Source organism: Achromobacter sp., assembly GCF_057314935.1.
Window position 1 is genome coordinate 1 of record NZ_DBHKZA010000045.1, and the last position, 51196, is coordinate 51196.

55 protein-coding genes are annotated in these 51196 nt (G+C 66.1%); 25 read left to right on the top strand and 30 right to left on the bottom strand.

Features of this window, described 5'->3' with window-relative positions:
- Both ACO6D5_RS17415 and ACO6D5_RS17420 read left to right on the top strand, forming a co-directional pair.
- The coding region (locus tag ACO6D5_RS17415; protein WP_485826052.1) for a carboxymuconolactone decarboxylase family protein at nt 1-459 on the top strand (459 nt) is incomplete at its 5' end.
- 186 nt (nt 460-645) lie between these two features.
- Nucleotides 646-2187: a sensor domain-containing diguanylate cyclase gene (locus ACO6D5_RS17420; protein ID WP_485826053.1), complete on the top strand. Its 1542-nt coding sequence runs from the start codon at nt 646-648 to the stop codon at nt 2185-2187.
- Here ACO6D5_RS17420 and ACO6D5_RS17425 read toward each other — a convergent pair.
- From ACO6D5_RS17425 to ACO6D5_RS17445, 5 genes are all read right to left on the bottom strand, one after another.
- Nucleotides 2184-3854, bottom strand: coding sequence for a hypothetical protein (locus tag ACO6D5_RS17425; RefSeq protein ID WP_485826054.1), 1671 nt, complete (start codon nt 3852-3854; stop codon nt 2184-2186). The two genes, ACO6D5_RS17420 and ACO6D5_RS17425, sit on opposite strands and share 4 nt — an antisense overlap.
- Nucleotides 3855-3875: 21 nt before the next feature.
- Nucleotides 3876-4865 carry an Lnb N-terminal periplasmic domain-containing protein gene (locus ACO6D5_RS17430; protein ID WP_485826055.1) on the bottom strand — a complete coding sequence of 330 codons (990 nt, stop codon included), beginning with the start codon at nt 4863-4865 and terminating at the stop codon, nt 3876-3878.
- A 27-nt stretch (nt 4866-4892) separates the two neighbouring features.
- The gene (locus ACO6D5_RS17435; protein WP_485826056.1) at nt 4893-5510 is read right to left on the bottom strand and encodes a YiiX family permuted papain-like enzyme; all 618 of its coding nucleotides are present in this window, start codon (nt 5508-5510) and stop codon (nt 4893-4895) included.
- The gene (locus ACO6D5_RS17440; protein WP_315528071.1) at nt 5507-5674 is read right to left on the bottom strand and encodes a hypothetical protein; all 168 of its coding nucleotides are present in this window, start codon (nt 5672-5674) and stop codon (nt 5507-5509) included. Before ACO6D5_RS17440 ends, ACO6D5_RS17435 begins: the two co-directional genes overlap by 4 nt.
- A 246-nt stretch (nt 5675-5920) precedes the next feature.
- A complete protein-coding gene (locus tag ACO6D5_RS17445; protein WP_485826057.1) occupies nt 5921-6685 on the bottom strand; it encodes a DUF3313 domain-containing protein in 765 nt (254 codons plus the stop codon).
- 141 nt (nt 6686-6826) lie between these two features.
- Here ACO6D5_RS17445 and ACO6D5_RS17450 point away from each other — a divergent pair, with 141 nt between their 5' ends.
- The gene (locus ACO6D5_RS17450) at nt 6827-7021 is read left to right on the top strand and encodes a hypothetical protein (RefSeq protein WP_006224039.1); all 195 of its coding nucleotides are present in this window, start codon (nt 6827-6829) and stop codon (nt 7019-7021) included.
- Between the two features lie 124 nt (nt 7022-7145).
- Nucleotides 7146-7778: an FMN-binding negative transcriptional regulator gene (locus tag ACO6D5_RS17455; RefSeq protein ID WP_315528067.1), complete on the top strand. Its 633-nt coding sequence runs from the start codon at nt 7146-7148 to the stop codon at nt 7776-7778.
- On the opposite strand, the gene ACO6D5_RS17460 is transcribed toward ACO6D5_RS17455, so the two are convergent.
- Entirely contained in the window at nt 7738-9009 is a 1272-nt protein-coding gene (locus tag ACO6D5_RS17460) for an MFS transporter (protein ID WP_485826058.1), read from the bottom strand. The genes ACO6D5_RS17455 and ACO6D5_RS17460 overlap by 41 nt on opposite strands.
- Nucleotides 9010-9095: 86 nt before the next feature.
- On the opposite strand from ACO6D5_RS17460, the gene ACO6D5_RS17465 reads away from it, so the two are divergent.
- The 3 genes from ACO6D5_RS17465 to ACO6D5_RS17475 all read left to right on the top strand — a co-directional run bounded on the left by ACO6D5_RS17465 (nt 9096) and on the right by ACO6D5_RS17475 (nt 11124).
- Entirely contained in the window at nt 9096-9830 is a 735-nt protein-coding gene (locus tag ACO6D5_RS17465) for an ArsR/SmtB family transcription factor (protein ID WP_485826059.1), read from the top strand.
- Between the two features lie 134 nt (nt 9831-9964).
- Nucleotides 9965-10630 carry an N-acetyltransferase gene (locus tag ACO6D5_RS17470; RefSeq protein WP_485826060.1) on the top strand — a complete coding sequence of 222 codons (666 nt, stop codon included), beginning with the start codon at nt 9965-9967 and terminating at the stop codon, nt 10628-10630.
- Between the two features lie 221 nt (nt 10631-10851).
- The gene (locus ACO6D5_RS17475; RefSeq protein WP_315528061.1) at nt 10852-11124 is read left to right on the top strand and encodes a hypothetical protein; all 273 of its coding nucleotides are present in this window, start codon (nt 10852-10854) and stop codon (nt 11122-11124) included.
- Here ACO6D5_RS17475 and ACO6D5_RS17480 read toward each other — a convergent pair.
- The 3 genes from ACO6D5_RS17480 to ypfJ all read right to left on the bottom strand — a co-directional run bounded on the left by ACO6D5_RS17480 (nt 11121) and on the right by ypfJ (nt 13457).
- The gene (locus tag ACO6D5_RS17480; protein WP_315528059.1) at nt 11121-11885 is read right to left on the bottom strand and encodes a DUF1828 domain-containing protein; all 765 of its coding nucleotides are present in this window, start codon (nt 11883-11885) and stop codon (nt 11121-11123) included. The genes ACO6D5_RS17475 and ACO6D5_RS17480 overlap by 4 nt on opposite strands.
- Nucleotides 11882-12418, bottom strand: coding sequence for a hypothetical protein (locus tag ACO6D5_RS17485; protein WP_315528058.1), 537 nt, complete (start codon nt 12416-12418; stop codon nt 11882-11884). The genes ACO6D5_RS17480 and ACO6D5_RS17485 overlap by 4 nt, the downstream gene beginning before the upstream one ends.
- A 184-nt stretch (nt 12419-12602) precedes the next feature.
- Nucleotides 12603-13457 carry a KPN_02809 family neutral zinc metallopeptidase gene (gene ypfJ, locus ACO6D5_RS17490; protein WP_315528057.1) on the bottom strand — a complete coding sequence of 285 codons (855 nt, stop codon included), beginning with the start codon at nt 13455-13457 and terminating at the stop codon, nt 12603-12605.
- An 86-nt stretch (nt 13458-13543) separates the two neighbouring features.
- Between ypfJ and ACO6D5_RS17495 the strand changes: the two genes are divergently transcribed.
- From ACO6D5_RS17495 to bamC, 4 genes are all read left to right on the top strand, one after another.
- Entirely contained in the window at nt 13544-14170 is a 627-nt protein-coding gene (locus tag ACO6D5_RS17495; protein ID WP_315528055.1) for an L-threonylcarbamoyladenylate synthase, read from the top strand.
- 72 nt (nt 14171-14242) lie between these two features.
- Nucleotides 14243-14890: a site-2 protease family protein gene (locus ACO6D5_RS17500; protein ID WP_315528053.1), complete on the top strand. Its 648-nt coding sequence runs from the start codon at nt 14243-14245 to the stop codon at nt 14888-14890.
- An 87-nt stretch (nt 14891-14977) separates the two neighbouring features.
- A complete protein-coding gene (dapA, locus tag ACO6D5_RS17505; protein ID WP_315528050.1) occupies nt 14978-15883 on the top strand; it encodes a 4-hydroxy-tetrahydrodipicolinate synthase in 906 nt (301 codons plus the stop codon).
- A gap of 17 nt (nt 15884-15900) precedes the next feature.
- On the top strand, nt 15901-17025 hold the full coding sequence (bamC, locus tag ACO6D5_RS17510) for an outer membrane protein assembly factor BamC (RefSeq protein WP_315528048.1): 1125 nt from the start codon (nt 15901-15903) through the stop codon (nt 17023-17025).
- Nucleotides 17026-17256: 231 nt separating this feature from the next.
- On the opposite strand, the gene ACO6D5_RS17515 is transcribed toward bamC, so the two are convergent.
- The 5 genes from ACO6D5_RS17515 to ACO6D5_RS17535 all read right to left on the bottom strand — a co-directional run bounded on the left by ACO6D5_RS17515 (nt 17257) and on the right by ACO6D5_RS17535 (nt 23004).
- Nucleotides 17257-17484, bottom strand: a complete 228-nt coding sequence (locus ACO6D5_RS17515) for an endopeptidase (RefSeq protein WP_081534137.1) — start codon at nt 17482-17484, stop codon at nt 17257-17259.
- Between the two features lie 217 nt (nt 17485-17701).
- Nucleotides 17702-18895, bottom strand: a complete 1194-nt coding sequence (locus ACO6D5_RS17520) for a ribosomal protein uL16 3-hydroxylase (protein WP_485826061.1) — start codon at nt 18893-18895, stop codon at nt 17702-17704.
- Nucleotides 18892-21561 (bottom strand): DNA mismatch repair protein MutS, encoded by a 2670-nt coding sequence (gene mutS, locus ACO6D5_RS17525; RefSeq protein ID WP_485826062.1) that lies wholly within the window; start codon nt 21559-21561, stop codon nt 18892-18894. Before mutS ends, ACO6D5_RS17520 begins: the two co-directional genes overlap by 4 nt.
- 105 nt (nt 21562-21666) lie before the next feature.
- Nucleotides 21667-21972 (bottom strand): hypothetical protein, encoded by a 306-nt coding sequence (locus tag ACO6D5_RS17530; protein WP_485826063.1) that lies wholly within the window; start codon nt 21970-21972, stop codon nt 21667-21669.
- 138 nt (nt 21973-22110) lie between these two features.
- Nucleotides 22111-23004, bottom strand: a complete 894-nt coding sequence (locus tag ACO6D5_RS17535; RefSeq protein ID WP_485826064.1) for a LysR family transcriptional regulator — start codon at nt 23002-23004, stop codon at nt 22111-22113.
- A 114-nt stretch (nt 23005-23118) separates the two neighbouring features.
- Here ACO6D5_RS17535 and ACO6D5_RS17540 point away from each other — a divergent pair, with 114 nt between their 5' ends.
- The 3 genes from ACO6D5_RS17540 (at nt 23119) to ACO6D5_RS17550 (ending at nt 25558) form a co-directional block, all read left to right on the top strand.
- Nucleotides 23119-24138 carry an NAD-dependent epimerase/dehydratase family protein gene (locus ACO6D5_RS17540; RefSeq protein ID WP_485826079.1) on the top strand — a complete coding sequence of 340 codons (1020 nt, stop codon included), beginning with the start codon at nt 23119-23121 and terminating at the stop codon, nt 24136-24138.
- Between the two features lie 73 nt (nt 24139-24211).
- The gene (locus ACO6D5_RS17545) at nt 24212-25117 is read left to right on the top strand and encodes an aldose 1-epimerase (RefSeq protein WP_485826065.1); all 906 of its coding nucleotides are present in this window, start codon (nt 24212-24214) and stop codon (nt 25115-25117) included.
- Between the two features lie 84 nt (nt 25118-25201).
- Nucleotides 25202-25558, top strand: coding sequence for a hypothetical protein (locus ACO6D5_RS17550; protein ID WP_315528037.1), 357 nt, complete (start codon nt 25202-25204; stop codon nt 25556-25558).
- Between the two features lie 57 nt (nt 25559-25615).
- Here the strand turns inward: ACO6D5_RS17550 and ACO6D5_RS17555 are convergent, their stop codons facing one another.
- The 3 genes from ACO6D5_RS17555 to ACO6D5_RS17565 all read right to left on the bottom strand — a co-directional run bounded on the left by ACO6D5_RS17555 (nt 25616) and on the right by ACO6D5_RS17565 (nt 27868).
- On the bottom strand, nt 25616-25855 hold the full coding sequence (locus ACO6D5_RS17555) for a hypothetical protein (RefSeq protein ID WP_315528035.1): 240 nt from the start codon (nt 25853-25855) through the stop codon (nt 25616-25618).
- Nucleotides 25856-26028: 173 nt separating this feature from the next.
- Nucleotides 26029-27042 (bottom strand): zinc-binding alcohol dehydrogenase family protein, encoded by a 1014-nt coding sequence (locus ACO6D5_RS17560; RefSeq protein ID WP_485826066.1) that lies wholly within the window; start codon nt 27040-27042, stop codon nt 26029-26031.
- A gap of 31 nt (nt 27043-27073) precedes the next feature.
- On the bottom strand, nt 27074-27868 hold the full coding sequence (locus ACO6D5_RS17565; protein ID WP_485826067.1) for an SDR family NAD(P)-dependent oxidoreductase: 795 nt from the start codon (nt 27866-27868) through the stop codon (nt 27074-27076).
- 112 nt (nt 27869-27980) lie between these two features.
- Between ACO6D5_RS17565 and ACO6D5_RS17570 the strand changes: the two genes are divergently transcribed.
- A complete protein-coding gene (locus ACO6D5_RS17570; protein ID WP_485826068.1) occupies nt 27981-28883 on the top strand; it encodes a LysR family transcriptional regulator in 903 nt (300 codons plus the stop codon).
- Between the two features lie 12 nt (nt 28884-28895).
- Here the strand turns inward: ACO6D5_RS17570 and ACO6D5_RS17575 are convergent, their stop codons facing one another.
- Nucleotides 28896-29417 carry a DUF6496 domain-containing protein gene (locus tag ACO6D5_RS17575; protein WP_315528030.1) on the bottom strand — a complete coding sequence of 174 codons (522 nt, stop codon included), beginning with the start codon at nt 29415-29417 and terminating at the stop codon, nt 28896-28898.
- A 183-nt stretch (nt 29418-29600) separates the two neighbouring features.
- Here ACO6D5_RS17575 and ACO6D5_RS17580 point away from each other — a divergent pair, with 183 nt between their 5' ends.
- Nucleotides 29601-29816: a dodecin gene (locus ACO6D5_RS17580; protein ID WP_315528028.1), complete on the top strand. Its 216-nt coding sequence runs from the start codon at nt 29601-29603 to the stop codon at nt 29814-29816.
- A gap of 874 nt (nt 29817-30690) precedes the next feature.
- On the opposite strand, the gene ACO6D5_RS17585 is transcribed toward ACO6D5_RS17580, so the two are convergent.
- Together ACO6D5_RS17585 and hpxZ are read right to left on the bottom strand one after the other, a co-directional pair.
- On the bottom strand, nt 30691-31245 hold the full coding sequence (locus ACO6D5_RS17585) for an NAD(P)H-dependent oxidoreductase (RefSeq protein ID WP_315528027.1): 555 nt from the start codon (nt 31243-31245) through the stop codon (nt 30691-30693).
- Nucleotides 31246-31371: 126 nt separating this feature from the next.
- Entirely contained in the window at nt 31372-31746 is a 375-nt protein-coding gene (hpxZ, locus tag ACO6D5_RS17590) for an oxalurate catabolism protein HpxZ (protein WP_315528026.1), read from the bottom strand.
- 209 nt (nt 31747-31955) lie between these two features.
- Here hpxZ and ACO6D5_RS17595 point away from each other — a divergent pair, with 209 nt between their 5' ends.
- Nucleotides 31956-32498 (top strand): antibiotic biosynthesis monooxygenase, encoded by a 543-nt coding sequence (locus tag ACO6D5_RS17595; protein ID WP_485826069.1) that lies wholly within the window; start codon nt 31956-31958, stop codon nt 32496-32498.
- A gap of 21 nt (nt 32499-32519) precedes the next feature.
- Here the strand turns inward: ACO6D5_RS17595 and ACO6D5_RS17600 are convergent, their stop codons facing one another.
- From ACO6D5_RS17600 to ACO6D5_RS17625, 6 genes are read right to left on the bottom strand one after another with little or no spacing between them, the layout of a single operon-like run.
- Entirely contained in the window at nt 32520-33227 is a 708-nt protein-coding gene (locus ACO6D5_RS17600; RefSeq protein ID WP_315528023.1) for a GntR family transcriptional regulator, read from the bottom strand.
- Between the two features lie 36 nt (nt 33228-33263).
- Nucleotides 33264-34652 carry an AtzE family amidohydrolase gene (locus ACO6D5_RS17605; RefSeq protein ID WP_485826070.1) on the bottom strand — a complete coding sequence of 463 codons (1389 nt, stop codon included), beginning with the start codon at nt 34650-34652 and terminating at the stop codon, nt 33264-33266.
- Complete coding sequence (locus ACO6D5_RS17610; RefSeq protein ID WP_315528021.1) at nt 34649-34831, bottom strand: AtzG-like protein; 183 nt, start codon at nt 34829-34831, stop codon at nt 34649-34651. The genes ACO6D5_RS17605 and ACO6D5_RS17610 overlap by 4 nt, the downstream gene beginning before the upstream one ends.
- A 39-nt stretch (nt 34832-34870) precedes the next feature.
- Nucleotides 34871-35692 (bottom strand): ABC transporter ATP-binding protein, encoded by an 822-nt coding sequence (locus ACO6D5_RS17615; protein ID WP_315528020.1) that lies wholly within the window; start codon nt 35690-35692, stop codon nt 34871-34873.
- On the bottom strand, nt 35693-36499 hold the full coding sequence (locus ACO6D5_RS17620; protein WP_315528019.1) for an ABC transporter permease subunit: 807 nt from the start codon (nt 36497-36499) through the stop codon (nt 35693-35695).
- Between the two features lie 3 nt (nt 36500-36502).
- A complete protein-coding gene (locus ACO6D5_RS17625) occupies nt 36503-37510 on the bottom strand; it encodes an ABC transporter substrate-binding protein (RefSeq protein ID WP_485826071.1) in 1008 nt (335 codons plus the stop codon).
- A 329-nt stretch (nt 37511-37839) separates the two neighbouring features.
- Between ACO6D5_RS17625 and ACO6D5_RS17630 the strand changes: the two genes are divergently transcribed.
- The 3 genes from ACO6D5_RS17630 to ACO6D5_RS17640 all read left to right on the top strand — a co-directional run bounded on the left by ACO6D5_RS17630 (nt 37840) and on the right by ACO6D5_RS17640 (nt 40914).
- A complete protein-coding gene (locus ACO6D5_RS17630; RefSeq protein WP_315528017.1) occupies nt 37840-38751 on the top strand; it encodes a LysR substrate-binding domain-containing protein in 912 nt (303 codons plus the stop codon).
- A 124-nt stretch (nt 38752-38875) separates the two neighbouring features.
- Nucleotides 38876-39547 carry a hypothetical protein gene (locus ACO6D5_RS17635; RefSeq protein WP_485826072.1) on the top strand — a complete coding sequence of 224 codons (672 nt, stop codon included), beginning with the start codon at nt 38876-38878 and terminating at the stop codon, nt 39545-39547.
- A gap of 47 nt (nt 39548-39594) precedes the next feature.
- Nucleotides 39595-40914 (top strand): MFS transporter, encoded by a 1320-nt coding sequence (locus ACO6D5_RS17640; protein WP_315528015.1) that lies wholly within the window; start codon nt 39595-39597, stop codon nt 40912-40914.
- Between the two features lie 80 nt (nt 40915-40994).
- Here the strand turns inward: ACO6D5_RS17640 and ACO6D5_RS17645 are convergent, their stop codons facing one another.
- The 4 genes from ACO6D5_RS17645 to ACO6D5_RS17660 all read right to left on the bottom strand — a co-directional run bounded on the left by ACO6D5_RS17645 (nt 40995) and on the right by ACO6D5_RS17660 (nt 44865).
- On the bottom strand, nt 40995-41984 hold the full coding sequence (locus tag ACO6D5_RS17645) for a D-2-hydroxyacid dehydrogenase (RefSeq protein ID WP_485826073.1): 990 nt from the start codon (nt 41982-41984) through the stop codon (nt 40995-40997).
- A 6-nt stretch (nt 41985-41990) separates the two neighbouring features.
- Complete coding sequence (locus ACO6D5_RS17650; protein WP_485826074.1) at nt 41991-42950, bottom strand: Bug family tripartite tricarboxylate transporter substrate binding protein; 960 nt, start codon at nt 42948-42950, stop codon at nt 41991-41993.
- An 81-nt stretch (nt 42951-43031) separates the two neighbouring features.
- Nucleotides 43032-43832, bottom strand: coding sequence for a class II aldolase/adducin family protein (locus ACO6D5_RS17655; RefSeq protein WP_315528010.1), 801 nt, complete (start codon nt 43830-43832; stop codon nt 43032-43034).
- A 106-nt stretch (nt 43833-43938) separates the two neighbouring features.
- On the bottom strand, nt 43939-44865 hold the full coding sequence (locus ACO6D5_RS17660) for a LysR substrate-binding domain-containing protein (protein WP_315528009.1): 927 nt from the start codon (nt 44863-44865) through the stop codon (nt 43939-43941).
- A 212-nt stretch (nt 44866-45077) separates the two neighbouring features.
- Between ACO6D5_RS17660 and ACO6D5_RS17665 the strand changes: the two genes are divergently transcribed.
- From ACO6D5_RS17665 to ACO6D5_RS17685, 5 genes are all read left to right on the top strand, one after another.
- On the top strand, nt 45078-46376 hold the full coding sequence (locus ACO6D5_RS17665) for an imelysin family protein (protein ID WP_485826075.1): 1299 nt from the start codon (nt 45078-45080) through the stop codon (nt 46374-46376).
- On the top strand, nt 46373-47890 hold the full coding sequence (locus tag ACO6D5_RS17670; protein WP_485826076.1) for a di-heme oxidoreductase family protein: 1518 nt from the start codon (nt 46373-46375) through the stop codon (nt 47888-47890). Before ACO6D5_RS17665 ends, ACO6D5_RS17670 begins: the two co-directional genes overlap by 4 nt.
- Nucleotides 47890-48978, top strand: a complete 1089-nt coding sequence (locus tag ACO6D5_RS17675) for an imelysin family protein (protein WP_485826077.1) — start codon at nt 47890-47892, stop codon at nt 48976-48978. Before ACO6D5_RS17670 ends, ACO6D5_RS17675 begins: the two co-directional genes overlap by 1 nt.
- Nucleotides 48968-50080, top strand: coding sequence for a DUF1513 domain-containing protein (locus tag ACO6D5_RS17680; RefSeq protein ID WP_485826078.1), 1113 nt, complete (start codon nt 48968-48970; stop codon nt 50078-50080). Before ACO6D5_RS17675 ends, ACO6D5_RS17680 begins: the two co-directional genes overlap by 11 nt.
- Nucleotides 50081-50202: 122 nt before the next feature.
- Complete coding sequence (locus ACO6D5_RS17685; protein WP_315528005.1) at nt 50203-51060, top strand: mechanosensitive ion channel family protein; 858 nt, start codon at nt 50203-50205, stop codon at nt 51058-51060.
- The last annotated feature ends 136 nt before the right edge of the window (nt 51061-51196 follow it).

A 51196-nucleotide genomic window follows, 5' to 3' on the forward strand; every position in this document is an offset into this window, starting at 1 on the left:
TCCCGCCTTGATTACGCCAATGCCTCCCCCGACGGTTACAAAGCCTTCGGCGGCGTCTATGTCTACCTGCAGAAATGCGGGCTTCCCGAAACGCTGATCGACCTGGTCTATCTGCGGGTCTCTCAGATCAACGGTTGCGCCTATTGCATCGACATGCATTCCCGCGACTTGATCAAGTCGGGGTTGACGGTCGACAAGCTGGTGCTGGTGCCGGTCTGGCACGAGGCCGGCGCCGTGTTCAGCGGCCGCGAACGCGCGGCGTTGGCCTGGGCGGAAACCGTCACGCGCGTGTCGGAAACCGGTGTTCCCGACGAGGACTATGCCGCGGCGGCCGCGGAGTTCAGCGACAAGGAGCTTGCCGACCTGACCTACGCAATCGGTTTGATGAACGCGTTCAATCGCCTGGGCATCTCGTTCCGCGCCACGCCGGCTGCGACCGCCGCCGCAGAGAAGGCGTAATTCCACGCACGCGGCACGAAGTCCCTGCTGTTGTTTTTTGATTCGGGCCAAGCGGGTTCCGGTGGTTGATCCGCCTTCGGGATGCTAGAACGTATCTGATAAAAAAAGTGGGCCGGATGCTATCCGGGCCGCGATATCCCGATACGGAAAACATCAGGAGGCCGCTTGCGCAAGTCCAGGATCACCTTGCTTCAACTCGTTGTCGGCCTTTCGGTGTTCAGCGCCACCGTGGCCTTCGCCAATGCGCTCTTCGCAGCCTACAACGTGCAGAAGGAACAATTGGTCGCCACGACCATGGAGGCAAACCGCGCCTATGCGGTCAAGCTCGCCGAAGTGGTCGATTTATACATCGGCTCGATCCAGCAGCAGTTGAAAGCCAGCGCCAGGCGGGTGGCTGTGATGCTGGAGACGCCGGCGGCGATGCGCGAGGAGGTCGTGCGCGTGGCGGAGCAGTCCGACGGGGTCATCGCCGCGGCCATCGTGGACGCCAAGGGCGACATGCGGGCCTATGCCTCGATGCTGCCAGGGGCCGAGACGCAGGGGCGCACGAGCGCCGGGGTCGATCTGCGGGGCGCGTCGCAGGCGAGCAACGTGACGCCTCCCTATCTGTCGTCGCAGGGGCTTTGGACCGTGGCGTTGACCGAACCCGTCAAGAACGCCCAAGGAAAATACATGGGGTTTGTCGGGGCGGCGATCTATCTGCAGCACAACACGGAGCTGGACAAGCTGCTTCAAGAGCATTTCTACCGCGATGGCTCGCATGTCTACGTGGTGGGGGCGGACGGCAGGATCCTCTATCACCGTGACCACCACCGAATCGGGACCGAGCAGAAAGACAACCTGGTCGTGCAAGCCTTGCAGCGCGGCGAGGCCGGTGCGATGCCGGTGACCAACAGCGAAGGCGTGGAGATGCTGGCAGGTTATGCGCGCATGCAGCTGGGCGGTTGGGGCGTGGTGGTGCAGCGCCCGCGGGCGGCGACGCTTGCGCCGCTGCATGGCCTGATGTGGCGCATATTCGAATACTCGGTCCCCGCGGCGCTGATCATGCTGCTGGCGGTGTCGGCCATGGGATATTGGATCGCCAAGCCGTTGTCGGTGTTGGCGCGCGCGATGAAGTCCGGCGACGATACGCGGGCGGCCCCGTTGGTCCAGTCGGTGAAGGCCAACTACTTCGAGGCCGAACAGTTGCGCGAAGCCGTGAGCTTTACCATGGCGCAGCACGAGCGCCAGATCGGCAAGTTGAACGCCGAGACCATGACGGACCCGATGACGCAGTTGCTGAACCGGCGGGGCGTGGCCAGCGAGATCGCCAGGTTGGTGGCCTCGCGCCAGTCTTTTGCGGTGCTGGCGCTGGACCTGGACCATTTCAAGCGGGTCAACGACGCCTTTGGCCATGCGGCCGGCGATCAGGTGTTGATGGCGCTCGCGGACATCATGCGGGGCAGCGTCAGGGTGCAAGACGCTTGTTGCCGCGTGGGCGGAGAGGAATTCCTGGTGCTGATGCCCGGCGCATCCGCCGACGCGGCTGGCGCCGTCGCCGAGAGGATCCGCAAGGCCACCCGTGCACGCGCAATGCCCGGCGGCGTGGGCCATGTCACCGTCTCGATCGGAGCGGCCCGCTGGCCGGACGACGGGAAAGACCCGGACACGGTCCTGAAGTGCGCGGATCAGGCCTTGTATCGGGCCAAGACGTCCGGGCGGGACAAGGTGGTGGCCTGGGCGGGCTAAGGGGCGCGGTGGTCCGCGTCCAGATCCACGGCGCGCAGGGGCGCGGTTCCGTCCTCCGCCAAGCGGGCGCATAACGCGCGGGCATTCAAGATAGCGATACGGCCGTCCACCGTGCCCACCGCCAGCCTGTCGCCGGCGGCGTCCAGCGCGAAGACAAGGGTGGGCAGCCCGTCGGCGTGCACCTTCGCGTCCAGGCGCAGCGTGCCTGTCTGCGCGTCGATCAGTTGCAGGCTTCCATCCAGGAAGGCGGCCGCGATCAGGCCGGGCTCTGGCATATGGACGATGGCGCTGGCCGATGCGCGGGTAGGCAGGCGCCACTGTTCGCGGTCGCGATCGAGCGACTTGCGGTAGAGGAATCCGGCGTACTCGTTGCCGACCTGGGGCGAGTAGTGTTTGCCGGACACGATCACGCTGGCGCCCTGTGCGTCGTCGACATAGCAGCCGCAAAGTTCCATCGCATGGCTGGCCGGTGTGCGGTCCGCTTTCAGCACGGGCCAAAGCCGGCGCACGCTGCCATCAGTCTGGACGATGCAGAGGTACTTGTGTTCGTGCGAGCTGGCCGGCGTGCCCTGCAGCATGAACAGCCAGGGGGCGCCGCGTATGCCGATGTAGTGGTTGAAGCAATCGTAATGGCCCAGGTCCAGCCGGCGTTCCTCGCCGCTAGCCAAGTCCAGCAGGACATCCTGCGCCGGCGTGCCTGCAAGATGAAAGCGGTTTTGGCGCCCCAGCAGCGCGCCTTCGGGCGTGCCCGAAAAAGTGAGTTCGCCGTCGTAGGCGCGAGTCAGATGCAAGCCGTCTTCCGTCAGGGCGTATAGCCGCGCATCCTGCCGGCCGAAGGCGCCCGGGTGGTCCGACGGTTGCACGACATGCACGAGCAGGTTCGGGCACCGGAGGAGTTCAGCGCCATGGCCGGGGCCGGCGTAGGCGGCGAGGCGCTCGCCGTCGCTGCGGTAGATCTCAAGCCGACAGGCGTCGTGCACGACGGCGATGCGGTCGTCGTCCAGCCAGGCGATGTCCTTGATGGCGCCCCGTTCGGTCCAGGCGCCCCTTCCGAACCATTCCATGAGGCGCGCCTGCGGCGTGCGCGCATCGGCCGCCGGCTCGATGCGCGGGGCGAGGGCCGCGGCATCGAGCTCCAAGTCTGCCGGAAAGCGCACGGCGGCGGCCGTGCCGGGCACGTCTGCGCAGACGACGAACAAGGTGTCGAATGCCGTGTCGGGATCCTCGGCGGGCGCACCCCACTCTTCGTCCCACGGGCGCACCCAGGCTTCGATCTTGTCCCCCGCCGCGTTGAAGCGGCAGCGCATGACTTCAGGGACGTTGTTGAACAGGCGTGTGGCGCGCGGCGTCTGCCAGTCCCAGACCACCAGGTCGCCCTCGAACAGATAACCGCCGTCATAGCTGCCGGCGCCGATCACGACGGCCTTGCCGGCGGGATGAAAGCCGACATCGTTGACGGGAAAATCCAGATCGTCGAACGAGGCGAAAGGGACCAGGCTGTCGCGGCGGTAAAGCGCAACGCGGTAGCGCAGCGTACGGCCCCCGTAGGCGGCGCGGGCGCGCGGGTTGGCCAGCAAGGGGAATTCCGAGGCGACCGCCACCACGTCTTCCTCTGGGTTGAAGAAGACGCCGGTGATTTTTCCGCTGCCGCGCAGCGTAGGATTCATGATGGTGGTCATGGCAGGCGTTTACGACGGCCCGATGCCCGGCACGCCTTGCCGGATGGTTCGAGAAAAAGCCGCGGGTTTCTGGGTGGCGCGCGCCCGGTCCGTATAGCGGCCCAGCCGGCGATACTGCCCGACGCTGTCCGCGCCTTGCAGCACATGCAGCCCGTAAAGGTATTCCGGCAAATAGCCCGAAACCAGTTGCCGATAATCCAGCGGCAGGCCCGGCACGATGCGCCGCGCCATCTGGAACACGATGGTGGTGCAGTTGGCGGTCAGCGTGTGGTAGAAGCGCGGCGTGTCGCGAAGCCGGTTGGCGCTATCCACATACGCCAGGAAAAGCGACCGCGCGGCCTCCAGCGGCATATTGACGCGGTACAGGTAGCCGTCTTCGCCGCGCACGTTGGTGCGCACGCGCAGGCTGTCTTCCTCGGTGGACGCGATGACGCTCAGTTCATACTGTTTGAAGAAGCCGCCGATCTCTGAAAAGTTGTCGCCTTGCTTGCGGCGGATCTCCACCGAGAACACCACGTAGCGGTCATGGCCGAATCCGAAAGACACCAGGGCGTGGGCGATGGCGGGGCGGTTCCAGTAAGACAGCGCCACATCCACGAATTGCAGTTCGTCCAGCGCGTACTGCCGCGTTTCCCAGTGGGGCGTGAAGTCGGTGCGGGACCGCCAGTCGAAGTTGCGCACGTTGTGCAACGTGACGAGATTGCCGTCCACTTCGCCATGCGTCTGCCGCGCTACTTCCGGAATCCAGTCGCGGTTATTGGACGGCCGGATGGTGTGCCACCAGACCAGCAGCGCCACGACTGCCACGGCAAACCCGTACGCGGCGGGCTGCCAGGCCGGCCAGGCCAATGCGGCGATGCCGGCAAGCGCCAAGGCCAGCCAGGCCAGCATCAGCGCGGCGCGTGCGCCGCGCGGCAAGGGCGCGCGTATCCACAGCGCCAGTGCGCCCCAGGCGGCGACCAGCGCGATGGCGATGCCAATCAGGAAGGAGGCGGCCATGGGGTTCAAGGGCGCTCCAGAGCGGGCTCAGCGGTCGGCGACCGTTGTCAGCAAGTCTGAATCGTACATGGCCGCGGGCGAGATGATCGGCTCGTCCCAGGGGATGTCCTGGCCGTAGCGTTCCCGCAACTTGGCCTGCACGGCAGGCGAGCTCAGGTCAAACCCCCTGAGTGGCGCGAGCGCGCCGATTTCCACGCCCAGCGTGCGCTGGTAGATTTTCCAGACAAGTTCCGAGCAATAGATCCGGTCGTCGGACCAGGCGAACACCAGGTCATAAGGCTTGCCCGCAAACGCGGCGCCCGCGGTTGCCAGTTGCTCGCGCACGGCGAGCGTCAGCGTCGAGGCGTCGCGCAAGCGTTTGACGACATAGTGGCCGCGTTCACCTTGCCGCGCCCATTGGTCCAGCGGCGTGTAGTTGACGCGGGCAGCAGCCTCCAGCACGTAGGGGCGGCCTTGACGCGTCACGATCATGCCCATGTGGCTGTAGGGGGAGTGCGTGGCTTGCTGGATGGCCAGGCTTTGCGCCGACCGGGACTGCTGGAAAACCAGGTCGCCGGTCTGCACATCGGGGGCGGCCACGGTAGCCAGGGAAAGCGAGGACAGCGCTGCCAGGACGGCGGCGCGTGACCCGGCAGACAACGTCATGAACGCGCCCGGCTGGCGGCTGGCGGTTCTTTTTTGCTGCGCGGCTTGGGCGCAGGCTTCGGGGCTTCGGTCGGAGCGTCGAACTCCTGTTTGTTGCGCTCACCACGTGGGGTGTTTTCCGGATGGGGTTTGGGAAAAGCCCAGGGCTTCGTTTTCTGATCCATTGCATGTACTCCTTGCACAGGCGGAACAGTAGCATTAGCCGTGGCCGTGAGTAAGTGAGGGTTGACGTCAATATTCATCACATCGTGATTTTTAAATAAAAATTCGGGGGGTTGGACCGCAGGGGCGGCCGGAATGTTCCCCGCTTGCGGTGATTGCCCTGCCGGTCTGCGCAGGCCTGGCGGCCGCGTGACGCGGCGGCGCATGTTATCGCGGATCCGGCATGGCGGCGCGGCGCGCTTTTCCGGTCAGGGCGTTGCGCCTTGCCAATTGCGGTCGAACTGCAGGCGCACCTGGCGCGCCCAATCGTCGATGGCCGTGCGAACGTCGTCCGCTGTGGGCTTGCGGTCGGGCGGAAGATTGCTGCCGGTGACGGTGCCCAGCGAGGCGATCAGCAGTTCGTTCGTGTTGGCGTCGCGCACCGATGCTTCGATGAGCAGCCGCGCCGATTGGTCGCGGTAGCCTGCGGCCTTGGCGGTCTGCCCGATCACGTAGCCGATCGGAATGTACTCCATTGCCCGGGGATCCCGGTCATTCTTGAACGTACCCGTGATCGCCGCGCTGATGCGCAGCGCATGGGGCGCCGGGGCATTCAGCAATTGATAGCCTGCTTCCGAAAATTCGCGTCGTACGGCCTCGTTCATGTAAGCCAGCACACGCTCGCGCAACGCCGCGTTGTCCTTGAATTCCAGGTCGTCCGGGCGGTCGCCGGCAATGTAGGTCATCGGCTCCAGGATCAGCTTCTTCTCATACACGCTGCCGATCGGCGGGCCCGGGCGGGTCCAGATGCGGCCAGCGCTCCAGCTCGGGTCTGGCTGAAGCTGTGTCTTATCCTCGCCGAGCGAGGTGGAGTAGTCCTGCGCGCGCGGCAGGTTGGTACAGCCCGCCAGGGCGATGGCGACGCAGCCGGCGGCCAAGGTCAATCGAGAGGTCATGATCGTTCCTTTCCAGGCAGAGGCGGCATCCGCGCCGATGTTTTTTTTGATTATCTGCCTGTTCGCGCCTGCAGGCACGGGAATCTGCGGCGACGGCAGCGGCGCCGTTTGGGTAAACCCTCTCGGGAGATGGAGCTCATCCTTTTTTCCCTGCCGGCGGCGCGTTCGCGTGGACGGTGCCAGGACTACGATGGAAGGCGTGCACATAGGGAGGAAACTATGGACACCGCCAAGGAATGGTATGCCGCAGTCAAAGAATGGCAGCGCGCCCGCGACGAGCTCACCGCAGCGATCGCCGCGATCAAATGGCCCAACCCCACGCAGGGGTGCCTGGAGAGCTACGACCTCGCGTACGCGCGGGAAACCGAGGCGCGCGACCGCATGAATCAGGCCTATGAGCGCGTCCGACGGTAGATCGGCGTTCGCGGGTTTGCCGGAACGGCTTGGCTGGCTCCATAAAACACAATTCCGATGGCCCTGTGCATGGGGCCACGAAGGCGGTATGTTGTGTTTTTCCCTGCCTCCCTGATGCCCCATCATGTATCTGCCGTCCGCTTTCCGTGAAGACGATCTTGCCGTTCAGCACGACTTCATCCGCGCCCATCCGCTGGGCGTCATCATGACCAGCGGGGAGGGCGGGCTGATGGCCAACCACATCCCCTGTCTGCTGTATCCCGAAGGCCCGCATGGCGTGTTGCGGCTGCACGTGGCGCGCGCCAATCCGCAATTGGCGCAGTTGGCGGCGGGCCAGGAATGCCTGGTGGCGTTCCACGGCGCGCAGGCCTACATCACGCCTTCCTGGTACGCCACCAAGGCAGAAACCCACAAAGTGGTGCCGACCTGGAACTTCGTGGCGGTGCACGTGTGGGGCACGCCGGTGATCCAGGATGACCCGGCATGGCTGCGCGCCCAGCTTGAGGCCCTGACCGACAGCCAGGAAAAGGCGCGCACGCAGCCCTGGAGCGTGGATCAGGCGCCGCCCGATTTCATCGCCGCGCAGATGCGCGCCATCATCGGTGTCGAAATCCCGATCTCGCGCATCGAAGGCAAATGGAAGGTCAGCCAGAACCGGACGGCGGCAGACCGGCAAGGGGTGGCCGAAGGCCTGGCCAGCGAGGGCGGCAACGCCGTCATGGCTGGACTGGTGGCGCGGCGGGGCGGGCTGGCCTGAAGGCGGCGGCGCCCAGGCCAGCGGCAAAGCAGACGATGGCGGCCGCTTGCAACAAGGCGGCCATCGCCAGGAAGCCCACCATCGATTGCCCCGTCGCGTCCAGGACAGCGCGCAACACGCCGAACAGGGCGGGGGCAAAGGCGTAGGCGCCTTGCGACAGCGCGACGATCAAGGGCACCACGCGCGCCGTGTCCTCGCGCGCAAATTCCGTTTGCGCGATCAGGGGCGGCAACGACGTCGCGTTGCCGATGCCTGATCCGAACAACACCACGCCCACCCAGACGGCCCAGCCATGGTCGGAGGCCAGCATCAGCGTGAGCGATCCGCAGATCTGGATGGCGTAGGCCAGGCACGCCACCTTGCGGCGGTCTGCGCCGGCGGGCATCAGCCATCCCACCAAAGTGCGGCCCGCGATGGCCGCTGCAGTGGCCACGCCCATCGCCACGCCGGCCATCTGGGCGCCCAGCAACGGCGCCAGCAGCGACAGCAGGTGCGCGATCAACCCGATCTGGGCGAACAGCCCCAGCGCCATGCCGCCGGACAGTGTCAGGAAGGCGCGATCGCGCCATAGGTTCCCCACGCGAGGCAGGGCGGTCGCCGCCGCCGCTGCCGGCGCTGCCGCGCCGTCGCCGTCGGCCAGTTGCCCGAGTTGTTGCGGCGTGACGGCGAATACCTTGCGGGACAGCACGCCGACCACGCCCACCATCGCGACGCCCACCCACAGCGCAGCTTGCGCGAATCCGGCCTGCGCGATCAGGAACACCCACAGCGGCGAAAACACGATGCCACCCACGCTGGCGCCGTTATAGGCCATGCCCAGCGCGGCGGGACGCCGCCGCACGAACCACGGCGCGATCAACGCATTGACCGCCGCCGCGCCCAGGGCCACCCAGCCCATGCCGCTGATCACGGCGGCCGCGTAAAGCTGCCATGGCGCCTGGGCCACTGCCCAGCCCGCCACCCCCAACGCCAGGAACACGGCGCCGCCGAAGGTGGTTTGCGGCACGCCTGCGCGGCGATACAGGCGAGGCAGGTTGGCGACCACCACCGTGCCCGCCAGGAAGTGCAGCGTCACGGCGCCGGAGACCAGCGCCACGCTCCAGCCGGTGCGTTGCACCACGGCATGCAGGAACACGGGCGGGCCGTAAAAGCCGACGCCCCAGCCAAAGATGGCCAGCGTGAACGTGGCGGCAAGGACTTTCCAGCCGAAGAAGGATTGGGTAGCGGGCATGGATTTTGGGACGAGTCCGGTGTCTTATCGGGATGAGTCGCAGTATGCTTAGGCCTTGCATACAACACTTTGGTCTACAGCGAATCATGGAATCCGAGTTCGCCGACATCAATCTATCCGGCGTGGCAGGCGCCATCGCGGATCCGGCTCGTGCGCGCATGCTGTGCCTGCTGCTGGACGGCCGCGCCCGTACGGCGACCGAGCTGGCCGCAGCCGCCGACATCGGCGCCTCTACGGCCAGCAGCCATTTCCAGCGGCTGCGTGAGCAAGGGCTGGTCGAGATGGCCGTGCAGGGCAAGCACCGCTACTTCCGGCTGGCCAACAGCGAGGTCGCGCACGCGCTGGAGGCCTTGCTCGTCGTGGCGGGCGCCGAACGCGTGCCGTTCAAGCCCAATACGCCCTCGGCGCTGCGCGAGGCCCGGACCTGCTACGACCACATGGCCGGCACGCTTGCCGTTCGCATCCACGACGCCATGCTGACGCGCCAATGGCTCGTGGCCGACGGCCGCGACTACGCGCTCACGCCGCTGGGCGAGGCCTCGCTGGCGCAGATCGGCGTGGACGCGGCACAAGCGCGGCAGCGCCGCCGGCGGTTCGCATGCGCCTGCCTGGACTGGAGCGAGCGCCGTTCACATCTGGGGGGCGCGCTGGGCGCGGCCTTGCTGGACGCGCTGGTGCAGCGCGGCTGGATCACCAAAGACCTGGATTCGCGCGCGCTGGCGGTCACCCGCAAGGGCGCGCAGCAGTTTCCGGCCTTTTTCGGCAAGGCCGACGCGCAAGCGGCTGGCGGTTGGCAGGAGGGCGCGCATGCCGCGGCATAGCCTGAATCCGTCCCCGCTGCGCCATCAGTGGCCCGTCTTGTAGACGGCTCATCGAACACATCCATTCCAGCCGCGAATGCGGCTTTTTTTTCGTTCATCAACCCTCGTTAATCAACCCTGTACAGGAGGTGGCCTTGCCTACGTTGGCACTGCACGCATTCCGTTTCCTCTCGCGCTTCGTGACGGAACTTCGCATCGACGTCAATCATGCTCCGCAAGAAGTGGAGAAAGAACTCGATGCCATACACGATCGGATGCATCGCCCTTTGGATCGCTTGCACGGATTGCCGGAGGTCAAGACCGACATCCCTGGCATCGTGCTTCGCTATCGCGAAGCCGACGGCGAGTACTACGTGTATGTGGTGGATGTGCGGCGTGACCGGGTGGCGGGCTACACGGTGTTCAACCGGCTGATCGAGGTGGGCCGGCGGGCCGACCCCTACGTGCGCGCCCCGCACTCGAAATACGCCGCCGCCTATCAGGGCATGGGCCTGGCGACCGCCGTCTACCGCTGGGGTCTGGATGCGGGGCTATGCATCTTCAGCGGCGCCCGCCAATCCACCGGCGCCCACCGGCTCTGGATGGGCCTGGCGCGGCACTACGAGCTGGGCCATGCTGATGTGCGGCGCAAGCAATTGCGCTATCTCGGGGCGGCGGTGCGGCCCGACGTCCTGGAAGACCTGCACACCCGGATGTTCCTGTTGGGCCGGGGCTGGACGTTGGCCGATTACATGCGGGCAACGGGTATGACCCTGGCCGAAGGTGCGGTTTCGCAACAGGACTTAGGGAAATCCCCGTAAAGCGGCGGCCAGCCGGCGCGGCGCCCCTGCCGTGCCGGCCCGCAAGCCGCATCAGGCCTGCCGTTGCAGGTTGTCCATCATCGCTTTTCTTGGCATGTGAGAATCGGGGACGCACTTGTTGTGGTGCAACAATGTTTCTATTTTCTGCCTGGGTTACAAAACATATCTGAACTGTCATGGACAGGCGCGGTATGCTCGATTGCAGAAAGAGGGCATCCGAAGTGCATCAAAACAACTTGATCTACAAGGGATACCGGCTGACGGCCAAGGTGTCCCGGGGCGCGGACGCTGCGATTCCGGCATTGCCCAGCGGCCCCGTATTCGTCGCATCGGTAATGGTGGTTCAGGCAGGCGCCGTGCTGGAAGGCGGCGACGAATACCCGGTTCCCCGTTTCGCCGAAGGCGGCTTCGTCTTCAGTCCGCGAGAAGCCGTGCACGCAGCCATATTGCATGGCCGCGAGATCGTCGACGGCCTGACGAACATGCCGTCCTAGCCGGAAAAGACTTCCCGCCAATCTCGCGTCTTGGCCAGCGTCTGCACCGTTGCGGACTGCTCCAGAATGGTCACGGCCTTCTTGAATTCCTCTGCCGAGGCGCCGTCTTCCAGAATGACCATGCGCGAATTGCGCGCATCGGCCATCTTCACGTCCGACATCTTGCCGTGGGTCTGGTAGACCTGCGTCCAATCCATCTTCTTGCCAGCCTTGAGCGCAATCGGTTCGATGTAGGTCAGTGCCGTGCTGCCGGCCGCGCGGACCGCGAACGCGAAATCCGCCGTATGGCCGCTGCTGCCTTTGGCGCGCGCGCCCTTGACCATGCGGTTGGCGCCGACGCCCTCGGCCAGCGCGCGGCCGACCTGGGCGCGAAAGCGCAACTGGCTGAATCTGGGCATCCACTTGGCGCACTGGAACGACAGGGCCATGGCCAGCTTCACCGCGTCCCACAAGGCTTCCTGCAGCTGTTCGTTGGGACCCGAGGCGACGATGGCGCCGTCGCGGTCGAAGTGCGCCAGGCTGACACCAGGCGTTTCGTTCAGCAGATCGATGCGCTTGGCGCCCACGTCGATGCCGTAGCTGGACGCATGCATCGAGGTCTCACAGGCGTCGGTCAGGTAGAACGTCGTGTCGTCGGGGTGCGCGATGAAGAAGGCGGCATGCTGGCCGTCCAACCCCAGGGTCATGGGCGACACCGCGCGTATGGCGTGTTCACCCGCCGGCAGGACGGTCCAGCCGGAGGCTTCCAGAAAATTGCTCATAGGATCAGTTCGATTTGGCGGCCTTTGAGGGGATGCGCAAATCCGCCGGCAAGCGTCAGGTTCGCCCGCGGTAGGAAATACTGCATCAGCGCGCCGATAGTGTGCAGGGCGGGCACGATGGGTTCGGCATAGCCTTCGCCTTCGTCCACCCAGATATGTTCGTGGCTGCGGTCCGCAAGCGGCTTGCGGTATTGCGGCCGGCCCACGCCCACCAGGCTGGTGTGGAAGGAGTCATCCGTGTCCACCCCGAATACCCGGTGCGGGCCGACAAAAAGACTGGCACAGAACGCTTCCGTCAGGAAGATCGTGGCCTGGCCATGCACGGCCGTGCGTGCCCCGCGGTAGATCACGCGGAAAATCACATCGTCGCGCACTTCGCCCTTGACCTTGCACGCGCTGGCGAACTCCATCCACTGGATGTTGTTGGCGGCGGGCTTCGGGATCCAGGAGATCGGTTTTACGGTTTCCTTGGGTTCGGCAAGGATCTCTTGCACCTCATCAACGGTGATTAACGGTTCGAACTTGTTGGCCATGGAACTGATCTAGGGTCTTTGAATTGCGCTACGGATGCGCTGCGCCGCTCGCCGAGGGCGCAGGGAACTCATGCGCGCAACAGGGCGAGGGGGCGTAATCTTACAAGATGAAGACGGTATGGCTCCTTTAGCTGTATATCCATACAGCTAAAGGGCGCGGGGGCGAAAGCGGCTCAGCGGCGCATTAGAGAGAACTGGCTGCGAAGGTGTCGCATTGTTTGATATTGCCGCTTTCCAAGCCGCGCTTGAACCAGCGCACGCGCTGGGCGGACGAGCCGTGCGTGAAGGAATCCGGCACGGCGTAGCCTTGGGCCTGCTTTTGCAGCCGGTCGTCGCCGATGGCGGTGGCTGCCGCCAGCGCTTCCTCCACGTCCCCGCCTTCCAGGATATTGCGCGCGGCATTGGCGCGTTGCGCCCACAGGCCGGCAAAGCAGTCGGCCTGCAGTTCCACCCGCACGGACAGCGCATTGGCTTGCGACGGATTGCGGCGGCGCAGTTGATCCACCTGGTCGGAAATGCCCAGCAGATGCTGCACGTGGTGTCCGACTTCATGCGCGATCACGTAGGCCTGGGCAAAGTCGCCCGGCGCCTTGAACTTGTTCTGCAATTCATCGAAGAAGGCGAGGTCGATATAGACCTTGCTGTCGCCCGGGCAGTAGAAGGGGCCCATCGCGGATTGGCCCGTGCCGCAGGCCGTGGGCGTGGCGCCGCGGAACAGCACGAGCTTGGGCGCGACGTACTGGCGGTTCAGGTCCTTCTGGAAGATCGCGCTCCAGGTGTCTTCGGTTTCGCCCAGCACCTTGGCGACAAAACGCGCTTGCGGGTCGTCGACGGGCGGCCGGGTGGCCGGCGCCTGCTGTTGCGTCTGGGGCGGCCCTTCCGCCATCTGCAGGACCACGCTGGGATCCACGCCAAAGTACATGGCCACCAAGGCAAGTACTATCGTACCGATGCCGATGGTCCCACGGCCGCCGATACGTGGACCACTGGCACGTCGGTCTTCCACATTGTCGCTTTCACGCGAGTCATCGAGGCGCATACTGTTTCTCCGGGCGGGTCGGCGTTCCCGCCATTTTGCATCGCCGCGCCATGCTGGGCGGCATTCAAGAGTGTTAGGATAATCCCATGGCCTTGTATTTATCTATTCATCCTGCGAATCCTCAACCTCGCCTGCTCAAGCAGGCAGCCCAATGGCTGAACGATGGAGGCCTTGTGGCCGTACCCACCGACTCCAGCTACGCCGTCGTCGCGCGCCTGGACGACAAGGACGCCGCGGACGGCCTGCGCCGGTTACGCGGCCTGGACGAAAGACACCATCTGACACTGTTGTGCCGCGACCTGGCTGAAATCGGCCACTTCGCCCGCGTGGACAACAAGCAATACCGCTTGTTGAAGGCCGCGACGCCCGGCCCCTGGACCTTCATCCTGGAAGCCACCAAGGAAGTGCCGCGGCGCGTGTCGCACCCGTCACGCAAGACCATCGGCATCCGCGTGCCGGATCATGCCGTCATGCTGGGACTGCTTGAGCAAGTGGGGGCGCCGTTGCTTTCCACGACCCTGATCCCCAAAGACGATACGGAAGCGTTGAACGACGCCGAAGACATCCGCGAACGCTACGACCACGATCTGGCCGCCATCATCGACGCGGGCGCCTGCCCGCAATCGCCGACCACGGTGATCGACCTGACCAGCGATGATCCGGTGGTCGTGCGCGTAGGCCGTGGCGACCCGGCCACGCTTGGCCTTGCCTGAATCATTCCCCCACCGTAGTGCCTTGCGTGCCGGCCCCTGCCGGCACGCGGCTCATCTACAATCCGGCTCGCCATGAACGACATCATCCAAACCATTGCGGTCTACGCGATCCCGGTCATCTTCGCCATCACCTTGCACGAAGCCGCGCACGGCTACGTGGCACGGATGTTCGGCGACCCGACGGCCTACGAGGCCGGCCGCGTCAGCCTGAATCCGACGCGCCACATCGATCCCGTCGGGACCCTGCTGGTGCCGGTCGTCATCCTGCTGGCGTCCAAGCTGCTGGGCAGCCCGGGCATGCTGTTCGGCTGGGCCAAACCCGTGCCGGTGGATTTCGGCCGCTTGCGCCGTCCCAAGCGCGACATGCTGTGGGTGGCGCTGGCCGGTCCCGCTGCCAATCTGCTGATGGCGATTCTCTGGGCGTTTTCGCTGCGCCTGATGCTGGAATCGGGCATGCAGGAGTCTTTCTGGTTCCAGATGGGCGTGGCCGGCGTGAACATCAACCTGGTGCTGATGGCGCTGAACCTGCTGCCGATCCTGCCGCTGGATGGGGGACGCATCCTGTTCAGCCTGCTGCCCAACCGGCTGGCCTGGCAATACTCGAAAATCGAGCCCTACGGCTTGATGATCGTCATCGTCCTTCTGGTCACCGATGTGCTTTGGCTTCTGATGCGTCCGGTGTACGAGTTTGGAACGACTATCGTTCAGTGGTTTCTGTAGGATTCCGGCCAATTTCCGTTAAACTCAGCGGTTTCATTGATTCTGGCCCTGAGGCATCCTGCCATGGGGCGTTGGAGCCCTACATTTATGGCATCCCCTGCAACCGCCGCAGGCGTTAATTTCCAGGGCAGCTTGGTGGCCCTGGTCACTCCCATGCAGCCCGATGGCAGCCTGGATTACGCTGCCTACCGGTCATTGATCGACTGGCACGTCCAGGAAGGAACCGACGCGCTGGTGGTGGTGGGCACCACCGGGGAGTCGCCCACGGTCTCGATGGAAGAGCACGCGGAATTGATCCGCGTCGCGGTGGAACATGCCGCGGGCCGCATCCCGGTCATCGCTGGCGTGGGCGCCAACTCCACCGACGAAGCCATCCACCTGACGCGCCACGCCAAGGCGGTCGGCGCGCAGGCCGGCCTGTCGGTCGTCCCCTATTACAACAAGCCGTCGCAAGAGGGCCTGTATCGGCACTTCCGCACCATCGCGGAAGCCGTCGATCTGCCGACGATCCTGTACAACGTGCCGGGCCGCACCGTTGCCGACATGAGCAACGAGACGGTGCTGCGCTTGGCGCAGGTGCCGGGCATCATCGGCATCAAGGACGCCACCGGCGACATCGCCCGCGGCGGCCTGCTGCTGCGCGAAGCGCCGGCAAGTTTCCAGGTTTTCAGCGGTGACGATCCCACGGCCGCCGCCCTGATCCTGCTGGGTGCGCGTGGCAACATCTCCGTGACCGCCAACGTGGCGCCCAAGCTCATGCGTGACCTGTGCGCCGCCGCGCTGGCCGGCGATGTGCCGAAGGTCCGTGAACTTAACGCGTACCTGGCGCGTCTGAACAAGGCTTTGTTCGTTGAAGCCAATCCCATCCCCGTCAAGTGGGCGTTGGCCGAAATGGGCCGTAGCGCACTGGGCTACCGGCTTCCGCTGGTTGAACTGGGCACGCAGAACCACGAAGTCGTGCGTCGCGCGCTCCAGGAAACGGGCCTGCTCTAAATATCGTGAGGATACGTATGAACAAGCGTCATGCCGGTTTGTCGGCATTGATGTCTGTGGTGTTGTTGGCCGGCTGCAGCGAGGTCAACCAATTCCTGGGCAATGAAGAATCCGTCAACTACAAGAGCGCCGTCACCCAGCGGGGAGAGCCTCTGAGCATCCCGCCGGATCTGACTCAGGCCAACAGCGATCCGCGTTACCGCGCGCCCGCTTCGGGCTCGACGACGTACTCGCAGTTCCAGCAACAGGGCCAGGCGCAAGCCAGCGCTCCGAAGACCAGCAATGTGCTCCCCGGCCGCCAGGACATGCGCGTCGAGCGTGACGGCGATCTGCGCTGGCTGGTCGTGGACCGTGCCCCGGAAGACGTCTTCCCGCGCCTGGTCGACTTCTGGACCGAAAACGGCTTCACCGTGGCCAGCAACAACCCCAGCGCCGGCCTGATCGAAACCGATTGGGCGGAAAACCGCGCCAAGATCCCGGAAAGCTGGCTGCGCCAGGCGTTGGGCGCGGTGCTGGAATCGGCATGGGACAGCGGCGAACGCGAGAAATTCCGTACCCGCGTCGAGCGCGTGAACGGCCACACCGAGGTCTACGTCAGCCATCGCCAGATGCTTGAAAAGCGCGTCGGCTCCGACGGCGGCCAGGTGCAATGGCAGAACGGCAAGGAAGATCCGGGCCTGAATGCCGCCATGTTGGCCCGCATGATGGTCTACCTGGGTTCGGACGTGGACAATGCCCGCAAGCTGGTGCAGCAGGCCGAAGCCGCGCCGCAGAAGCCGGCGGTGCAGGAAGATGTCCGTGCGCAAGGCGCATCGCTGCTGGTGGCCGAATCGTTTGACCGCGCATGGCGCCGCGTCGGCGTGGCGCTGGACGGCGGCGGCTTTGCCGTGGACGACCGCGACCGCTCCGCGGGCGACTACTTCGTGCGCTACGTCGATACCGACACGGGCGAAAAGAACGAGCAACCGGGCTTCTTCGGCCGCATGTTCTCGGGCGACAAGAAGGCCGAGGCGCCGCAATACCGTATCCACCTGGCCGCCACGGGCGATCAGACCACGGTGACGGTGCTGGACTCCTCGGGCGCACGCGACAACAGCGCAACGGCCCAGCGCCTGCTGAGCGTCTTGAAAGACAAGATGTAAGGCGCGCCGAACCGGTGCCTGGTCGCCGGTTTGATGCAAAGGCCCCCGCAAGGGGGCCTTTTTCATGGGCTTGCCGTGGCTTCACGACGGGCACTCTGCGGTTTGGGCTGCTGGCTGGGCTATCGCCGGAAGGGCGCTGCCAGCCAGGCGAAGGCAGACGTGAAAAAGCCCCGGCAGTTTGGCTGCCGGGGCTTTTTCACGTCTTCAGAGCGGGGGTTCGTCTCTGTTTTATTAAGACGCCGGAGTGGTCGAGCCGCCCGGGGTATTCGAACCGCCGCCAGGCGTGGTGCTGGGGGCGGGCGCCGGAGCCGGCGACGTGGCCGGGGGCGTGGACGACGGGGCAGGCGTGCTTGCGCCCGGAGTGGGGTTGGTCGCGGGCGCCGGGGCATCTTCCTTCTTGTTGCAAGCGCTGAGCGATACTGCCAGCACCGAGGCAATAATCAAGGTTTTGCTCATCATTTTTGGACTCCTGTAGATGACGACTCTTGAAACCCCCTTAGGGGAAACCAGAATCCAGGCTACAGGAAGCTGAAGGCCGATCGCGTGTGAAAGTTAAAAAGGTCGCATCCCAACGGCAACAAACCTTTCAGCTACGTGTTATGTCTTTCCTGATGTGACTGTACGCATAGACCTGATTGCGTTCTGTGCAAGTCAGATACGCGTACGTGTCTGGATACTACGCCGGCACGTATCGGATCCACCCCGAATCCAGCCAGTCCGCCAGGCAGGAACGGGCGTCGTCGGAAAGTTTCGCGCAGGCCGGGTCGGCGCACTCCAGGCTGCGGGCATCGGCCAGCGTGCGCAGGGCGGCGTCGGCCGGCGTCATTGCGGTTTCGCCGTTGATGAACAGCTGCTTGCCGCGATACAGCATGCGGCTACGGCGATCCAGCACCAGGCGCCCCGACGCGGGCCAGTCTTCTTCCAGGTCAACGTCCATGCCCTCGGGCGCGTCGAACACGCTGAGATTGTGCGGTTCGGTCAGCCAGCAACCCAGGAAACGCGAAGCCAGCGCATCGTCGAAGCGCAGCTTTTCGACGGTCGCGAGCGTGGCGTCCACCAGGGCATCTGGCAGGGCCGCCGGCGTGTCGACGGCGGGTTGGCCCGGGTCGCGATAGACGGCGGACAGCTTGGGGCCGGGCAGTGCCGGTTCACCGTAGGGCCCGCCCAGCAGGCCGACGCGGGCCATTACCTGGTCAGCGGCGGCCTCCAGCAGCCCGCGTGCAAGCGTGGCCTGCGTGGGGGCGCGGAACCCGATCGAGATGGTCATGCAGCCGTCGCCCATGGCGATGCCGTCGTGGGCGGCCTGCGGCGGCAGATAGAGCATGTCACCGGGGACCAGCACGGCCTTTTCTTCCGGCTGGAAGTTGCTGAGGATCTTCAGCGGCAGGCCGGGCTCCAGCGACAGGTCCTTCTGGCGGCCGTAGCGCCATTCGCGTTCCCCGGCGGCTTGCAGCAGGAACACGTCGTAGCTGTCGAAGTGGGGGCCCACGCCGCCGCCATGGCTGGCGATGCTGATCATCACGTCGTCCAGGCGAGCATCGGGAATGAAGCGGAACAGCCCCATCAGTTCAGACGCCGCATCGCTCAGCAGGTCCACGCTTTGAATCAGCAGCGTCCAATCGCCTTCGTTGTCTTTGGGCAGGCGCGCGAACGGGCCGTTTTCCATTTGCCATTCGCCGTTCTCACGCCAGATCAGGCGCGACTCGACATCGTCGCGGCGAGCGAGCTTCTTGATGGCCGCGATCGTCAGCGGCGGCTTGAAGCCGGGGATGGCCTGGCGGATCAGCAGCGGCTTGCGCTGCCAATAGCGGCGCATGAAGTCGTTGGGGCTTTGATTGCCCAGCAGCGGCAGGCGTTGGTCGAGGTTCATTGAAGGTGCTTCTTTAGACGGTAGAGGGCATCCAGCGCTTCGCGCGGGGTAAGACTGTCGGGGTCGATGGCGGCAAGCGATTCGCGCAAGGCGTCCAGCGCCTCGATCGCGTCCGAGCGCTCGGTCTCGGCGTAGGCCTGCGCGTCGGCGTCTGCTGCAGCCGAGAACAGGCCCAACTGCGGTGTGGGCGCGCCCTGTGCTTCAAGGCGTTCGAGTTCGCGTGTGGCCTGGCGGATCACAGCTGCCGGCACGCCGGCGCGTTGCGCCACCTGGATCCCGTAACTGCGGCTGGCCGGGCCTTCGCGCACTTCGTGCAGGAAGACGATGCCGCTGGCTGATTCCGCCGCCGCCAGGTGCACGTTGGCGGACGCCGGTTGCTCAGCCGGCAGGCGGGTCAGTTCGAAGTAGTGGGTGGCGAACAGCGTCAGCGCGCGGTTGTGCGCCAACAGGCGGCAGGCGATGGCCCACGCCAGCGCCAGGCCGTCGTAGGTGGACGTGCCGCGGCCGATCTCGTCCATCAGCACCAGGCTGTTGGGCGTGCTGGCCGACAGGATGGCGGCCGCCTCGGTCATTTCCATCATGAAGGTCGAGCGTCCGCCTGCCAGGTCGTCGGCCGCGCCGATACGAGTGAAGATGCGGTCGATCTTGCCGATGCGGGCGCGCGTGGCGGGCACGAAGCTGCCGATGCGCGCCAGCAGCACGATCAGCGCCACCTGCCGCATGTAGGTCGATTTACCGCCCATGTTCGGGCCGGTGATCAACAGCATGCGGCGCGCCGGGTCCAGGCGGCACCCGTTGGGCGTGAAGCGTTCGATGGCGTGTTCCACCACCGGGTGGCGGCCGGCCTCGATATCGATGTCGGCCTGCTCGGACAAGTCGGGCGCCATCCAGTCGTGGCGGCGCGCGTGGTCGGCCAAGGCGGCCAGCGTGTCCAGTTCGGCCAGCGCGGCCGCGCAGTCCGACAGGGGGCGCACGTGTTCGGCCAGCACGTCCAGCAGTTGCTCGAACAGCCACTTTTCACGCGCCAGCGAACGGTCCTGCGCGGACAGCACCTTGTCTTCCCACGTCTTCAATTCAGGCGTGATGTAGCGTTCGGCGTTCTTCAGCGTCTGGCGGCGGCGGTAATCTTCCGGCACCTTGGCCGTCTGGCCCTTGGAGACTTCGATGTAGAAGCCATGCACGCGGTTGAATTCCACGCGCAGGTTGTTGATGCCCGTGCGCTCGCGCTCGCGGGCTTCCAGCTGGATCAGGAAGTCGCCGCCGTCGGCCGCCAGGCCGCGCAGCTCGTCCAGTTCGGCATCGAAGCCGGCGGCCAGGACGCCACCGTCGCGGATGGCGACAGCGGGCTCCGGCGCAATCGCGCGGACAAGCAGTGCGGCCAGCGCCGGGTCCACGGACAGGTGCGAGATCAGTTCACCCAGACGCGGCGAGTCGGACATGGGTTCGACCAGGTCCCGCAAGGCAGGCAGGGATTCCAGCGCATCGCGCAGGCTGGCCAGTTCGCGCGGGCGCACCGAACGCAGCGCCAGGCGCGCGGCGATGCGTTCGATGTCGGGGAAGGCGTTCAGCGCGGCGCGCAGCGCTTCCAGCAGGCCTGCCGAGCCTAAGCCGGCCGCGCCGAAGGCCTGCTCGACGTCCATGCGGCCGGCCAACAGCGCCGAGATGGCTTGCTGGCGCGCCAGCGCCTGCTCGTTTTCGCGCAGCGGGTGGTGCAGCCACCGGCGCAGCAGCCGGCTGCCCATGGGCGTGCGGCAGCCATCCAGCAGCGAGAACAGCGTGGGCGAATCTTCACCCGACAGCGTTTGCGTCAGTTCCAGGTTGCGGCGGGTCACCGGGTCCAGCAAGACGTACTGGCCCGGGCGCTCGGCCGACAGGCTTTGCACGTGGGCCAGCGCCTGCGACTGCGTACGCGCCGCATAGCGCAGCAGCGCGCCGGCCGCGCAGACGCCTGCGGGCATGTCTTCGATGTCGAATCCGGCCAGCGTATCGGTCTTGAAATGCGCCAGCAGATGCGCGCGCGCGCCGTCGCTTTCAAAGTGCCAGTCCGGCACGCGGGCACGGGCGCCTTCGAACGGGAAATCGAAGTCGGCGCTGTCGGCGCAGATGACTTCCGCGGGCGCGATGCGGTGCAGTTCGGATTCCAGCTGCGCCGGTGCGCATTCGGTCACGCGGAATTCGCCGCTGGCCAGGTTCAGCCAGGCCAGGCCGGCGCGCGGGGCGCGGGCGTTGCCGGTGACGAACACGGCGGCCAGCGCGCGGTCCGCCTTGGCAGGCAGCAGGGCGTCGTCGGTCAGCGTGCCCGGCGTGACGATGCGCACGATGCGGCGTTCGACCGGCCCCTTGGACGCGGCCGGATCGCCGATCTGTTCGCAGATGGCAATCGATTCGCCCATCGCGACCAGGCGGGCCAGGTACTGCTCCATGGCGTGCACGGGCAGGCCGGCCATCGGGATCGGGATGCCGTTGGACGAGCCGCGCTTGGTCAGCGTCAGATTGAGCAGACGCGCGCCGCGCTCGGCATCTTCATAGAACATTTCATAGAAGTCGCCCATGCGGTAGAAGAGCAGCAAGGGGCCAGCCTCCGCTTTCAGGCGGAGGTACTGCTGCATCATGGGGGTGTGGCCCGCGTGGGCGTCGGCGGCGGTGTTTTGTGTTGCTGAATTCATGCCCGTGATTGTATCGGGCCGGAGCGGGGGGCAGGGAAGGGGATGGGACTTGTTTGTCCGGGCGCATTCGCGCGTGCGCGGGATTGCCGTCCGGCACTTGTCCTGCTAGTCGATGCGCAACGCGAAATCCCGTCCAAACGCGTGGACGCCTTTGCCGTCGACCGTGCCGGCGGGATCGCAGATCCCGTTGCGCGTGACGACCACCGCCACGCCGACGAACGCGAGGCGAACCGCGAACTTCCAGAACTGGGCTTCGGAAACCGGGGCCAGCCGGAAAGGTTCGCCGTCGATCACCAAGGCGCTGGGAGGGGGGACGAGTCCAAGCGACCATTTGATGGCCGTACCCAGCATTGCGAACTGCGCCCCGACCGTGACGGGTCTGACCTGGAACAACTGGACTCGGTTTGCCATGATGTGTGGCCCCTTCGTGATCCAGTCCAGAATATCAGACTTGGATCAGTGAGTGCCCTAGGGATTTCAGCATGCGGGTAGTCCAAGATTTGCGACGAGGCGCCATTGTCCAGCCCCCGGGGAATCGCGGCGAGCCGCCTATTGCTGGCTCGTATGCGCCAGCAGGCATTGCACCAATGCATCAAACACCGCCCTGCAGCGCGGACTGTGGCGCAGGTCTTCATGCATGGTGACCCAGGTGTCCAGCAGCAGGGCGCAGGATTCGGGCAGCACGCGGACGAGCTTCCTGTCGCGCGCAGCTAGCGCGGCCTGGCAAAAGCCGATGCCGGCGCCTGCGCGGATCAGCGCCAATTGGGCCAGATCGCTGTCGGCCCGCATCGACAAGGCTTCGCGGGTCCAGGCAGGGAAAGCCTTCCGGGCGGTGCGCAGGAAAGGCGTTTCCTCGTCGAAGCCGATCAGCGTGTGGCGGGCCAGATCGGCCGGCGTGGCCGGGGTGCCGTGTTGCCGTAGATAGTCCTTGCGCGCATACAGGCCGATCACGACGTTGCCCACATGGCGCGCGATCAGCTGTTCCTGTTTGGGCGGTGCCATGCGCACGGCGATGTCGGCCTCGCGCTGCAGCAGGTTTTGCACGCGGTTGGTCGCGACCAGTTCCAGCTTCAGCCCGGGATGCTCGCGCCGCAGCCGCGCCAGCGCGGGCGGCAGGACTTCGATGCCGACGACTTCGCTGGCGGAGATCCGGACGGTGCCGGATACGCCGGGGCCATGTGCGGCCGCCGCGCGCTCCAGCGCTGCGGCGGTACTGCGCATGGCCTCGGCGTAGCCGCGCAGGGATTCTGCCGCTTCGGTGGGCAGCAGACCGACCTGCGAGCGCGTGAACAGGACTTGGTTCAGCGCGGTTTCCAGCGCAGATACATGGCGTCCGACGGTGGGCTGCGTCAGGTCCAGCGCGCGCGCGGCGCCAGAGAGCGAACCCTCGGTCAGCACCGCGAGAAAGCTGCGGTAAAGCTCCCAGCCGATCGTGTTGGTCATGCATAAATGTATAGCTGCACCCACATGTTGGGCAATTTATTTTCTTCTGCACGCAGCGCAGACTGGCGCCTTCGCATACCGCTCAGGAGCCAGCAGATGGCGCACGCACAAGCAATGCCCCCGGAATCCGGCTTGGACCGATCGCGGGAATCCACGGTGCTGGTGCTGGGCGCCACGGGGGGCGTGGGCGGCGAGTCGGCGCGGCAATTGCGCGACGCGGGCTGGCAGGTACGGGCCGTCAAGCGCGGGCTGCCCGAGGACAGGCTCGAGCGTGACGGCATCGTCTGGTTGCGGGGAGATGCGATGCGCCGCGAAGACGTGGCGCGAGCAGCGCGGGGATGCAGCGTGATCGTGCATGCGGTCAATCCGCCCGGGTATCGGCGCTGGGGCGAACTGGTGCTGCCGATGATCGACCACACGATCGCTGCCGCCATCACGGAACGCGCCACGATTGTGTTGCCGGGCACGGTTTACAACTATGGGCCGGACGCCTTTCCCCTGTTGACCGAGGATGCGCCACAGCATCCCCTGACCCGGAAAGGCGCAATCCGCGTCGAGCTCGAACGGCGCCTGCAGGCGGCCAGCGGGCGGGGCGCCCGCGTGATCGTGCTGCGCGCAGGCGATTTCTTTGGACCTCAGGCGGGCAACAGCTGGTTCTCGCAAGGTCTTGTGACGCCCGGCCGGCCGGTGGCGGCCGTCAAGCTGCCGGGGGACCCGGGTGTGGGGCACCAATGGGCGTATCTGCCGGATGTGGCGCGCACGATGGTGGCGCTGCTGGCGCAGCGGTCGGCGCTTGCGCCGTTCGAGAATTTCCACATGGCGGGCCATTGGGACGAAGACGGCCTGCGCATGGCCACGTCGATCCAGCGCGCGGTGGACCGGCACGGCGGCCACGCGTCGTTGCGCGCCTTTCCGTGGTGGCTGGTCCGCCTGGCCTCGCCCTTCGTGCCGACGCTGCGCGAGTTGCTGGAGATGCGCTATCTATGGCGCACGCCGGTGCGGATGGACAACGCGCGCCTACGGGCCGTGCTGGGCGACGAGCCGCGCACGCCGCTGGACCTGGCCGTTGCGAACACGCTGCGCGGATTGGGTTGCCTGCCCGCGGCGAGCGGCGCGATGGCGTCGTCGCGGTAGCCGAACTTGCCGCGCAGGTGCGCCGGCGTCACAATCTTGCGACGCGGCACTGTGACTGCCGCGGGAGCCGCAGATGCAGGAATACCCTTTTGCCGACCCCTTGGATGCGACCGAGCGCGTCGTCATTTCAGGCGGTGGGCATCAAGCCGAATTCGCGCCCGGCGGCGGTGGACGCCTGACCCGCTTGTCGACCGGCGCGTTGGATTGGATCGTGCCGCTGACCCCGACCCAATGGCCGGCGGGCAAATGGCCGCGGGCGGGGTCCTACCCCTTGGCGCCGTATTCCAACCGTATCCGCGGCGGCGTGTTCACCTTCAATGGCGCGCGGCATGCGCTGCAATCCGTGGCGGGCCGCCCGAATGCGATACATGGCGCCGGCCTGTTCCAGGCGTGGCAGGTGCGCAACCATGCGGCAGACAGCATCGATCTGGTGCTGAGTCAGCCGGCCGGCGTGCTGGGATGGCCCTGGCCGTTTGAATGCGTGCAGCGCTACCGGCTGGACGCACGCGGGTTGAGCTTGTCGTTGAGCATCACGAATCAGGGCGATACGCCCATGCCCTTCGGCTTGGGCATCCATCCTTACTTCACCGCCGAGCGGGTCACATTGAATGCGCGGCGGGTGTGGCCGGCCGATGCGGACGGCATACCGACGGGCAGCCAGGTCAAGCATGTGCGCGAGTTGCGCCAGTCGGCCGAAGGGTGCGATACCTATCTGTCGCAATGGGAAGGGCGCGCCACGCTGCACTGGGCGGATGGGCGCGAACTGGCGCTGCACGCGGATGCCGCGTTTGCGCATCTTGTGGTCTATACCGCGCCGGGCTCGGACTTCCTGTGCGTGGAGCCGGTCACCAATGTGGCGGATGCCTTCAACCGGGCAGCCGAGGGCGATACGCGCACGGGCATGCGGACGCTGGAGCCGGGAGCGCGGTTCAGCGCCACCTGCCTGCTGGGCCTGGCCCTGCCGCGCGCCCCGCGCTGAAGCGCGCCGCGTCAGAACGCAGTGCTTGGTAAGCGCCCGTTCCTCCGGCGATAATCCGGGCAAATCCAACCCAGGAGTCCCTACGTGAAAAAGCTCAGCACCGAACAATTGCAGGCCGCGGCCGAGACGCTGCGCCGGGTGCAGGAGAAGCTGGCCCGCTCGGGCAGCCTGCCGCTTGAGCCCACCATCTACGCCAGCGCCAAGGGTTTCCGGCGCAATGTGCCCGAGTATGTCTGGGCTTGGTTGTCGGGCCTGCTGGCGCCGCACAAGAGCCTGGCGTCGTGGATGGACACGCATCAGGCCGGGTGGCGCGACGGCAAGACGCCTGCCGCGGTGGTGTACGCCCGCACGGAAAAGGGCTGGTTCGATTGGCTGATCACGGAACTCGACGCCGAGATCAATGATCCGCATGCCCGCGCCAAGCGGGAAGGGCGCGGCTAGGCCACGGCCTGGCGTTCTACGCTGACCAGGGGCCGGTGCCGTGCCGGGCCCCGGGCTTCAGCCTTGAGCGCGCCCGGCGCGTACCCGCGCCAACAGGTGGAAGGCCGTTTCCAGTACGGCTGCCGCCACCAGGGCAGCCAGAATGGAGCCAAAGACCAGCGAGTCCCACAGCCGTGGCGGGCCGACGCGGAACTGGACGGTGTCGAACACCATGCCGGCTGCGACGCCGGCCACGATGACGGCTTTCCAGCCCTGCAGCGGGGCCAGCCGAAGCATCAGCAAGGTAAACGCGACCATCCCCCACAGGAGCGGCTCTAGCGTTTGATCGATCAAATGGGCAAGCAGGGGAAGCTCCCGGTAATTTTCGTGCGGAACAGTCCGCCCGCGTTTTTACCGCTTTCTCGCCTGAATGGCGAGGGGCCCCGCCCGAAACGGGCGAAGCCCCTGGGACGCCCCGGGACGCGTCCGGTTCAGAACCCTTCCAGCACCACCTTGCCCTGCGCCTTGCCGCTTTCGATGAACGCGTGGGCGCGGCGCAGGTTTGCGGCGTTGATTGTGCCGTAGTGCTCGCCCAGCGTCGTGCGCAGGGTGCCGTTGTCGATCAGGCGGGCGGCCTGGTTCAGCAGTTCGTGCTGGGCGATCATGTCGGGCGTGTTGTGCAGGGGGCGCGCGAACATGAATTCCCAATGCAACGATGCTGATTTGCCTTTGAGCAAGCGGACGTCGATGGCGGCCGGGTCGTCGATCAGCGCGATCTTGCCCTGCGGGGCGATTGCTGCCGCCATCTGCGGAAAGTGCTTGTCGGTCTGGTTCAGGCCGGCGATATAGCTGACCTGATCGAAACCGAGGCGCTTGAGCTCTTCGGTCAGGGGCTTGCTGTGGTCGATGACATGGTGAGCGCCCAGCTCGCGCACCCAGGCTTGCGTCTCGGGCCGCGAGGCGGTGCCGATCACCGTCAGGCCGGTCAGCTGGCGCGCCAACTGGACCAGGATCGACCCCACGCCGCCGGCCGCGCCGATGACAAGCAGAGTGTGCTGGCTGGGCGCGGCGTTGTCGAGCACGCGCAGGCGGTCGAACAGCAGTTCCCAGGCGGTGATGGTCGTCAACGGCAGGGCTGCGGCCTGGGCGAAGTCCAGGCTGTCGGGCATGCGGCCGACGATGCGCTCGTCGACGACATGGCGTTCGCTGTTGGCGCCGGGCCGGTTCAGCGCGCCGGCATACCAGACTCGGTCGCCGGGCTTGAACAGGCTGGTCTTGGCGCCCACCGCGCGCACGATGCCGGCGGCGTCCCAACCGATGATCTCGGGTTGACCGTCCTTGGGCGCGCGGTTGGCGCGGATCTTCACGTCTACCGGGTTGACGGAAATGGCGTGCACGTCGACCAGCAGGTCGTGGTCGCCGGGCACGGGCTCGGCAAGCGTGATGTCTTGAAGGGCGTCGGCGTGGTCGGCGGGCAGGTTCTTGAAATAGGCGATGGCTTTCATGGGGCGGCTCGGTTCGGGGTAAGGGCGTGGATCACAGGATGGAGCGGACGACGCCGCCATCGACGCGCAACGCGGCGCCATTGGTGGCCGAGGCTTGCGTGGAGCACGTGTAGACGACCATATTGGCCACTTCTTCCACCGTGGCCAGGCGGCGCAGCAGCGATGTCGGGCGGTGCTGGGCGATGAAGTCCCGTTCCATGTCGTCCTGGGACACGCCTTGTTCCTTGGCCATTTCGGCGAAGAAGTCGGCCACCCCTTCCGAGCGCGTCGGGCCGGGCAGCACCGCGTTGACCGTGACGCCGGTGCCGGCGGTCAGTTCGGCCAACCCGCGCGACACGCCCAGCAGCGCCGTCTTGCTGACGCCGTAGTGGATCATCTCGGCGGGGATCTGCACGCCGGATTCGCTCGAGATGAAAATGATTCGGCCCCAGTTCGCGGCCATCATGCGCGGCAGGTAGTAGCGCGACAGGCGGATGCCGCTCATGACATTGGTGTCCATCATCGCCTGCCAGTCATCGTCGGTGATTTCGGTGAAGGACTTGGGGGCGAAGAAGCCGGCGTTGTTGACCAGGATGTCCACATCGGGATGGGCGGCGCAGACCGATGCCGCGCCATCGGCGGTGGCCAAGTCTGCCTGCACGGTGCTTACGCGGGCAGCCGGGAGTTTCCGGGTGATGGCCTCGGCCGCGTGGGCAAGCTTGTCGGCATTGCGGCCATGCAGCACGACTTCGGCGCCGGCTTCGGCCAACCCGAGGGCGATGGCCAGCCCGATGCCGCCAGACGATCCGGTGACCAGGGCCTTCTTGCCGTTCAGTTCGATTTTCATACGGTGACTCCAAAGGTGTCGGGGAACAGGGCCATGATTACCCAGTCCGCAGCAATGAAAAACCGGCTAGCATCCGACTCAGTTTCAATATTTTTTTGAAAATGAGGCGATCATGGTCCGGTTCGAGGACTTGAGGATCTTCGTGGCGGCGGCCGATCACGGCAGCTTTTCCGCCGCGGCGCGTGAACTGGACTTGACGCCGGCCGTCGCCAGCGCCGCGCTCAAGCGCCTGGAGCTGACGCTTGAGACGCGCCTGTTCGTGCGCTCGACGCGCAGCCTGCGGCTGACCAGCGATGGGGAGCGCTACCTGGAGTACGCCCGGTCGGCGATTGCCACGCTGGAAGCCGGCAAGAACGCGATGGCCCGCGACAAGACGGCCATTTCGGGCACGCTGTCGGTATCCATCCCCTCGGACCTTGGGCGCCATGTGTTGTTGCCCTGGCTGGATGATTTCCAGCACCAGCATCCGCGCGTCAGTTTCCAGGTACGCATCAGCGACCGGCTGGCCGATCTCTACCGCCAGCCCGTCGATATCGCCATCCGCTACGGGACGCCGAACGACTCTGCGCTGGTGGCCCTGCCGCTGGCCGAGCACAACCGTCGCGTCGTGTGCGCGTCGCCCGCCTATCTGGCTCGCCATGGCGTGCCCCAGGCGCCCGCCGATTTGCGCCGCCACAACTGCCTGTCGTTCGTGCTGGGCGAGACCTTGCATGACCGTTGGACCTTTGAACGCGAAGGCACCAGCACGACCGTGCCCGTCAAGGGCGACCGCGTGGGTGATGACGGCGACCTGGTGCGGCGTTGGGCGCTGGCCGGACACGGCGTGGCCTACAAGTCACGCTACGACGTGCTATCGGACCTGCGCGCGGGCAGGCTGGTCGAGCTGCTGCCGGACTACGTCACCGAACCCTCTCCCTTGTACCTGCTGTGCGTGCATCGCATGCTGCTGTCGCCAGCCGTCAAACGCATGCGCGAATTCCTGCAGGAACGGTTCAGGCTCTTCGACGCGGGCTAGGCGCTGCCCTGGTCAACGCGCGGCGCGATGGTGCGCGCCGCCCGCCTCCTTGTTCGCTGCTCGCGTGCGGGCTGCCTTCTTCGCTGCGGCAGACCGTCCGGCCGCACCCTTGGTGGCCGCCGCTTTCTTGGCGGCAGCCGAACGGTCTGCGGCGGTGCGACGGCCAGCCGTCTTGGTGGCCTGGCGCGACAGCGCGGCGCGCGAGGCGGGCTGGGCGCTTTCCTTTTTCAATGCGGTCGTGGTGGCGCGGGCGCGCGTGGCGGACTTGGCGTGCCCCGCCTTGGCGGCATGGGTGTCTTGCTCAGCCTTGCGCCGGGTCGCCGCGCTGGCGCTCTTGGAGGCCGGCAGCTTGACGCCGGCGCGGCGCGCTTTCGACAGGCCGATCGCGATGGCCTGTTTGGCGGACCGCACGCCGTGCTTGCCTTCGCGGACGTGGTCAATTTCTTCGCGTACGAATTCTCCGGCCTGCGTCGACGCCGACTTGCCTTGGCGTTTGTCTCGCTGGGCTCGTTCCAGGGTTTTGCGTTCAGGCATGGTGGTCTCCTGGCTGGGTTGCGGGAGCGAATGCCGTCGCCTGTCGAGACCGGGCGACGGAACTCGTAACACCACTCTATCGCTGCGGAGGTATCCTGTGTGTTCGAATGGATTGCCGGTCGTAAGCGCCGGAAAGGTCCGCGCGCCGACGGTTCACGACTCACCCCTATGCGGAGACGAGCTATGTCGAATCATGTCTACAAGCAAATCGAACTGGTGGGCTCCTCCACCAAGTCCACGGATGATGCGATCTCCAAAGCCATCGCGCGCGCCTCGGAGACGCTGCGCAACCTGGATTGGTTCGAGGTCACGGAAGTGCGCGGCCACATCAAGAACGGCAAGGTGGCGCATTGGCAGGTCGGGTTGAAAATCGGCATGCGGCTGGAAGGGGACAAGTAATGTCCCATCGCTGCGTCTTTTTTGAGCAGCGATTCCAAGTGGCTGTCGGATAAGGACTTTTCGGGCTTGTTATCCGACTGTTCATAGGCTTGTCCACATTCGATGGGGACAAGCCTGTCCGCTTATCCCCATCGCCTTGCATCGCAAAATGTCGAGCCGCTTGGCGCGCGCGATTGAGCGTTCTTTGCCCGCTCCGTCCAAGTCCTTGCCGCATAAGGGATTTTTGCGACTACCCGCACACTGTCCTCAGGCTTATCCACATTTGGCGGGGACAACCCGGGCCCGAAATCGGATGCCTGGGCCTTTCTTGACCACCCCCTGCAGGGCATTGATATCACAGGGGATTTCTGACCTGCCCTCAAGCTGTCCTCATGCTTTTCCACAGAATGCTGGGACAAATCCACATGCGACAGGGCGGGCGCAAAAGGCCTGGACGGGCATCCAGGCTTTTCGTGGATAAATGCGCTGAAACTCATCCAAAAGGATGATTGCGCATTGTTTGACCACCCCGTGCAAGTCGTTGGCATGACAGGAGATTTCGGGTCTACCCCAAAGCTGTCCTCAACGTTCTCCACAGTTGGCGGGGATAAGTTGGCCCCCACGCTGCGCGCGCATTGCGCGCTTGCTGCCCCCCGAGGGGGCTGCGCCGCCTTGGGGCGGCCCGGCGGCGGCGCGGCAATATTTCTGAGCGCCGTGGTTTCCTACTGAGCATTCCGTAATTTTTTCCGTGTACGAAAGCGGTGTCGATCTCTCTGAACGGCCGCGTTCCATTCCAAAAAAAAGCCCCCCGACGCATCGGGGGGCTTGATCGCCCGGAGGTAGATCGGGCGATCGGTGCCGGCCGGGCCGTGGCCCTGGCCGGCAGCGGCGGCGATCAGCTGTTCAGCTTCTTGACCCAATCCACGTAGCGGTCAATCCAGCCTTGCAGGAATTTGCGCGTGCCTTCGTTGGTGATGTTGAACTGGTCATCCACCAGGCCTTCCGTGTATTGCAGGAAGACTTCGGGCGTGGTCAGCGTATTGGCGCCTTCGGCGGCCAGGATGTTGCGCAGGTGCTGCTGCATCATCGCGGTGCCCGCGGCGCTGGGCGATGCGCCGACGATGCCGACGGCCTTGCCGGGCCATGAATTCTGGCCCCACGGGCGCGAGCCCCAGTCGATGGCGTTCTTGATGGCGGCGGGCAGCGAACGGTTGTGCTCGGGCGAGACGAACAAGATGCCTTGCGCGTCGGCGATCTGCTGCTTGAGCTTGGCGGCCGGCGCGGGCAGGTTGTTCTCGTTGTCCTGGTTGTAGAGCGGGATGTCGCCCAGGCTCACGTACTCGAACTTGAAATCGGCAGGAACCAGCTTTTCAAGCGCACGCGCCAGTCGCAGATTGATGGAGGCGGCGCGCAGGCTTCCGACGAAAACAGCAATCTTGTAGGTGCTCATGGGGCGGGTGCTCCAACGGAAAATGGAATGCCCAGTGTAGACCTGGACAGCGGCCTGCTCAATGCCGATTCCGAATATCGTTATCGCATGCCGGCCGGTCAAGTGTGGCGGTGTGCAGTGACAGCCCTATGTCATCAGGCTGACGTGTGCGGACACCACGCGCCAACCCGCAGGCGTGCGCATCCAGGTCTGGCTTTGGCGGCCGATGCGGTCGCTGCCGTCGCGCTGGAATTCCAGGTTGGCGGTGGCGAAGTCGGTGCCATAGGTGGTGATGGCCGTGCGCAGCACGCGGCGGGCCAGGCCTTGCGGCGCGCGCGCGGCCCGGAAGGCACGGATCGCGTCGTAGCCGTACAGGTTTTCGCCCGCGCCGTAGCGCAAGGTGTGCGGGCTATCCCAAAAGAGGGTGTCCAGCACGTCCACCTGGTTGTTGACCAGCGCGGTCTCGTAGCGCTCGAACGCCGCTGTCACTTCCGCCACGACCGCTGGCAGGTTGATTTCCATACGTCTTCTCCGCATGCACCGTTCTGGTGCGAGTTCTAGGGTAATCACCAATATGGTGTCTGGTGCGGTGCGTCAATTCTCCGCTCGGGCATGCGCAGCGCCATTCACCCAGGAGGATTGCTGCGCCGCAAGGCTGGCATGCCGCTTGCTAGGGTTAACACTGCATTTGCACGACATAACACGCTGCACCGCTGCCCAGGAGTTCCGCCATGTCCAGTTCCGCCCTTTCCGCCCCGGTCACCATGCTGGTCACCCGGCACATCGCGCCCGAGCGCTACAGCGATTTTCTGTCCTGGATGCGCCAAGGCGAAATCCTCGCGGCGGGCTTTCCGGGTTTTCTGGGGTCTGGGGTGCTGCAGCCGCCCGAAGGCGGCGACCAGTATCAGATCGTGCTGCGTTTCACCGATGCGGCGAGCCTGAACCGCTGGGAAAAATCCTTGCCGCGCCGGATGTGGCTGGAGCGCGGGGCGACGCTGGTGCGGGCCAGCCACGAGCACCGGGTCAGCGGCACAGACGGTTGGTTTGCGCCCAAGGTCGCCAGCGCGCCGCCGCGCTGGAAGCAGGCCGTCAGCATCTGGCTGGCCTACTTTCCGGTGCTGCTGGTGTTTTCGATACTGGTCAGCGAGCACTTGAGCATCCTGCCGATATTCTGGCGCGTGTTGATCACCAGCGTGATCCTGACGCCCATCATGGTGTTTGTCTGCATTCCCGTCATCACGCGCGTGCTGCAGCGCTGGTTGCGCGCGGGATGAAGGCATCCCCGGCTTCCAGGCTCAAGCCGCCTTCGCGCGGCGCGTGGAATACAGGCGGTGCAGTGTGATCTTGCGCACGGCCGTCTGGCTGTCCTGGATATGGGATTGCAGCAGCCGGGCGGCTTCCGGCGCGTCGCGCGCCAGCAGGGCGCGCAGGATGGCGCCATGTTCCTCGTAGGTCGTGCCGACGCGGTCGGGCAAGGTGAAGTCCAGCCGCCGCACGATGCGGATGCGTTCGGTGGCCGCGCGGTGCACGCGCGATATCTCGGGATTGCCGGCCGCGGCCACCAGGTCGATGTGGAAGCGTTCGTCCAGGTCGGCCAGCCACTCGCCGTCGCTGGAGCGTTCGTTCTCGTCCACCAGCCAGATGTCCGCCAGGGCATGCAGCGCACGCGCCGGGTCGGGCGCCTGGCCCGGCGAGCACAGCGCATGCACGGCCGCGATTTCCAGCACGCTGCGCAATTCATAGAAGTGGTCCAGCGTATTGAAGTCCAGCGGCTTGACCAGCCATCCATTGCGTTGCCGCACTTCCAGATAACCTTCGCGTTCCAGCCGGAACAGCGCTTCGCGCACGGGTGTGCGGCTGACTTGCAGACGGTCGGCGATCTCGGTTTCCGTGAAGCGGTCGCCCGGGGCAAGCCGGAAATCCAGGATGTCCCGTTTCAGCGACCCGTAGGCGGTATCGGCCAGCGTGCGCGGCATGTCGATGGCGGTGAAAGCGGTTTCCATAGCATTGCCTTGAAAGGGGGCTGGGAGAGGGGCGGTTCAGGGGGTACGGATCCGGGATACGCCAGCCTGCTCCAGCGCGTAGGCGGCGCCAAGGCAGTCGGCTTCGCGCCAGGGCGCGCCGATCAGTTGCACGCCTAGCGGCAGATGGCCGTCCTGCTCGGTTTCGGGCCAGGTGGGCGCTGTGCAGACCGGCAGGCCGATGCAAGAGATCGGTTGCGTCAGGAGCCCCATGCTGGCGCGCGCCGGCAAGGACTTGCCGGCCAGCGTCAACCAGTCGGTCCCGACTCTGGTGGCGGAAACGGGCGTGGCGGGCGCGATCAGCACGTCATACTGGTCGAACAAGGCCAGCGCTTCGCGATAGACTCGATGGCGCACACGCTGCGCCTGTTGCACCCAGGCGGCGGGCACCAGGCTGCCTGCGACCAGGCGGTCGCGGGAATGCGGTTCGTAATAGTCGTAGTGCGTGACGAGCCTGCGGCGATGCAGCGCACCTCCTTCCGCCGCGGTGATGATGAAGGCGGCGGCACGGGCCTGCGCCGCGCTGGGCAGTTCGACGACCGCGGTGGCGTCCAGTGCGCGGGCGGCGATCTCGACGGCGCGGCGCGCCTGCGGGCCCGTCCATTGCGCGAAGTAGCCGCCCAGGACCGCGACGCGCAGGTTGCGCGTACCAGCGCGCAGGCCAGGCAGCACGGGATCGGGGGCGTATTGCGCGCAGGCCGCGTCATCGGCGTCCGGGCCTTGCAAGGCATCGTAGGCGGCAGCCAGGTCGCTGGCGCTGGCGGCGAAGGGCCCCAGATGGTCCAGGCTGCCTACAAAGGGGAAGGACCCCGTGCGCGGCAGGCGGCCCAAGGTGGGCTTCAGGCCGAAGATGCCGCATAGCGACGCCGGCACGCGGATGGAGCCGTTGGTGTCCGATCCCAACGTCAGCGGCACCAGGCCGCCCGCCACGGCGGCGGCGCTGCCGCCGGACGAGCCGCCCGCGATGCGGGTGGTGTCGTGCGGGTTGCGGCATGCGCCGTAATGGGTGTTCTCGGTGGTGAAGCCGTAGGCGTGCTCATCCATGTTCAGCGCGCCGACCAGCACCGCCCCGGCATCGCGCATGCGCGTGACCAGCCGCGCATCCTGGCGGGCCGGCGCGTTGGAGGCATTGACCCGTCCGCCGGCCAGCGTGACTTCGTCGGCGATGTCGAACAGGTTCTTCACCGCGTAGGGCACGCCTGCCAGCGGCGGCAACGGCTCGCCGTGGGCGCGACGCGCGTCGACGGCGGCGGCTTCCTGCCGGGCGCGGGCTTCCGTGACCGCGGTAAAGCAGTTGTAGCGAGGATCGTGTTCTCGGATGCGCGCCAGCGTGGCGTCCAGTACGGCCACGGCGCTGCGCTCGCCGCTGGCGACCTGGCGGGCGATGTCTGCGGCGGGGCCGGTCACGGGCGGAACACCGAAGCCGATTCCAGCTCCACCGGCAGCGCTTCGTCGACGAAGCTGGCGGCGATGTCGTGAATGCGCGAGAACTGCTGCACGACCTCGGCCGTGGTGGATTCGCGCAAGGCATACCCCGACAGCGCCAAGGCGCTGCGCACATATTGATCGATGGTTTCCTGGGTCATGGCGGACTCTCCCGGAGGACTGGATGGTGAGGGGCTGGCTTACTTGCGCACTTCGCGCTGGAAGATTTCCAGGCTGAGCTTCTTCATCTGGATGAAGCTGGGTTCGGACAGCGTTTCCACGGTGCGGGGGCGGGCGTCGGCGTAGTCCAGGATTTCGGCCACGCGCGTGGGCCGCTTGGTCAGGAGCAGGATCTGGTCGGCCAGGTACACGGCTTCTTCCAGGTCGTGCGAGACCAGCAGCATGGTGGTGCCCGTCTGCAGGAAGACTTCCTGCAGTTTTTCGCGAATGAACAGCGTCATCTCGAAATCCAGCGCCGAGAACGGCTCATCCAGAAACAGCACCTCGGGTCCGGGCGCCAGGGCGCGCATGATGGACGCCGTCTGCTGCTGGCCGCCCGACAATTCATAGGGATAGCGCTTCAAGTCGAACTTCACGTCGAAGGAGGCCACCAGTTCTTCCACGCGCGCATCCACTTCGGCTTTGCTGCGGCCTTCCAGGCGCAGCGGATAGGCGATGTTGTCGATCGTGCGCAGCCACGGGAACATGGCCTCGCGGTAGTTCTGGAAGACGTAGCCGATCTTGGTCTGCGCCAGCGACTTGCCGTCGAACAGGATCTCGCCGGCGTCGATGGGGATCAGCCCCGCGATCATGTTGATCAGCGTGGACTTGCCGCAGCCGTTGGGGCCGAAGACCGAGACGATCTTGCCTTTGGGGATGTCCAGGTTGAAGTCTTCGTACAGCGGCCAGCCCGCGAAGTACTTGGTCAGTCCGCGGATCGTGATGTGGGTGCCCAGCGGGCCGGGCGCGAAGGGCGCTGCGGCGGGCGCGGGGGCGATGATGGGGTTGATGACGGTGGACATTTATCGGCCGCTCCAGTGGACCACGCGTTTTTCCAGCATGAGAAAAAGAATGTTCAGCACATAGCCCAGGGCGCCAGCCGCCAGGATCGATGCGTACATCTCGCGCACGTTCAGCACCTGCTGCGCATTGATGATGCGGTTGCCCAGCCCGCTGTCCGAGCCGATGAACATTTCGGCCACGATCACGATCACCAGCGCCATCGATACGCCGCTGCGCAGGCCGACGAACGTGGGCTGCAGGCTTTCCCAGATCAGCACGTCCTTGAAGATCTGCCACCGCGATGCGCCCATCACGCGCGCGGCCATCACGCGCTGCTTGCGCGCATTGATGACGCCGTAGGCGCTGTTGAACAGGATGACCAACACCGCCGCGAACGCGGCGATGGCGATCTTGTTCATGTCGGTCACGCCGAAGATCATCAGGAACAGCGGGATCAGCGCGGAAGACGGGGTGGACCGGAAGAAGTCCACCAGGAATTCGACGCTGCGATACGCCTTTTCATTGCTGCCAAGCAGCACGCCCAGCGGCACGCCGATGACGCCGGCGATGATGAAGGCCTGCAGCGTGCGGTTCAGGGACGACAGGAAGTCCCATAGCAGCGGGCCTCCCGCCAGGCCCTTGACCAAGGCCACGATCGTGGCGCTGGGCGTGGGCAAGAGTACGGGGCTTACCAGTTGCAGGCGCACCACCAGGTCCCACACCACGAACAGCGCCAAGGGGCCTATCAGCGGCAGGAGGCGCGTTGCGTTGAACCTGGCGGGCGGCTTCTTCGCCGTGGGGGCGCCGCTTGCGGTGGTTGCGGTCATGGATCAGCCCTTGTAGAGCATGGTCGATACGTCGACCTTCTGCGCGAAGATGCCCTTGTCGGTGAACAGGTCGAAGAATTTCTGGAAGTACTGGATGTCGCTGGGCGTGAACTCGTTGTAGAGCGTGTAGGCGGCCAGCGGCACGGCTTCGGTCATCGGGCCTTCGATGGCGGTGTAGCCCTTCATGAAGGGGCGCGCCTCTTCGGGCTTGGTGCGGATCAGTTCGATGCCGCGCGCGTAAGCGGCGATGAACTTCTTGCTTTCTTCAGGATGCTTTTTCAGGAAGGCGGTGGTCAGCGAGGCCGATCCCCCGAACCATGGCGCCATCGCATCGCCCAGCACGTACTTGGCGATGACGCCGGTTTCCAGCACGCGGGTGGTGCCGTTCAGGCGGCCCACGGTGCCCGTGGGCTCCAGCGTGTAGCAAGCGTCCAACTGGCCGGCGGCAACCGCGGCGACGTGCTGGCTGATCGCCAACTCGACCACGGTTGCCCCGGTTGCGCCGGCGCGCTCCAATACTGCTTTGGCCAGCGTGGCGTTCTGGATGCCGGGTCCAGATCCGACCTTTTTCCCCTTGAGGTCTGCGATGGATTTGATGGGACTGTCTTTCGCGACGATGAACTCGTCCAGCACGTTCTTGGCGTTGCTGGGATTGGAAGCGAAAATCTTGAACAGGCCGGGCGAGGCGATTTCGCCGATGGCTAGGTTCGCCGAGCCGGTGCCATTGGCGCTGCCGTCCGCGCGCCCGGCCAGCATGGCTTCCATGACCTGCTGGGCGCCGGCGAACTTCAGCGGTTCGACGTTCAGGCCGGCTTCCTTGAAGTAGCCTTTTTCGATGGCGGCGTAGAAGGGCAGGCCAGCGGCCACGGGCCAGAAGCCGATGCGGATCACCGGCCCTGACTGCGCGCGCACCAGGGCGGGCGCAGCCAGCGTCGCGGCGCCCAACGCGGCCCCCTGGATCAGGCGGCGGCGGGTGGCGTTGAAGGCGTAGGGCGCATTGCGGTTGATCATGGGGGCTCCTGGTGTGCTCTCGGTGTTTCCGGTGACGGCGCTTGCCTTGTAGACAAGCTTGCATACCAGTCACCAAGCAAGACCCGTGCCAACTTTTTCCGACGAGCCCACGCCCTATGGCGGACGCATTCCCGCGCGTCGGGCTGGTGCCTGCCATGAACCACTTTGGTGCATGGCGCACCAATGAAGGGGACACAACAGGTCGCGGACCCCAGTGCAGGCCCGCATCGGGGCGGTTAGGCGGTAGCATGTACGCGGACCGGGGCTTGCCGCCCCGGGCGTTTGAAGCAGACGGGAAAAAGGGCGCCGCCACGCGGCGCCGGTTCAAGATGAATACGCGTTTTGTCGAAGCATTTCTGTGGTCGGCGCGGCTGGGCAGTTTCCGGGCCGCCAGCGACCGTCTCCATATCACTCAGGCGGCGGTGGCCAATCGCATCGCCTCGCTGGAAGAAGACATCGGCGCGCGCTTGTTCGAGCGCGACGCCAAGGAACTGCGCCTGACCGCCGTCGGCACCCGGCTGTTGGACTACGGCGAACGCCTGCTGGAAATCCGCCAGCAGATCCTGTCGCTGGGCAAGCGGGGCGACGAGGTCTTCGGCCTGGTGCGCATCGGCGCGATCGAAACGGTGGTGCACACGTGGCTGATCGGCTTTTTGACGAACCTGAAGTCCACCTACCCGGGCATCGAAGTGCAGTTGACGTCCGAGACCACGCGAGCGCTGCACCGGGGCCTGCGCGAAGGCGCCCTGGACATCGCGCTGCAGACGGACCTGCTGAACGACCCCGGCATCATCAGCACGGCCTGCCTGCCCATGGAAATGGGCTGGGTGGGACGCGCGGGCGACGAGGAATCGCTGTCCGTGCAGCAACTGCTGAGCGAACCGGTATTGACCATGAGCCCCGGCTCGCAGCCGCACGAAGCGCTCAAGGCCTTGTACCGCGAGGCCGGCATGCCGCAGGGCAAGGTGCATTGCGTCAGTTCCATTTCGGCCTTGGCGCGTCTGGTGAAAAGCGGCTTCGGCCGCGCGCTGGTTCCGCTGCCGCCCATCTACGAGTATGTGGCGCGCGGCGAAGTGCAGGTGATCCGCAGCGATATGCCGGTGCCGCCGCAACTGCTGGTGGTGAGCTATGTGGAAAGCGCCGGGTCGGACGCCATCCGGCTGGTCGCGGAACTGGCCAGCCGGGCGTCCGACCAGTTCACGACCTCGGTCGCGGAACCGCGTTTCGGATCCGCGCAATAGTGTTATCCCTAGGGTAGCGCTCAGTAATTCTGTTGCTGGAAGGAAGAATTACTCGTTTGTCCCTGGCCGGCCTGGCGGATGAAGATGTGGCCTTCTGAAATTGAAGGAACGCTGGTCTTCCGCTATGAGCCACTCCGCCGCATCCGATTCGACTCCCAATGGCCTGCTCTTCGTCGCCTCCGACGTCGGGGCCGCCGATGAACCTGATTTCAACCGCTGGTACGACCGCGAACATGTCGAAGAGCGCGTGCGCATCCCCGGCTTCCTGTCGGGCGCGCGTTACGTGTCGCGCAGCGGCGGCCGCAAGTACCTGGGCCTTTACCGCACCGAATCGCTGGCCGCCTTCACCACCGCCGACTACCGCGCTGCCTTTGAACGCCAGACGCCGTGGTCGATCGCCAACCTGGACCGCATGCGCGACCCGATGCGCCGCGTCTGCGCCGTCGAGGCCGTGACGGGCTTCGGCAGCGGCAGCCAGTTGGTCGTGCTGCCCTTGCCTGGGGTCGACGACGCGGCGGCGTTGATCGCCGAAGCCCGGCAAGTCGGCCAGGTCCTGTCCCAGGCAGACGGCTTCGTTCAGTCCTATTTGCTGGTGCCCGACACCACGCTCAGCACACCGTTGCCGCGCGAATCCAAAGACAACCGCCAGCTCGCGCCCCTGTTCGTTGTCGAGGCCAGCACCGAGCCCGCCGCGCATGCCTTGCGCGAACAGGCGGCCAGCGCTTTCAAGTCGGATCCGGCGGATGGCTGGCTGCTTGAACTGGGCTGGAAGCTGAACGCGTCGGACCTGCGCTGAACACGGCCACGCCCGACTCTCTACCGATACACAACAAGGGGAAATCCATGGCAGAACATGCCTTGCACGCCGCGAAGGCGGCCCACACTGCGGCGACGCCCAACAAGATGCGCCGGCTGGCCATGGCCAGCTCGGTCGGCACCACGCTGGAGTGGTACGACTTCACCATCTACAACCTGATGGCCGCGCTGGTCTTCAATTCCATCTTCTTCCCGTCCTTCGATCCCTTGACGGGCACGATCCTGGCGTTCTCCACCTATGCGGTGGGCTATGTGTCGCGGCCCTTGGGCGGCTTCGTATTCGGGCACCTGGGAGATCGTCTGGGGCGCAAGTTCGTGCTGGTCGCAACGCTGGTCATCATGGGCATCTCGACCGGGCTGATGGGCCTGTTGCCCACGTATGCCTCGTGGGGCGTGTGGGCGCCGGTGGCGCTGGTGGCGCTGCGCTTCGTGCAGGGCGTGGCTCTGGGCGGGGAATGGGCGGGCGCGGTATTGCTGTCGATGGAACACGGCAAACCGGACCAGCGCGGCCGGAACGCGTCATTCACGCAGGTCGGCCCGTCGTGCGGCACGCTGATCGGCACCGGCTTCATCGCCCTGGTGACGGCTTTTGTCAGCGCCGAGGACTTCCAGGCCTGGGGCTGGCGCATTCCGTTCGTGTCCAGCGTGGCGCTGGTGATGTTCGGCCTGTGGCTGCGCCGCGGCGTCGAGGAAACGCCCGTGTTCCTCGAAATGGAAGAAAAGCGCGAGACCGCGAGCACGCCCATCAAAGAGGTGCTGGGCCAGTATTGGCGTCAATTGCTGATCGCGGGCGGTTCGCGCATCGGTTCGGACGTGCTGTATGCGCTGGTCGTCGTGTTCACGCTGACGTACGTGACGACCGTGCTGCACCTGTCCCGACCCATGGCGCTGACTGCCACCATGCTGGGCGCTGCGTTGAATGCGATTGCCGTGCCGCTGTGCGGCGCGCTGTCCGACAAGATCGGCCGCAAGCCGGTGTATCTGGCGGGTGCGGTGCTGGGCATGATCTGGGCCTTCGTGTTTTTCGTGTTGATGGATACGGCGCATCCCATCGCCATCTGCGCGGCGGTGGTGGTGGGCCTGCTGATCCATGCGTTGATGTACGGCCCGCAAGCGGCGTTCATCACCGAGCAATTTCCGGGGCGCGTGCGCTATGCCGGTTCGTCCTTGGCCTACACGCTGGCCGGCATCGTGGGCGGCGGCTTTGCGCCGCTGATCATTGCCAGCCTGTACAAGTCCTGGAGTTCGACACTGGCGATTTCGATCTACGTGGCCGCCGCGCTGGTCGTGACCGCGATCGCGCTGCTGGCGGCAAAGGAAACGGCCAAGGCGCCTTTGCAGCGTTAAAGGCGGCCGAGCCCTGAAGGTTGGCTGGAACTTCGGCCCGGACTCGTCGTCCGGGCCTTTTTTTTCGGCGTATCCGTGCGTCAGCCGACCAGCCTGTTGGCCAGGGGTTCCGCATGCGTCCATCGGCCCAGGTTCGCAAGGAACAGGCCGCGCACACGCGCGGCGTTGCCGTCCGAGAAGCCGGCGCTATGCGGCGTGACGATGGTGTTGGCCAGCGTCCATAGCGGGGATTCCGGGGGCAGCGGCTCTTGCTGGAACACGTCCAGGAACGCGCCGCCCAGGCGGCCGGCGGCCAAGGCGTCGATCAGCGCGGCTTCGTCGATGACATGGCCGCGGGCCACGTTGACGATCGACGCGTGCGCGGGCAGGGCGGCCAGCGCCTGGCGGTCCACCAGTTCCCGCGTGGCCGGTGTCAGCGGGCAGGCCAGCACCAGCCAGTCCGCGCCGGGCAGCAGCCCCGCCAGGGCCTGGTAGGTAACGGTATGCCGCGCCTGGCGCACGGGCGTGTCGGAGTGACGCGCGACCGACAGCGTCAGGCCCAGGGCAAGCAGCAACTCGCCGATGCGCTGTCCGATGCCGCCCCAGCCGACCACCACTGCATGCTGGCCGGCCAGGTCGCGCGGCGTGCGCGTGCCCAGCAGCGGACGCCACGCGCGTTCGCGCTGGTCCGCGGCCAGCACTGGCAGGCGCCGTGCCAGCGCCAGCACGCCGCCGACGGCGGTTTGCGCCACTACCGCGTCACTCGCGCCTTGCGAGGTAGTGATGGCGACGCCGCGCGCATGCAGGCTTTGATAGATCTCGCGGTCGGCGCCGGCCGAATGCACGTGCACCCACTGCAGCGCGGGCGCATGACGCATGGCCTCGTAATACCGTGCGGTCTCGGGCGTGATCTGGAACTTGGTCGACGCGCCCGTGATGTCGCGGGACACGAAGGCCACTTGCGCCTCGCAGGGCTGCCCGTCTTCAGGGTGGCACAGGATGAAGCGCGTGCCCGCCGCGGGCAACGCCTCGCGCAAGGCGGGCGCTTCGGCGGGCGAGCACAGGATGCGGATCTCTTGGTGTGGCGTCATGGGCGATCAGTTGGCGCTGGGTTCGAACTTGCGGACCAGCGCGGCCCACTTGTCGTGTTCCTGCCGGATGAAGGCCGCGAATTGGCCCGGTGTGCCGCCCACCGGTTCGGCCCCTTCATTCAGCATCTGCGCCTGTAGCGTGGGCAGGGCGGCGTTGACTTCGCGGTTGATCGTGTCCACCATCGCGGGCGGCGTGCCCTTGGGCGCGAAGAACCCGAACCAGGAGCCGGCATCAAAGCCCGGGTAGCCGGATTCGGCGATGGTGGGCAGCTCGGGCAGGGTGGTCGAGCGCTGAAGGGTGCTGACCGCCAGCGGCCGCAGCTTGCCGGCGCGGATCTGACCGATCACGGAGGGGATGGTGGCGAACATGAAGTCGATGCGTCCCGCCAGCAAGTCGTTGACCGCGTCGGCGCCCTTGTAGGGCACATGCGTGGCTTCGACATCCAACTGGTCCATCAGCATGTAGCTCGACAGATGCGAGGATGTGCCCACGCCCGTGGAGCTGTAGTTCAACTGGGGCGCCGTCTTCACGTACTGCAGGAAGCTCTTGATGTCCTTGGCGGGGGACGACGGGGGCACGACCAGCACGTTGGGCACGGTGGCGATCTGCACCATTGGGACCAGGTCCGTCAGGGGATCGAACGGCAGCTTCGCCAGCGACGCGTTCACCGCGATGGGGCCGACGGAATTGACGATCAGGGTATGCCCGTCCGGCGCGGCGCGCACGACGAACTCGGTGCCGATGTTGCCCCCCGCGCCGGGCTTGTTCTCGACCACGAAGGGCTGCCCCAGCTTCTTGGACAGCGAATTGGACATGCTGCGCGTCAGCGTGTCGGTCGTGCCGCCGGCGGTGAACGCCACGATGACTTTGACGGGCTTGTCGGGGTAGTCCGCGGCCATCGCTGGCAGCGACGTACAGGCGCACGCCGCCGCCGCAGCGGCGAGCAGGGCTCGGGCAGTGTTCATATCGTCTCCGTTCGTGGTTGTTGTCTTGGTATGTGCGGCGCCGTGCCGCCACGTCGGCCGGCGCCATGGAAAACGGCGGAATCAGTCGCGGAAGCCCGGGTCGATGCGATCCAGCTTGCGCAACAGGGCCGGCCATTCCAGGACGCCGTAGGGGCGCCGCGTGCCGGGCTGATAGTTGTTCCAGGTTTCTTCCAGCACGGCCGGACTGACTGCCCGCAGGGGGGCGCCGGTGGCCATCGCCGCCAATTGCGCGCGGCACGCCAGTTCCAGCCGGTGCATCCAGTTGAAGGCTTCGCCCACCGTCCTGCCGACGGTCAGCGCGCCGTGGTTGCGCAGGATCAGCGCCTCGCCCTGGCCCAGGTCTTGCAGCAGCGAGGCTTGTTCCTTCAGATCCAGCACGACGCCCTGGTAGTCGTGATAGCCGATCTTCAGGAAGCGCATGGCCGTCTGCGTCAGCGGCAGCAGGCCGCAGTCCAGGGAGGCCACCGCCATGGATGCCCAGCTGTGCGTGTGGATCACGCAATCCACTTCATGGCGCGCGGCGTGCACGGCGCTGTGGATCACATACCCCGCCTTGTTGATGCCGTAGTCCAGCTCGCCGAAATCGGGCTTGGCCAGGATGGTGCCGTCCAGGTCCACCTTGATCAAACTGGACGCGGTGATCTCTTCGTACATCATGCCGTACGGGTTGATGAGGAAGGCGTTGTCTTCGCCCGGCACGCGCGCCGAGATGTGATTGGCCATCATGTCGGCCATGCCATAGCGCTCGACCAGCCGATAACAGGCGGCCAGATCCACGCGGGCCTGCCATTCCTGTTCGGAACAATGCGGTCGCATGGAAGGAATGGGAAGCAAGCCCGGGCGTCGGGTGTCAGTCGTCATCAGCGTTCGAGAAGGTCCATGGCCGCAGCACCATGCCGCAGCGTCTACGAATGCAATTTATCCGCGGGACCTTCTGCGGCCTAGCCATGCGGCCGGCATGGGGGCATCACGAATCGAGAAGGGTCGCGCCGGGCCAGCCGCCATGGCGCACCTGCGCCCGCATCACGTCCACGAGTACCAAGCGCGCCGCCAGCGCGGCCGGCGACAGCTCGTCCTCGTTGATGCAATGCACGGCGTTGCGCCGGAACAGGAACGGGTCGTCGATCGGGTGCATGTTCAGCAGCCCGGCCTCGGCCCGCGCGACGGCGGCGCCCGGCTGGATGGTGGCGATGGCGTTGGCCTGTACCAGGTCCATCAAGGTGGTCAGCCCGTCCACCTCGACTTCGACCCAAGGTTCGATGCCTGCGCGCTCGAATGCGGCCTCCACCCAGGCGCGCAGGCCATGCGCCTTGCTGGTGACCGCCAGCGGCAAGGCCGCCAGTTCGGCGATGGTGACGGGTTCACCGTCGGGCAAGGCGAACATGCCCCGCCGCGCCAGCAGGAACAGCCTTTCGTCCAGGACGGGGATCGTGCTGCGCGCCTGTCCGCTGTCGTTCTGGAACAGCACGGCCAGGTCCAGCCGGCGGTTGTTGAGTTGTTCGCCCAGGTTGCCCGACAGGCCTTCGACCAGGTGCAGCCGCACGTTGGGATAGCGCTCGGCCATCGCGGCGTAGAACGGCTTGGCCAGCACGGAGGCGGTCGTGGGGGCGAACCCCACGCTGACCATGCCCGACAGGCGGGCTTCGCGCGCGGCGGCGATGGCGTTTTCGGCGTGGCGCAGCGTCAGCCGCGCCTGCCGCAGGAACGCCGTGCCGGCGGCCGTGGGGACGACGCCGGTGTGCGTGCGCATCAGCAGCCGCGTAGCCAGTTCGCTTTCCAGGCGGCTGATCTGCTGGCTCAGCGCCGAGGCGACCACGCCCAGATCTCGCGCGGCGCGGCCGATGCTGCCGAGCTCGGCCACGCGGACGAAATAGCGGAGTTGACGGAGTTCCATGGCGACAAAATGAGGGACGGGGAATGCCGGATAGTAGCGGCCGCCAACCGCTTTCAGCGTGGTTTCGTCCTTGGTTGGCGTTCAAAAAAACGTCAGGTATCTGACTCTGCGCTGAATATCAAACGAAAATTGTTTACACTCGCATCCACAAAATTGAAGTCGGAACGGCCCGCCGCGGGGGCGGAGACCGTTCGAGTTACGGGAGAAAGTCGATGCGCAAGTTGCTTTTGGGTGCGGTGCTGGCCGCCGCGGTATTCGGGGGAACGGCCCACGCCGCGGTCGAGCCCAAGGCCGTGGTTGCCACCTATTCGGATCTGGCGTTGGCGGGCTATGAAGACTCGCTGACTGCCGCCAAGACGTTGCGCACCGCCATCAATGCCCTGGTCGCCAAACCTAGCCCTGAAACGCTGAAGGCCGCGCGCGAAGCCTGGCTGGCGGCCCGGGTGCCGTATCAGCAGACCGAGGCCTACCGCTTCGGCAACCCCATCGTCGACGACTGGGAAGGCCGCGTGAACGCCTGGCCGCTGGACGAAGGCCTCATCGATTACGTGGACGCCTCCTACGGCACCGAAAACGACGAGAACGCCTATTACGCCGTCAACGTCATCGCCAATTCCAAGCTCTCGGTGGGCGGCAAGACGGTCGACGTCAGCAAGATCACGCCGCAGCTGCTGTCCGAAGTGCTGCACGAGGCCGACGGCAACGAGGCCAACGTGGCCACGGGCTATCACGCCATCGAGTTCCTGCTCTGGGGCCAGGACCTGAACGGCACGGGCCCCGCGCCGGCCGACCGCAAGGGCACGCCGCAAGAACGCCATTCGGGCAACCGTCCGCACACGGACTTCGACACCAAGCAATGCACCGGCGGCAACTGCGAACGCCGCATCGAATTCCTGAAGGCCGTGACCGACCTGCTGGTGACGGACCTGGAAGAAATGGTGGGCAACTGGAAGCAGGACGGCGCCGCGCGCAAGGCCGTCGAAGAAGATCCCAAGGCGGGCCTGATCGCCATGCTGACCGGTCTGGGCAGCCTGTCGTACGGCGAATTGGCCGGTGAACGCATGAAGCTCGGCCTGATGCTGCACGATCCCGAAGAAGAGCACGATTGCTTCTCGGACAACACGCACAACGCGCACTACTACGACCAACTGGGCATCCGCAACGTCTACCTGGGCGCCTACACCCGCATCGACGGCAAGGAAGTCAAGGGCGCCAGCCTGTCTGAACTGGTCAAGGCCAAGGATCCGAAGCTGGACGCCGAAGTGCGCGCCAAGCTGGACGCCACGGTGGCGGCCATGCAGGCGATGAAGACGCGCGCCGAAACGATCGAAACCTATGACCAGATGATTGCCGACGGCAACAAGGAAGGCAACGCGATGGTGCAGGCCGCCATCGACCGCCTGGTGGACCAGACCCGCAGCCTGGAACGCGTGATCGCGTTGCTGGACCTGGGCAAGGTCGCCATCGAAGGTTCCGACAGCCTGGATAAACCCGACGCCGTATTCAAGTGAAACTCGTATTAGCCGCCGTACTGGCGGCGTCGGCTCACGCCGGCGCCGCCGCCGCATCTGAAGTGCCCGCCGGGCGTGATGACCTGACGCCCGAAGACCAGAAACGCGTGACCGCCATTACCGCGCCCACGCGCGATTTCTCCAAGGTGGAAACCTTCGAGACCATGCAGGCCGGGGCGGGCACGACCAACAAGCTCATCAACGCCGATATTTTTTCGCAGCCGTCGGCCAACATGAGCTTCGAGGGCAGGCAGGAATTCCAGGTCGGCAACGGCCTGTTCCGCAAGGACTGGGTGTCGGCGCCTGCTTCCACGCAGGCGTCCGACGGTCTGGGGCCGCTGTTCAACGCGCGGTCGTGCCAGGCCTGTCATACCAAGGACGGACGCGGCACGGTGCCGGGCTTCGATCCTTTGGAGCGCACGGACGCGGTGGCGCTGCTGCTGCGCCTGGCCGTGCCAAGCGGCCCCGACCGCGGCCACCCCAAGCTTGCCGCGGGCGAACTTGCGGCGTTGCCAGAACCCGTCTATGGCGTGCAATTGCAGAACTTCGCGGTGGCGGGCCTGCCCGCCGAAGGCCGCATGGAGATCGAGTACGAGCCCATCTCGGTCGCGCTCAACGGGGGGGAGACCGCCACGTTGATGAAGCCCACCTACCGCATCGAGAACCTGGGCTACGGCCCGATGCGCGCCGACACGCAGATCTCGCCGCGCCTGGCACCGCCCATGATCGGGCTGGGGTTGCTGGAATCCATCCACGAGGCCGACATCCTGGCCAACGTGGGCGCGGACAAGCGCGACGGCATCGTCGGCAAGGCCAATTGGGTCACGGATGCGCGCACGGGCGCACGCGTGCTGGGCCGCTTCAACCTGAAGGCCGGCCAACCGACGGTCGAACAGCAAAGCGCCGCCGCGTTCTCCAACGACATGGGCCTGTCCACGCCGATGTTCCCCAAGCACTCGGGCGATTGCACGCCTGCGCAGAAGCAGTGCCTGGACATGCCCCACGGCGCGCAGCCGCGCTTCGGCCCCGAGGAAGTCCCGGCCAAGCTGATGGACTTCGTCACGGTCTATTCCACCAATCTGGCCGTGCCGGCGCGACGCGACGCGGACGACGCGCGCGTGCTGGCGGGCAAGAAGCTCTTCTACGAAGCCAATTGCGTGGCCTGCCACGTGCCCAAGTACGTGACAAGCCGCAATGCCAAGCAGCCGGAGCACCGCTTCCAGCTGATCTGGCCCTACACCGACATGCTGGTGCATGACATGGGCGACGGCCTGGCCGACGGCGTGTCCGACGGCGAAGCCAACGGCCGCGAATGGCGCACGCCGCCGCTGTGGGGTATCGGCCTGACCAAGACCGTGAACCCCAATGCCACCTGGCTGCATGACGGGCGCGCCCGCACGCTGCTGGAAGCCGTGTTGTGGCATGACGGCGCGGGCAAACCCGCGCGTGACCGCGTCGTGGCGATGACGCCCGAAGAACGCGCCGACCTGATCCGTTTCCTGGAGTCGCTGTGATGGCCCGATCCTTCCAGCCTGTGTTCAAGCATGCCTTGGCGGCCATGTTGCTGGCGGCCGCGCCCGTGGCCGCGCAAACCCAATTGCCCGCCGACTTGGGCGAACGCCTGGCGCGCGATTACGCCCGCCCGGCGGTGGGCAAGATGGTGGATGCCGCCGACGCGCTCAATGGCGCGCTGGGCGGCTGGTGCGCCAAACCGGATGCGGCCGGCGCCACGCGCGTCGGCGACGCGTTCGCGAACGTCGCCCTGGCCTGGTCGGGCGTGGAGATCCTGCGCTTCGGCCCGCTGGTGCAGGCCAACCGTTTCGAGCGTCTGGCCTTTTGGCCGGACACGCGCGGCGTGATGCCCAAGCAGGTGCAGCAGCTGATCGCGGCTGGCGACCCTGCGGTGTTGGCGCCGGGCGCGTTGGCGGGGCGTAGCGTCGCGGTGCAGGGGTTGCCCGCGCTGGAGTACCTGCTGTACGGCGAGCCTGCGCTGCTCAAGCAGACCGATGCGCCGACGTTTCCCTACGCGTGCGGCTACGCCCGCGCCGTGGCGGCCAACGTCGCGACGATTTCCGGCGACGTGGCGCAGGCCTGGAGCGCCGAGGGTGAATTCGGCCGCCAGTTCGCCAAGCCGCAAGCCGGCAACGACCTGTACCGCGATCCGCAGGAAGTGGCGGCCGAGGCCATGAAGGCCTTGTCCACCGGGCTGCAGTTCGCGCGCGACGTGAAGATCCTGCCGGTGCTGGGGGAATCGCCCGAGGCGGCGCGTCCCAAGCGCGCGGCCTTCTGGCGCAGCGAGTTGTCCACGCGTTTGCTGGCGGCCAACCTGGACGGCCTGAAGGCCTTCTATCAAGCCGGCGGCTATCCGCTGCCCCGCGGCGGCGATTGGATGGACGTCTCCGTGCGCGGCGAACTGCAGAATGCGGCGCAGACTTTGCAGGCCGTGCCCACGCCGCTTGAAGCGACGCTGAAGCAGGAGGACGGCCGCCGCCAATTGCAGTTGGCGTCGCTGACGATCAAGAACGCCAAGGCCATCGTCGACCAGGACCTGGCGCCGGCGTTGGGCGTCACCATCGGATTCAATGCGCTCGATGGTGATTGACCGCCGCCGCTTCCTGTCGCTGGCCGCGGCGCTGGGGCTATCTCCCGGCGCGGCACGGGCGGTGCTGCCCGCCGATGGCGGGCCGTTGTACTTGAGCGCGCGCAAGCGCGGCGGGCGCGACGAAGCGGTGCTGCTTGACGAGACCGGCCGCGACCGGCTCGTGGTGCCCATGCCGGCGCGCGGCCACAGTTTCGCCATCGATCCCGGCAGTCAGCGCGCGGTCGTCTTCGGCCGGCAACCCGGATTCTTCGCCGTGGCGTTTTCCTTGCGTGGCGGCGATGCGCCGCAGGCGCTGCCGATGCCCGACGAACGCCATTTCTTCGGCCATGGCGCGTTCGTCGGCGGCGGCCGGCTGTTGGCCGCCACCGAGAACGACTTCGAGGGTGGCCGTGGCGTGCTGGGCATCTATGATGCGTCGCCCGGCGGCGCCTGGCGGCGCGTGGGCGAATTCGATACCGGCGGCATCGGCCCGCATGAAGTGGTGGTGATGCCCGACGGCAAGACGCTGTGCGTGGCCAACGGGGGCATCCTGACGCATCCCGACTACGGCAAGCTGGAACTGAACCTGGACACGATGCGCCCGTCGCTGGCGTATATCGACGCCGCCAGCGGCCAGCTGCTTGAAAAAGTGGAACTGGCGCCCGAGCTGCATCGCCTGTCGATCCGGCACCTGGCGCTGGCGGCTGACGGTTGCGTGTGGTTCGGCTGCCAGTACATGGGGCCGGCGGCCGACCGCCCGGCGCTGGTGGGGCGCCATCGCCGCGGCGCGCAGCTGGAGTTGTTCGAAGGCCCGGTCGAGACCTTGCGCAACATGCGCAACTACGTGGGATCGGTCACGGTGGATGCCGCCGGCGCCGTCGTTGCCACCTCCAGCCCCGTCGGCGGGCAGGTGATCTATTGGGACACCGCCAGCGGCCGCTGCCTGGGCACCACGCTGCTGGCCGACGGTTGCGGCGTGGCGCCCGCGCGCGATGCGGGCTTTCTGGTCAGCAGCGGTTTGGGCGCGATGCTGCGCACCGATGCCGCGGGCGGGGAATCGCCGGTGCTGTCTCCGTCGCGCGAGGTGTCCTGGGACAATCATTTCCGCATCGTGCCGGCCTGACGCCTGCATCGCGCCTGCCGGGCGTATGCTTACAAAGCTTGACATACCTGGGCCGCATCGCGGCCCTTGGCTTATCGATCATCTGATACAGTTTTCGGTCGCAATTTTTCGCAGGAGAATCCATGGAAGACGCCTTGAGGGAATTTAACGCCTGGGCTCCCAGGATGGTGGATATGGGCATCAATCTGCTTGTTGCCTTGCTGATCCTCGTCATTGGCTGGTGGGTGTCGTCGCTGTTGGGCAGCTGGGTCCGCCGCGCGGCCACGCGTTCCAGCAAGATCGATCCCACCATCGTGCCGATGTTCTACAGCACGGTCGTCTGGGCGGTGCGCATCTTCACGGTCATCGCGGTCCTGGCGCGCTTTGGCGTGCAGACGGCCAGCCTGATTGCGGTGCTGGGTGCCGCGGGCCTGGCGGTCGGCCTGGCTTTGCAAGGCACGCTGCAGAACATCGCCGCCGGCATCATGCTGCTGATCTTGCGCCCCATCCGCGCGGGCGAGTACGTCGCGCTGAGTTCCGGCGCGGAAGGCACGGTGGCCGAAGTGGGCCTCTTCCTGACGCGGCTCATCCAGGGCGACGGCATCCATCTGACGCTGCCCAACAGCACGGTGTGGAACGCCACCATCACCAACTACAGCCGCAACCAGACCCGCCGCCTGGATATTCCGGTGCCGGTGCGTTATGGCGACGACCTGGACGCGGTGGTGGCCAAACTGCAGAACATCGTCAACGCCCGCCCGGACGCGCTGAAGGATCCGGCGCCGCTCGTCAAGGTGTTCGACTACAAGGAAAACGGCGTCATCGTGAACGTGCGCGTGTGGGCCGAAACCAGCAAGTACTGGGACCTGCGTTGGGGCCTGTACCAGCAGATCCGCAGCAGCCTGGAAGAGGCCGGTTTCCAGCCTCCGATCCCGCTGCGCGAGATCCAGAACCCCAAGACGGCTGCCAAGGCCGACGCGCCCACGGGCGCCGCGACCTGATCCGCGGATCGGCAGGAATGCAAACGGGCGCCATCAGGCGCCCGTTTTTTGTCGCTGGTCAGCAAGCACGCGTAGCGTGCGCGGCGTGGGGGCCCTTTTTTTGTCGCCGGGCCGCCCCAAGACAAAAACAGCCCCC

What these genes read in the sequence shown, in the direction of transcription:
- ACO6D5_RS17460 (WP_485826058.1), bottom strand. Translation starts at nt 9,009, where the DNA reads ATGCCCGCTACCCAATCCTTCTTCGGCTGGAAAGTCCTTGCCGCCACG.
- ACO6D5_RS17520 (WP_485826061.1), bottom strand. Translation starts at nt 18,895, where the DNA reads ATGAACCTCGACCAACGCCTGCCGCTGCTGGGCAATCAAAGCCCCAAC.
- ACO6D5_RS17635 (WP_485826072.1), top strand. Translation starts at nt 38,876, where the DNA reads ATGAGCCACTCCGCCGCATCCGATTCGACTCCCAATGGCCTGCTCTTC.
- ACO6D5_RS17530 (WP_485826063.1), bottom strand. Translation starts at nt 21,972, where the DNA reads ATGGCAAACCGAGTCCAGTTGTTCCAGGTCAGACCCGTCACGGTCGGG.
- ACO6D5_RS17675 (WP_485826077.1), top strand. Translation starts at nt 47,890, where the DNA reads ATGGCCCGATCCTTCCAGCCTGTGTTCAAGCATGCCTTGGCGGCCATG.
- ACO6D5_RS17465 (WP_485826059.1), top strand. Translation starts at nt 9,096, where the DNA reads ATGGAATCCGAGTTCGCCGACATCAATCTATCCGGCGTGGCAGGCGCC.
- ACO6D5_RS17555 (WP_315528035.1), bottom strand. Translation starts at nt 25,855, where the DNA reads ATGGTCGCGTTTACCTTGCTGATGCTTCGGCTGGCCCCGCTGCAGGGC.
- ACO6D5_RS17660 (WP_315528009.1), bottom strand. Translation starts at nt 44,865, where the DNA reads ATGGAACTCCGTCAACTCCGCTATTTCGTCCGCGTGGCCGAGCTCGGC.
- ACO6D5_RS17495 (WP_315528055.1), top strand. Translation starts at nt 13,544, where the DNA reads ATGGCCTTGTATTTATCTATTCATCCTGCGAATCCTCAACCTCGCCTG.
- dapA (WP_315528050.1), top strand. Translation starts at nt 14,978, where the DNA reads ATGGCATCCCCTGCAACCGCCGCAGGCGTTAATTTCCAGGGCAGCTTG.
- ACO6D5_RS17585 (WP_315528027.1), bottom strand. Translation starts at nt 31,245, where the DNA reads ATGAGCACCTACAAGATTGCTGTTTTCGTCGGAAGCCTGCGCGCCGCC.
- ACO6D5_RS17640 (WP_315528015.1), top strand. Translation starts at nt 39,595, where the DNA reads ATGGCAGAACATGCCTTGCACGCCGCGAAGGCGGCCCACACTGCGGCG.
- mutS (WP_485826062.1), bottom strand. Translation starts at nt 21,561, where the DNA reads ATGAATTCAGCAACACAAAACACCGCCGCCGACGCCCACGCGGGCCAC.
- ACO6D5_RS17480 (WP_315528059.1), bottom strand. Translation starts at nt 11,885, where the DNA reads ATGAGCAATTTTCTGGAAGCCTCCGGCTGGACCGTCCTGCCGGCGGGT.
- ACO6D5_RS17600 (WP_315528023.1), bottom strand. Translation starts at nt 33,227, where the DNA reads ATGGAAACCGCTTTCACCGCCATCGACATGCCGCGCACGCTGGCCGAT.
- ACO6D5_RS17620 (WP_315528019.1), bottom strand. Translation starts at nt 36,499, where the DNA reads ATGACCGCAACCACCGCAAGCGGCGCCCCCACGGCGAAGAAGCCGCCC.
- ACO6D5_RS17615 (WP_315528020.1), bottom strand. Translation starts at nt 35,692, where the DNA reads ATGTCCACCGTCATCAACCCCATCATCGCCCCCGCGCCCGCCGCAGCG.
- ACO6D5_RS17515 (WP_081534137.1), bottom strand. Translation starts at nt 17,484, where the DNA reads ATGATGAGCAAAACCTTGATTATTGCCTCGGTGCTGGCAGTATCGCTC.
- ACO6D5_RS17430 (WP_485826055.1), bottom strand. Translation starts at nt 4,865, where the DNA reads ATGGCCGCCTCCTTCCTGATTGGCATCGCCATCGCGCTGGTCGCCGCC.
- ACO6D5_RS17685 (WP_315528005.1), top strand. Translation starts at nt 50,203, where the DNA reads ATGGAAGACGCCTTGAGGGAATTTAACGCCTGGGCTCCCAGGATGGTG.
- ACO6D5_RS17595 (WP_485826069.1), top strand. Translation starts at nt 31,956, where the DNA reads ATGTCCAGTTCCGCCCTTTCCGCCCCGGTCACCATGCTGGTCACCCGG.
- ACO6D5_RS17440 (WP_315528071.1), bottom strand. Translation starts at nt 5,674, where the DNA reads ATGGATCAGAAAACGAAGCCCTGGGCTTTTCCCAAACCCCATCCGGAA.
- ACO6D5_RS17455 (WP_315528067.1), top strand. Translation starts at nt 7,146, where the DNA reads ATGTATCTGCCGTCCGCTTTCCGTGAAGACGATCTTGCCGTTCAGCAC.
- ACO6D5_RS17575 (WP_315528030.1), bottom strand. Translation starts at nt 29,417, where the DNA reads ATGCCTGAACGCAAAACCCTGGAACGAGCCCAGCGAGACAAACGCCAA.
- ACO6D5_RS17610 (WP_315528021.1), bottom strand. Translation starts at nt 34,831, where the DNA reads ATGACCCAGGAAACCATCGATCAATATGTGCGCAGCGCCTTGGCGCTG.
- ACO6D5_RS17565 (WP_485826067.1), bottom strand. Translation starts at nt 27,868, where the DNA reads ATGAAAATCGAACTGAACGGCAAGAAGGCCCTGGTCACCGGATCGTCT.
- ACO6D5_RS17655 (WP_315528010.1), bottom strand. Translation starts at nt 43,832, where the DNA reads ATGACGACTGACACCCGACGCCCGGGCTTGCTTCCCATTCCTTCCATG.
- ACO6D5_RS17560 (WP_485826066.1), bottom strand. Translation starts at nt 27,042, where the DNA reads ATGAAAGCCATCGCCTATTTCAAGAACCTGCCCGCCGACCACGCCGAC.
- ACO6D5_RS17545 (WP_485826065.1), top strand. Translation starts at nt 24,212, where the DNA reads ATGCAGGAATACCCTTTTGCCGACCCCTTGGATGCGACCGAGCGCGTC.
- ACO6D5_RS17645 (WP_485826073.1), bottom strand. Translation starts at nt 41,984, where the DNA reads ATGACGCCACACCAAGAGATCCGCATCCTGTGCTCGCCCGCCGAAGCG.
- hpxZ (WP_315528026.1), bottom strand. Translation starts at nt 31,746, where the DNA reads ATGGAAATCAACCTGCCAGCGGTCGTGGCGGAAGTGACAGCGGCGTTC.
- ACO6D5_RS17450 (WP_006224039.1), top strand. Translation starts at nt 6,827, where the DNA reads ATGGACACCGCCAAGGAATGGTATGCCGCAGTCAAAGAATGGCAGCGC.
- ACO6D5_RS17650 (WP_485826074.1), bottom strand. Translation starts at nt 42,950, where the DNA reads ATGAACACTGCCCGAGCCCTGCTCGCCGCTGCGGCGGCGGCGTGCGCC.
- ACO6D5_RS17570 (WP_485826068.1), top strand. Translation starts at nt 27,981, where the DNA reads ATGGTCCGGTTCGAGGACTTGAGGATCTTCGTGGCGGCGGCCGATCAC.
- ACO6D5_RS17625 (WP_485826071.1), bottom strand. Translation starts at nt 37,510, where the DNA reads ATGATCAACCGCAATGCGCCCTACGCCTTCAACGCCACCCGCCGCCGC.
- ACO6D5_RS17500 (WP_315528053.1), top strand. Translation starts at nt 14,243, where the DNA reads ATGAACGACATCATCCAAACCATTGCGGTCTACGCGATCCCGGTCATC.
- ACO6D5_RS17425 (WP_485826054.1), bottom strand. Translation starts at nt 3,854, where the DNA reads ATGAATCCTACGCTGCGCGGCAGCGGAAAAATCACCGGCGTCTTCTTC.
- ACO6D5_RS17435 (WP_485826056.1), bottom strand. Translation starts at nt 5,510, where the DNA reads ATGACGTTGTCTGCCGGGTCACGCGCCGCCGTCCTGGCAGCGCTGTCC.
- ACO6D5_RS17630 (WP_315528017.1), top strand. Translation starts at nt 37,840, where the DNA reads ATGAATACGCGTTTTGTCGAAGCATTTCTGTGGTCGGCGCGGCTGGGC.
- ACO6D5_RS17580 (WP_315528028.1), top strand. Translation starts at nt 29,601, where the DNA reads ATGTCGAATCATGTCTACAAGCAAATCGAACTGGTGGGCTCCTCCACC.
- ACO6D5_RS17485 (WP_315528058.1), bottom strand. Translation starts at nt 12,418, where the DNA reads ATGGCCAACAAGTTCGAACCGTTAATCACCGTTGATGAGGTGCAAGAG.
- ACO6D5_RS17535 (WP_485826064.1), bottom strand. Translation starts at nt 23,004, where the DNA reads ATGACCAACACGATCGGCTGGGAGCTTTACCGCAGCTTTCTCGCGGTG.
- bamC (WP_315528048.1), top strand. Translation starts at nt 15,901, where the DNA reads ATGAACAAGCGTCATGCCGGTTTGTCGGCATTGATGTCTGTGGTGTTG.
- ACO6D5_RS17680 (WP_485826078.1), top strand. Translation starts at nt 48,968, where the DNA reads ATGGTGATTGACCGCCGCCGCTTCCTGTCGCTGGCCGCGGCGCTGGGG.
- ACO6D5_RS17540 (WP_485826079.1), top strand. Translation starts at nt 23,119, where the DNA reads ATGCCCCCGGAATCCGGCTTGGACCGATCGCGGGAATCCACGGTGCTG.
- ypfJ (WP_315528057.1), bottom strand. Translation starts at nt 13,457, where the DNA reads ATGCGCCTCGATGACTCGCGTGAAAGCGACAATGTGGAAGACCGACGT.
- ACO6D5_RS17665 (WP_485826075.1), top strand. Translation starts at nt 45,078, where the DNA reads ATGCGCAAGTTGCTTTTGGGTGCGGTGCTGGCCGCCGCGGTATTCGGG.